At 31.8% G+C, this 57671-nt stretch carries 53 protein-coding genes and 2 tRNA genes (2 of these 55 cut by a window edge); 33 read left to right on the plus strand and 22 right to left on the minus strand.

Annotated elements, in window-relative coordinates; genetic code table 11:
• The 3 genes from ABHQ57_RS03380 to ABHQ57_RS03390 form a co-directional block, all read right to left on the minus strand.
• Positions 1-282 carry the beginning of a hypothetical protein gene (locus ABHQ57_RS03380; protein WP_167712836.1) on the minus strand. It extends 1671 nt beyond the left edge of the window, so 282 of the gene's 1953 nt are visible here — the first part of the coding sequence; its start codon is at positions 280-282; its stop codon lies beyond the left edge, outside the window.
• Positions 283-403: 121 nt separating this feature from the next.
• The gene (locus ABHQ57_RS03385) at positions 404-3151 is read right to left on the minus strand and encodes a TonB-dependent receptor (protein ID WP_167712838.1); all 2748 of its coding nucleotides are present in this window, start codon (positions 3149-3151) and stop codon (positions 404-406) included.
• 135 nt (positions 3152-3286) lie between these two features.
• Complete coding sequence (locus ABHQ57_RS03390; RefSeq protein WP_389862306.1) at positions 3287-5617, minus strand: TonB-dependent receptor domain-containing protein; 2331 nt, start codon at positions 5615-5617, stop codon at positions 3287-3289.
• A 133-nt stretch (positions 5618-5750) separates the two neighbouring features.
• Between ABHQ57_RS03390 and ABHQ57_RS03395 the strand changes: the two genes are divergently transcribed.
• The 8 genes from ABHQ57_RS03395 to ABHQ57_RS03430 all read left to right on the plus strand — a co-directional run bounded on the left by ABHQ57_RS03395 (position 5751) and on the right by ABHQ57_RS03430 (position 15609).
• Positions 5751-6410 (plus strand): metal-dependent transcriptional regulator, encoded by a 660-nt coding sequence (locus ABHQ57_RS03395; protein WP_167712842.1) that lies wholly within the window; start codon positions 5751-5753, stop codon positions 6408-6410.
• Positions 6411-6436: 26 nt separating this feature from the next.
• Positions 6437-7273: a ZIP family metal transporter gene (locus tag ABHQ57_RS03400; protein WP_073182202.1), complete on the plus strand. Its 837-nt coding sequence runs from the start codon at positions 6437-6439 to the stop codon at positions 7271-7273.
• Positions 7274-7362: 89 nt separating this feature from the next.
• Positions 7363-10491 carry an exodeoxyribonuclease V subunit beta gene (locus ABHQ57_RS03405; RefSeq protein WP_167712844.1) on the plus strand — a complete coding sequence of 1043 codons (3129 nt, stop codon included), beginning with the start codon at positions 7363-7365 and terminating at the stop codon, positions 10489-10491.
• 46 nt (positions 10492-10537) lie between these two features.
• Positions 10538-11731, plus strand: a complete 1194-nt coding sequence (kbl, locus tag ABHQ57_RS03410; protein WP_047790681.1) for a glycine C-acetyltransferase — start codon at positions 10538-10540, stop codon at positions 11729-11731.
• Positions 11732-11850: 119 nt separating this feature from the next.
• Entirely contained in the window at positions 11851-13206 is a 1356-nt protein-coding gene (locus tag ABHQ57_RS03415; RefSeq protein WP_047790680.1) for an OmpA family protein, read from the plus strand.
• A gap of 170 nt (positions 13207-13376) precedes the next feature.
• On the plus strand, positions 13377-14888 hold the full coding sequence (atpD, locus tag ABHQ57_RS03420; RefSeq protein WP_047790679.1) for a F0F1 ATP synthase subunit beta: 1512 nt from the start codon (positions 13377-13379) through the stop codon (positions 14886-14888).
• A 43-nt stretch (positions 14889-14931) separates the two neighbouring features.
• Positions 14932-15225: a F0F1 ATP synthase subunit epsilon gene (locus ABHQ57_RS03425; protein ID WP_047790678.1), complete on the plus strand. Its 294-nt coding sequence runs from the start codon at positions 14932-14934 to the stop codon at positions 15223-15225.
• Between the two features lie 102 nt (positions 15226-15327).
• Entirely contained in the window at positions 15328-15609 is a 282-nt protein-coding gene (locus ABHQ57_RS03430) for a twin-arginine translocase TatA/TatE family subunit (RefSeq protein WP_047790677.1), read from the plus strand.
• A 502-nt stretch (positions 15610-16111) separates the two neighbouring features.
• Here ABHQ57_RS03430 and ABHQ57_RS03435 read toward each other — a convergent pair.
• The 4 genes from ABHQ57_RS03435 to ABHQ57_RS03450 all read right to left on the minus strand — a co-directional run bounded on the left by ABHQ57_RS03435 (position 16112) and on the right by ABHQ57_RS03450 (position 21066).
• Positions 16112-16981 carry a cupin-like domain-containing protein gene (locus ABHQ57_RS03435; protein ID WP_073182200.1) on the minus strand — a complete coding sequence of 290 codons (870 nt, stop codon included), beginning with the start codon at positions 16979-16981 and terminating at the stop codon, positions 16112-16114.
• A 96-nt stretch (positions 16982-17077) separates the two neighbouring features.
• On the minus strand, positions 17078-19606 hold the full coding sequence (locus tag ABHQ57_RS03440) for a carboxypeptidase-like regulatory domain-containing protein (protein ID WP_167712846.1): 2529 nt from the start codon (positions 19604-19606) through the stop codon (positions 17078-17080).
• Positions 19596-20507: a FecR family protein gene (locus tag ABHQ57_RS03445; RefSeq protein ID WP_167712848.1), complete on the minus strand. Its 912-nt coding sequence runs from the start codon at positions 20505-20507 to the stop codon at positions 19596-19598. Before ABHQ57_RS03445 ends, ABHQ57_RS03440 begins: the two co-directional genes overlap by 11 nt.
• A gap of 49 nt (positions 20508-20556) precedes the next feature.
• Positions 20557-21066 (minus strand): RNA polymerase sigma factor, encoded by a 510-nt coding sequence (locus tag ABHQ57_RS03450; RefSeq protein ID WP_167712850.1) that lies wholly within the window; start codon positions 21064-21066, stop codon positions 20557-20559.
• Positions 21067-21194: 128 nt separating this feature from the next.
• Between ABHQ57_RS03450 and ABHQ57_RS03455 the strand changes: the two genes are divergently transcribed.
• The 4 genes from ABHQ57_RS03455 to ABHQ57_RS03470 all read left to right on the plus strand — a co-directional run bounded on the left by ABHQ57_RS03455 (position 21195) and on the right by ABHQ57_RS03470 (position 24442).
• On the plus strand, positions 21195-22247 hold the full coding sequence (locus ABHQ57_RS03455; protein ID WP_159488534.1) for a hypothetical protein: 1053 nt from the start codon (positions 21195-21197) through the stop codon (positions 22245-22247).
• Positions 22248-22362: 115 nt separating this feature from the next.
• Positions 22363-23136 (plus strand): membrane metalloprotease, encoded by a 774-nt coding sequence (locus ABHQ57_RS03460; RefSeq protein ID WP_167712852.1) that lies wholly within the window; start codon positions 22363-22365, stop codon positions 23134-23136.
• A 24-nt stretch (positions 23137-23160) separates the two neighbouring features.
• A complete protein-coding gene (locus tag ABHQ57_RS03465; protein ID WP_047790671.1) occupies positions 23161-23748 on the plus strand; it encodes a porin family protein in 588 nt (195 codons plus the stop codon).
• Positions 23749-23860: 112 nt separating this feature from the next.
• Positions 23861-24442, plus strand: coding sequence for an SAM-dependent methyltransferase (locus tag ABHQ57_RS03470; protein ID WP_125064421.1), 582 nt, complete (start codon positions 23861-23863; stop codon positions 24440-24442).
• A gap of 38 nt (positions 24443-24480) precedes the next feature.
• On the opposite strand, the gene bioB is transcribed toward ABHQ57_RS03470, so the two are convergent.
• Positions 24481-25578 carry a biotin synthase BioB gene (gene bioB, locus ABHQ57_RS03475; protein ID WP_073182195.1) on the minus strand — a complete coding sequence of 366 codons (1098 nt, stop codon included), beginning with the start codon at positions 25576-25578 and terminating at the stop codon, positions 24481-24483.
• A gap of 106 nt (positions 25579-25684) precedes the next feature.
• Positions 25685-26848 carry a beta-ketoacyl synthase N-terminal-like domain-containing protein gene (locus ABHQ57_RS03480; RefSeq protein WP_167712856.1) on the minus strand — a complete coding sequence of 388 codons (1164 nt, stop codon included), beginning with the start codon at positions 26846-26848 and terminating at the stop codon, positions 25685-25687.
• Between the two features lie 88 nt (positions 26849-26936).
• On the opposite strand from ABHQ57_RS03480, the gene ABHQ57_RS03485 reads away from it, so the two are divergent.
• On the plus strand, positions 26937-27374 hold the full coding sequence (locus ABHQ57_RS03485; RefSeq protein WP_167712858.1) for a cytochrome c oxidase assembly factor Coa1 family protein: 438 nt from the start codon (positions 26937-26939) through the stop codon (positions 27372-27374).
• Here the strand turns inward: ABHQ57_RS03485 and bioA are convergent.
• Genes bioA through ABHQ57_RS03510 form a run of 5 tightly spaced genes read right to left on the minus strand, consistent with a single transcriptional unit; the run spans position 27360 to position 31873 of the window.
• Positions 27360-28625 carry an adenosylmethionine--8-amino-7-oxononanoate transaminase gene (gene bioA, locus ABHQ57_RS03490; protein ID WP_167712860.1) on the minus strand — a complete coding sequence of 422 codons (1266 nt, stop codon included), beginning with the start codon at positions 28623-28625 and terminating at the stop codon, positions 27360-27362. The two genes, ABHQ57_RS03485 and bioA, sit on opposite strands and share 15 nt — an antisense overlap.
• Positions 28603-29751 (minus strand): hypothetical protein, encoded by a 1149-nt coding sequence (locus ABHQ57_RS03495; RefSeq protein ID WP_167712862.1) that lies wholly within the window; start codon positions 29749-29751, stop codon positions 28603-28605. Before ABHQ57_RS03495 ends, bioA begins: the two co-directional genes overlap by 23 nt.
• Positions 29752-30360, minus strand: a complete 609-nt coding sequence (gene bioD, locus ABHQ57_RS03500; protein WP_047790665.1) for a dethiobiotin synthase — start codon at positions 30358-30360, stop codon at positions 29752-29754.
• Complete coding sequence (locus ABHQ57_RS03505) at positions 30357-30737, minus strand: putative signal transducing protein (protein WP_167712863.1); 381 nt, start codon at positions 30735-30737, stop codon at positions 30357-30359. The genes bioD and ABHQ57_RS03505 overlap by 4 nt, the downstream gene beginning before the upstream one ends.
• An 8-nt stretch (positions 30738-30745) precedes the next feature.
• Positions 30746-31873, minus strand: coding sequence for a pyridoxal phosphate-dependent aminotransferase family protein (locus ABHQ57_RS03510; protein WP_167712865.1), 1128 nt, complete (start codon positions 31871-31873; stop codon positions 30746-30748).
• Between the two features lie 280 nt (positions 31874-32153).
• On the opposite strand from ABHQ57_RS03510, the gene tssD reads away from it, so the two are divergent.
• The 15 genes from tssD to ABHQ57_RS03585 all read left to right on the plus strand — a co-directional run bounded on the left by tssD (position 32154) and on the right by ABHQ57_RS03585 (position 44762).
• Positions 32154-32552: a type VI secretion system tube protein TssD gene (gene tssD, locus ABHQ57_RS03515; RefSeq protein WP_073182189.1), complete on the plus strand. Its 399-nt coding sequence runs from the start codon at positions 32154-32156 to the stop codon at positions 32550-32552.
• Positions 32553-32610: 58 nt separating this feature from the next.
• Positions 32611-33108, plus strand: coding sequence for a hypothetical protein (locus tag ABHQ57_RS03520; RefSeq protein WP_047790808.1), 498 nt, complete (start codon positions 32611-32613; stop codon positions 33106-33108).
• Between the two features lie 3 nt (positions 33109-33111).
• Positions 33112-33714: a hypothetical protein gene (locus ABHQ57_RS03525; RefSeq protein ID WP_167712867.1), complete on the plus strand. Its 603-nt coding sequence runs from the start codon at positions 33112-33114 to the stop codon at positions 33712-33714.
• 12 nt (positions 33715-33726) lie between these two features.
• Positions 33727-35487, plus strand: a complete 1761-nt coding sequence (locus ABHQ57_RS03530; RefSeq protein ID WP_389862325.1) for a type VI secretion system Vgr family protein — start codon at positions 33727-33729, stop codon at positions 35485-35487.
• 11 nt (positions 35488-35498) lie between these two features.
• Complete coding sequence (locus ABHQ57_RS03535; RefSeq protein ID WP_389862327.1) at positions 35499-36827, plus strand: hypothetical protein; 1329 nt, start codon at positions 35499-35501, stop codon at positions 36825-36827.
• Positions 36828-36833: 6 nt separating this feature from the next.
• Positions 36834-37421, plus strand: coding sequence for a hypothetical protein (locus ABHQ57_RS03540; RefSeq protein WP_047790812.1), 588 nt, complete (start codon positions 36834-36836; stop codon positions 37419-37421).
• 21 nt (positions 37422-37442) lie between these two features.
• Complete coding sequence (locus ABHQ57_RS03545; RefSeq protein ID WP_389862331.1) at positions 37443-40796, plus strand: RHS repeat-associated core domain-containing protein; 3354 nt, start codon at positions 37443-37445, stop codon at positions 40794-40796.
• Between the two features lies 1 nt (position 40797).
• Positions 40798-41418, plus strand: a complete 621-nt coding sequence (locus tag ABHQ57_RS03550) for a hypothetical protein (protein ID WP_167712874.1) — start codon at positions 40798-40800, stop codon at positions 41416-41418.
• 317 nt (positions 41419-41735) lie between these two features.
• Positions 41736-42197, plus strand: a complete 462-nt coding sequence (locus ABHQ57_RS03555; protein ID WP_196781601.1) for a hypothetical protein — start codon at positions 41736-41738, stop codon at positions 42195-42197.
• Between the two features lie 13 nt (positions 42198-42210).
• Positions 42211-42591, plus strand: coding sequence for an immunity 22 family protein (locus ABHQ57_RS03560; RefSeq protein ID WP_167712876.1), 381 nt, complete (start codon positions 42211-42213; stop codon positions 42589-42591).
• A 48-nt stretch (positions 42592-42639) separates the two neighbouring features.
• Positions 42640-42837 carry a hypothetical protein gene (locus ABHQ57_RS03565; protein ID WP_073182182.1) on the plus strand — a complete coding sequence of 66 codons (198 nt, stop codon included), beginning with the start codon at positions 42640-42642 and terminating at the stop codon, positions 42835-42837.
• Between the two features lie 82 nt (positions 42838-42919).
• Positions 42920-43090: a hypothetical protein gene (locus ABHQ57_RS03570; protein ID WP_167712878.1), complete on the plus strand. Its 171-nt coding sequence runs from the start codon at positions 42920-42922 to the stop codon at positions 43088-43090.
• Between the two features lie 162 nt (positions 43091-43252).
• Entirely contained in the window at positions 43253-43708 is a 456-nt protein-coding gene (locus ABHQ57_RS03575; RefSeq protein WP_073182180.1) for an SMI1/KNR4 family protein, read from the plus strand.
• Positions 43709-43716: 8 nt separating this feature from the next.
• Positions 43717-44121, plus strand: coding sequence for an imm11 family protein (locus tag ABHQ57_RS03580; RefSeq protein WP_167712879.1), 405 nt, complete (start codon positions 43717-43719; stop codon positions 44119-44121).
• Between the two features lie 512 nt (positions 44122-44633).
• Positions 44634-44762, plus strand: coding sequence for an RHS repeat-associated core domain-containing protein (locus tag ABHQ57_RS03585; protein ID WP_196781615.1), 129 nt, complete (start codon positions 44634-44636; stop codon positions 44760-44762).
• Positions 44763-44889: 127 nt separating this feature from the next.
• On the opposite strand, the gene ABHQ57_RS03590 is transcribed toward ABHQ57_RS03585, so the two are convergent.
• Together ABHQ57_RS03590 and ABHQ57_RS03595 are read right to left on the minus strand one after the other, a co-directional pair.
• Positions 44890-44963, minus strand: a tRNA-Asn gene (locus tag ABHQ57_RS03590).
• 60 nt (positions 44964-45023) lie between these two features.
• Positions 45024-45097 (minus strand) — tRNA-Asn (locus ABHQ57_RS03595).
• 272 nt (positions 45098-45369) lie between these two features.
• Here ABHQ57_RS03595 and ABHQ57_RS03600 point away from each other — a divergent pair.
• The 3 genes from ABHQ57_RS03600 (at position 45370) to ABHQ57_RS03610 (ending at position 50002) form a co-directional block, all read left to right on the plus strand.
• On the plus strand, positions 45370-48096 hold the full coding sequence (locus ABHQ57_RS03600) for a 2-oxoglutarate dehydrogenase E1 component (protein ID WP_167712881.1): 2727 nt from the start codon (positions 45370-45372) through the stop codon (positions 48094-48096).
• Between the two features lie 117 nt (positions 48097-48213).
• Positions 48214-49422, plus strand: coding sequence for a 2-oxoglutarate dehydrogenase complex dihydrolipoyllysine-residue succinyltransferase (gene odhB, locus ABHQ57_RS03605; protein WP_047789901.1), 1209 nt, complete (start codon positions 48214-48216; stop codon positions 49420-49422).
• Positions 49423-49630: 208 nt separating this feature from the next.
• Complete coding sequence (locus ABHQ57_RS03610; protein WP_159493463.1) at positions 49631-50002, plus strand: VOC family protein; 372 nt, start codon at positions 49631-49633, stop codon at positions 50000-50002.
• Between the two features lie 42 nt (positions 50003-50044).
• On the opposite strand, the gene ABHQ57_RS03615 is transcribed toward ABHQ57_RS03610, so the two are convergent.
• Positions 50045-50764 (minus strand): DUF547 domain-containing protein, encoded by a 720-nt coding sequence (locus ABHQ57_RS03615; protein ID WP_073182176.1) that lies wholly within the window; start codon positions 50762-50764, stop codon positions 50045-50047.
• A gap of 569 nt (positions 50765-51333) precedes the next feature.
• Between ABHQ57_RS03615 and ABHQ57_RS03620 the strand changes: the two genes are divergently transcribed.
• The gene (locus tag ABHQ57_RS03620) at positions 51334-52080 is read left to right on the plus strand and encodes an alpha/beta hydrolase (RefSeq protein WP_172644853.1); all 747 of its coding nucleotides are present in this window, start codon (positions 51334-51336) and stop codon (positions 52078-52080) included.
• A 7-nt stretch (positions 52081-52087) separates the two neighbouring features.
• Complete coding sequence (locus ABHQ57_RS03625; RefSeq protein WP_389862342.1) at positions 52088-52690, plus strand: hypothetical protein; 603 nt, start codon at positions 52088-52090, stop codon at positions 52688-52690.
• A gap of 3 nt (positions 52691-52693) precedes the next feature.
• Here the strand turns inward: ABHQ57_RS03625 and ABHQ57_RS03630 are convergent, their stop codons facing one another.
• The 5 genes from ABHQ57_RS03630 to ABHQ57_RS03650 form a co-directional block, all read right to left on the minus strand.
• Positions 52694-53386 carry a LytTR family DNA-binding domain-containing protein gene (locus ABHQ57_RS03630; RefSeq protein ID WP_167712885.1) on the minus strand — a complete coding sequence of 231 codons (693 nt, stop codon included), beginning with the start codon at positions 53384-53386 and terminating at the stop codon, positions 52694-52696.
• Positions 53387-53618: 232 nt separating this feature from the next.
• Positions 53619-54932: a Fe-S cluster assembly protein SufD gene (sufD, locus tag ABHQ57_RS03635; protein ID WP_159493467.1), complete on the minus strand. Its 1314-nt coding sequence runs from the start codon at positions 54930-54932 to the stop codon at positions 53619-53621.
• A gap of 96 nt (positions 54933-55028) precedes the next feature.
• A complete protein-coding gene (gene sufC / locus ABHQ57_RS03640; protein WP_047789907.1) occupies positions 55029-55781 on the minus strand; it encodes a Fe-S cluster assembly ATPase SufC in 753 nt (250 codons plus the stop codon).
• A gap of 91 nt (positions 55782-55872) precedes the next feature.
• A complete protein-coding gene (gene sufB / locus ABHQ57_RS03645; RefSeq protein ID WP_047789908.1) occupies positions 55873-57321 on the minus strand; it encodes a Fe-S cluster assembly protein SufB in 1449 nt (482 codons plus the stop codon).
• A gap of 33 nt (positions 57322-57354) precedes the next feature.
• A protein-coding gene (locus tag ABHQ57_RS03650; protein ID WP_047789909.1) for an iron-sulfur cluster assembly accessory protein crosses the window boundary here: on the minus strand, positions 57355-57671 show its 3' portion. It continues 13 nt past the right edge of the window; the window shows 317 of its 330 coding nt (coding positions 14-330); its start codon lies beyond the right edge, outside the window — the gene reads right to left on this strand; it ends in the stop codon at positions 57355-57357.

Consider the following 57671-nt stretch of genomic DNA (forward strand, 5'->3'; position numbering starts at 1 on the left):
ATAAACATCTGTACCTTTAGCATCTGCAACAATACTAGTTCCTGCAGGAATAGTTAATGTAGCCCCGTCTTTAATAACGAAAGAGCTAGTTAAAGAATAAGAGGCGTTTGATAATGTATAATCTTCTGAAAGTTCACCACTCATGATTCCGTTTTGTAATTTTTCTACAACATCAGAAACATCTGGAGGTAAAATAGCTGGGTCGTCACTACCACAACTTGTAAAAGTTAAAGTTGCAGCAGAAAGAGCTGCTATACTTAATAATTTGAATGATCTTTTCATTTTGACTTCTTTAGTTTAATTTTATTCTGCAAATTAAGAGCCTGTATTTTTTGTTTCTTTTAACTGAATATTAATTGATTGTTATATAAAGCAATGAATATTAATTTAAGGTTAATGAAGCTTAAAATGTGTAATTTAAGCTCAGAGAAACTTGTCTTCCCTTTTTGTAAGACAGCACAGTTTCATTAGTTTCAATTAAAGTGTTTAAATCACGAACTAATTGAGTTTGTTCAATTTTTGGATCTAATAAGTTTTTACCAACTAACTTTGCAGTAAATCCTTTAAAAATTTGCTTGCTTAATACAAGGTCTAGAGTTACAAAACCTTTTTCAATAATCTCATCATTATATAGAGTAGCGCTATTGTCAAAATCTTCAGGAGCACCCAATGCATAAATCTTATCAGAAGCGTAGTTACCTGTTAAAGTAGCGATAAATTCATTTTCTTTGTTGTTAGAATAACTTAAAGAACCATTAACAATAAAGTCTGAAGCTCCTTGTAATTCAGATTCAGATTTTCCTTTAAATTGGTATCTAGGAGATAAATCTTGATTAAACCACATCTTAGTTAAGTTAGCCGTAGCATTTAATACGGTTTCTTCGTCTTCATTCTTTAAAAGATCTAATCTACCTTCAATTTCGAAACCTATAATATCAGCTTGCTCACCTGTATTGAAGAATTTAAAGTAACCTGATGAACCTTGATCTTGTGTTAAGTTTATAGGGTTGTTGATTTGTTTGTAAAAAGCGGTAGCTGAAACTAATTGGCTTCTGCTAGGGAAAAACTCCCATTTTAAATCAACATTATATACGTCAGATTTTTCTAAATCTTCGTTACCCCCAATAACACGACCAGTTGGAGAAACGTATTCGAAAGGAGACAATTCTTTAAATTCAGGTAACGTTTGAGTTACACTTGATGCAAAACGGATAAAGTTTCTGTCGTTTAATTCATATTTTAAGTTTACACTTGGGTATAAGCTTTCGTAAACTCTATTAGTTGATCCAAATCTACCAGGACGGTTAGCTACATTCCAAGCCATGTCAATTTCATCTCTCTCAAAACGCAAGCCGATATTACCAGATAATTTGTTGTCAAATTTGAAGTCAAAGTTGGTATAAGCAGCTAAAACCAACAACTCACCTTGGTATAAATCTGGTTGTTGTTCTCTTAAAATTAAACCAGCGTTCGTTCCTTGTTGTAATGTTTCTGAAATTTGATCAACAGAAGGAGCTGTAAAATCTTTTGCTCTAAATCCAATAAATAAAGAGTTAAAAGATCTTTCTTTTTTACGGAAGTTTAATCCGTAGTTTAACTTATAAGGCTTTTCTTCGTATTCATCAGCAACATTACCTAAAGACCAGTGATTTTCAATAAAAGCATTATATTCAGTATCTTCAATTTTTTGAGAAGACTTTCTTTGTTGGTAATCTCCAACGTGAGCGAATTGAATTAATGGACTAGAGTTAACATCTAAAATGTTTACTTCATTTCTAATACGGTTTGGCTCTTCTGCCAAAACAAAATTATAACCTGCAGCCCAATTTAATTCATTGTTTTTATTCCACTTGTGTTCCCCCATTAATTGGTTAACAAACATAGTTGTTTGTTTAAAGTTTTGGTCTCTTACAAAAGCCCCATTTTCTTGTGGGTCTTGATCAAACACATATCCTTCTCCATTTCTACCTTGTTCATATAATCCATCTTCTCCTTTATTAACAAATAAAGTGTTGTATTTTAATTTATTATTATCGTTTAACTTTAAATCAACTCTTATGTAACCAGTCGAGTTTGTTTTAGCAATGAAGTTTTCAACGTCAGTAAACGAGTTGTTTAATACATTAGATCTATAAGCTCTAAATAAACCATTTCTGTATTCAGATGATTTAGAATGTGAAGCAGAAGCTAATATTTTCCATTCTTTATTAAATAAGTTGAATCTTTTGGCTCCTGATAATGAGATTCCATAATTAATTGGAGTTTCTCCTTTTTTAGTATCCCATCCTTGTAGGGTCATTTGGTTTTGAAGAGCAAATTTCTTTTGGTGAAATCCAAAAGTTACATCATCATTAATAATAGTACTTCTGAAGTTATCAACATCTATAGCATTTGTGTTAACGCCTCCACTGATACCTATAGAAAACATATCTTTTGTGTATTCTTTAGAAGCAATATCTACATTTCCTGATGCTTGGTCAGCATAACCTCCAGTTGAGTATGTTTTGCTAATACCTACGTTTTGTATAACATTAGTGTTGAATAAACTTAAATTAACATTTTTATTACTTACGTCGTCTGAAGGAATTGGTAATCCATTCATAGTAGTAGATAAATATCTGTCACCTAAACCACGAATGTATATATCACCTGAGCCTTCACTTTTATTAACACCTGAAATTTTTGTAGTCGCAGCAGCAGCATCAGAAACTCCTTTTTTAGATAGTTCTTGGGCTCCAATACTTTCTTTAATTACTGTAGCTTTTCTTTGTTCTAATAGTAAAGCAGTTTCTTTTTCTCTACTAACAGTTGCGTTAATTTTAACCTCGTCTAATGCTACCCCTTCATTAGCGCCTAATTCTTGGTTTACTGTAAGTGTTTCGTTTTCTTTTATTACTATTTGTTTTTCAATAGTTTGATAACCAACGAAACTAAACACAATGGTTTGGTTTCCAGCAGGCACACTAAGTGTGTACTTACCGTCCATATCGGTTGTCCCCCCGATAGAAGTTCCTTTAATAAAGACATTCGCAAAAGGTAACGCCTCTCCACTCATTTCTTTGTCAGTAACTGTACCAGTAACAGTACCTTTGCTTTGAGAAAATGCTAGATTACATAAGCTTAAAAAAGCTATAAATAATATTTTTTTCATTCTAATCTTTGAATTCTGTTTATTTATCCCGCAAAATTCAAGTTAAATAGTAAAGCTAATGTTAGGTGTAAATTACGTTTGTATTATTAGAATGTTTAGTTAATGTTAACTGGCTTTTGATATGTTATCAAAGTATTAATTGTTTGTAAACTTTATACCAAAAACAAAAGTTCTTGGTGTAGCAGGACCGTAAATGAAATTGCTGTCACGCTCTTTACCTATATCAAATTTTGACTGGTATTCATCAAAAATATTTTTGATTCCAGTAGTAAGTTCTAGGTTCGTGTTAAGTTTTTCTAAATTAAAAGTATAGCTAGCGTTAATCCCTAAATTAAAAAAAGAAGGAGAGTTAAAGTACTCGTCTTTTATAAGGTTTTGTGGAGAAGCCAAATGTAGTACTTCCATACTTCCAGTATATACTAAATTCAAAGCTGTTTTAAATTTTTGATTGGGAGTATAAGTTGCAGTAGCATATCCATAGGTATTAGGTGTTCGTAAAAACTCTTTTTTTAAAGGTAGTTCGTCTGAATTATTAATGGCTGAATTATATTGGCTTGACTGATAGGTAAAGCCTGCATCCAGTTGTAAAATTCCATCGTAGTTTAAACGTGTTTCTAAAGTGATTCCTTTTACTACGGCACCATCACCATTTCTTTTTTCAAATACTTCACCAAATTCATCTTCTCCAATAGATTCTAAATAAAAAGCATCTTTTAAGTTAGTGTAAAAACTCTCAAAAGTAAATCCGTAAATATAATGCTCAGTAGGCTTGTCGTAGTTGAATGAAAGTGTGTAGCTGTTAGAGCGTTCTCTTTTTAAATCATCTGCTAATAATACTCGAGAAATTCCACCACCAGCAAAAGCTATGTGTAAATCGGTGTCAAAAGCTTGTGGAGCTCTAAAACCAGTTCCCCAAGTTCCTCTGATTTGTGTGTTTTTAAAAGGCTTGAATAATAGGGACACTCGTGGACTAGCTACGTTGTTTACAATAGTTTTTTCAGTTCCGTCTTGCTTTAAAGCGTTTAATTTATGGTTGTCGTAGCGAATACCTGTTAGTAAATTTAATTGCTTGTTGATTTCCCAATCGCTTTGGAAAAAGAATCCGAAGTTTTGAGTTAATTGATCTACTTTGTACTCGTATGCTTCTATAACATCAAAAACATCATCTTGTACAAACTCACCACCTAAAGTCAGTACATTATTTCCACCTAAAAATTTCTCTAATTTATGATTGAATTGTAAACCTCCTTGAAAAGTCGTTGTCGTAGAGTTACCATATGGTGGTTTAGCTAAATGTTCTGTGTCTTCAGGAGTGTTTATGTCAGGGCGAATTCCTGTGTAGTGTTCTCTATCGGTATATTGTGTAGCTAAATAGGAAATTATAGAGCTTTTATCATCATTAAAATTAATTTGATAATCAATATTTCCTACATAAACATCATGCACACGTTCTTCTGATTGTAGCGCAAAATGAGGAGCTTTATCTACCATTTCACCACCATAACGATATTCATTCATTTTACTAAAGTTAACCTCTATTTTTTGATTGTCTGTTGGAAGGAAGAATAAATTAGTTCCAAAGGAATTATTTTTCAATTCAGGTAATTCAGAAAAATTATCACCATTAGCATCATACAGGTCTCTTTTTCTATTATTGATAAAAAACGAAGCACCAGCATTTCTGTCTTCATTTACTATTGTAGCATTTCCAGCAATTATGTGATCTGAAACTCCTTTAATATTTTGATAAGTATAACCAATGCTGTAATTATTTTTCTTCGGAATTTTTGTAATTACATTTACAGTTCCTCCTATGGCACTTGAACCATATAAGGCAGAGCCACCACCGCGGACTACTTCTATACGTTCAATCATATTAGTAGGTACTTGCTCTAGACCATATAACCCAGTTAACGGACTAAAAATAGGACGACCATTAATTAAAATTTGTGAATACCCGCCAGCTAAACCATTCATACGAAGTTGGGTATAGTTACAAGTTTGGCAATCTGTTTCTACACGTAAACCAGTTTGGAATTTTAACCCTTCAGATAAGTTACAAGCTTGTACATCTGATAAGGTTTGGCTATTGATAACATTAACTATAACTGGGCTGTTAGTTCTGCGTTTATCAGTACGTGTTCCAGTAACAGTAACTTGATCTAGAATTTCTGCAGTTTCAGTCAGTATGAAATTTACAGTTTTTTCTTCGTTAGCGTTTATTGTAATAGTCTTTCTTTCTGATAAAAAACCAATAGATGAAGCAACTAAAACAAATTTGTTTTTAGCTGTTTTTAATGTGTAGTTTCCAGATTCATCTGTAGTTGTTCCGTTTTCTGTTCCCTTTATAAATACATTAGCGAAAGGTATAGTTTCTCCTGAAGATGAAGTGACTTTCCCTTTAATTGTTTGTCCGCTTACAATAGTTGATAATAATATAATTACTAAGGTAATATGATTTTTCATGTTGAAAATAGTTTACTGTTAAACAGTTTTTAAAATTAAATATTTTTGCAAATATAAATTAATTTTTAGTCTTGACTAAAAATATGTTTAATTAAATCAAAAACTATATATTTGCATACCTAAAAAAAATATAATGTTTAGTCAATCTGAAGAAAACTATATAAAAACAATGTATCATTTAGCTGCTGATTACAAAAAAGGAATTAGCACGAATGCGATTGCAAAGAAGTTAGATACAAAAGCATCTTCAGTAACTGATATGGTTAAAAAATTATCAGAAAAAAACGTAGTTAGCTATAAAAAATACCAAGGAGTAACATTAACTGATTTTGGAAAGAAAATAGCAGCAAATATTGTTCGTAAACATAGGTTATGGGAAGTTTTCTTGGTAGATAAGCTTAATTTTTCTTGGGATGAAGTGCATGAAGTAGCAGAACAGTTAGAGCATATTAAATCCCCAAAACTAATTAACGAATTAGATGCTTTTTTAGATTATCCAAAAAGAGACCCGCATGGAGACCCTATTCCAGACAAAGAAGGAAACTTGAAAATAATAGAAAAAAGTTTGTTGTCTACTTTAAAGAAAAATGAAATAGGTGTTTGCGTTGGTGTTGATGATAGTTCTTCAGAGTTTTTACGATTTTTAGATAAGCAAGAAATAGCATTAGGGAAACAAATAAAAGTGGTAGAAAAAGAGCCTTTTGATGGTTCTTTAGTCATAGAAATGGACGGGAAAACTCTTACAGTATCTAATAAAATAGCAAGCAATCTATATATTCAAAAACCACGTTAAGCAAATAATAAGAAATAATTTTATAAATGGATTTATTTAATCAACTAGTAAGTTTTGGTAAAGAACACCCAATTCAAGCAGCATTGTATGCCTCGTTATTTACTTGGGGCTTAACTGCTTTAGGAGCAAGTTTAGTATTCTTTTTTAAAAAAATGAATAGAGCTGTTTTAGATGGAATGCTTGGTTTTACAGGAGGAGTAATGGTGGCAGCAAGTTTTTGGAGTTTGCTATCACCTGCAATTGATAACAGTCCGGGTGAAGGATTTGTAAAAGTACTTCCTTCGGCAATAGGGTTTGCTTTGGGGGCTTTGGCGCTTTTTGGAATGGATAAATGGTTGCCACATTTGCATATTAATTTTAAAGAAGACGAAGTTGAAGGAGTTAAAACAAATTGGCATAAAACAACTTTGTTGGTTTTGGCAATTACCTTACATAATATTCCAGAAGGTTTGGCAGTAGGAGTGTTGTTTGGAGCAGCTTCAACAATGGTTGGGGTAGAGCAAACCGAAATGATAATTGCTGCTATTTCGCTAGCTATTGGTATTGGAATTCAAAATTTCCCAGAAGGATTTGCAGTTGCAATGCCATTAAGAAGACAAGGCGTAAGTCGTTTTAAAAGTTTTTGGTACGGACAATTATCAGCTATCGTTGAGCCTATGGCAGCAGTTCTAGGTGCAGTAGCGGTATCTTTTTTTACGCCAATTTTACCTTATGCTTTAGCATTTGCTGCAGGAGCGATGATTTTTGTAGTAGTTGAAGAAGTAATTCCTGAAACCCAACGAGATAAATATACTGATATTGCTACCTTAGGTTTTATTGGTGGGTTTATAGTAATGATGTCGTTAGATGTTGGTTTAGGATAGAAAAACCCTCGTATGAAACATAAAAGTACAATTCCCGCAAAAGCGGGAATCTTTTTTTGGTTAAATTGCCTACCTAATTATATTTTACTTTGTTAGAAAACCCGTCAACTTTTCAAGTATACAATGCTTCTGCTGGTAGTGGTAAAACTTTTACATTAGTTAAAGAGTATCTAAAAGTTTTGTTGCAATCTGAAGATATTTTTCGCTTTCAAAAAATATTGGCAATTACGTTTACTAACAAGGCGGCTGGTGAAATGAAAGAGCGTGTATTAGATAACTTACAAGCTTTTGCAGAAGGAGAAGCAAATGATTTACTTGAGATTATTTTAGAAGAAACATTACTTGATAGAAGTGTCGTAAAAGACCGAAGTAAAAAAATATTAAATGAAATTCTTCGAAATTATTCTGCTTTTTCAATTACTACGATTGATAGTTTTACCCATAAAATAATTAAAAGTTTTGCTTATGATTTAGGGTTGCCACTCAATTTTGAAGTAGAAATGGATGCTGTTTCTTTGCTAAATGAAGCAGTAGATGTACTGATTTCAAAAATAGGAAGTGATGAAGCGTTGACTAAATTACTTATTGATTTTTCTCTAGATAAAGCAGATGATGATAAATCATGGGATATCTCTCGTGAATTAAATGAGTTTGCTAAAATTTTGTTGAATGAAGATGATACCAAGCATTTTAAAAACCTAGCTGATAACGAACTTGCCGATTTTACTAATCTAAAAACAAAGTTGTCAAAACATCAAACGCAAATAAAAAAACGTTGGAAAGAAATTGGAGAAGAAGCTTTGCAAGCTATTCAATCAGTACAGCTAGATCATAAAGATTTTTACCGATCAATGTTGCCAAATCATTTTGTAGCACTGTCTAAAAATCCTGAAAAAGCAAAGTTTTTTGATCAAAGTAAATTAAGGGAACGAATTGAGGAGGGTAACTTTTATTCAAAATCAAAATCAGAGGATATAAAATCTGCTATTGAAGGAATTTTACCAGAATTACTAAAGCTGTATGCAGAATCGGAACAATTATATCAACAGTTTTCAATGAATAAGCTAGCGTTGAAAAGTATTATTCCATTAGCAGTTTTAAACAATATCAATCAAGAATTAACACACTTAAAAGAAGAAAATAATTTAAGATTGAATGCAGAATTCAATCATTTAATTTCAGAAAACATCAAAGACCAACCTGCTCCGTTTATTTACGAGCGAATCGGGCAACGATTTATGCATTATTTTATTGATGAAATGCAAGATACATCAACCTTACAATGGCAAAATTTAATACCGTTAATAGATAATGCGCTAGCACAAGAAAATAGTAATTTGTTGTTGGTAGGTGATGGAAAACAAGCAATTTATCGTTGGCGTGGAGGTAAATCAGAACAATTTATAGGATTGGGTTCAGAAAAAGATAATCCGTTTCAAATTTCTAAAGAAGTAAGGACTTTAGAAACTAATTTTAGAAGTTATGCTGAGGTGATTAATTTTAATAATCAGTTCTTTCAACATACAGCAAATTTTCTTCAAAACGAATCATATAAACAATTATTTATTGAAGGAAATAAACAATTAACAACTGCTAAAAAAGGGGGATATGTCTCGCTTTCTTTTTTAAGGAAAGAAGAAAATAAAGAAGAGGAAGGAATTAAGTATCCAAAGAAAGTTTTAGAGCTTGTTAAAAATTTAGAAGCTGACTTTACGCTGAATGAGATTTGTATTTTAGTTCGTAAAAAGAAAGATGGAATTGCAGTAGCAAATTACTTATCTGAAAACGGAATTGATATAGTTTCCTCGGAAACATTACTGTTAGAAAATAGTTCTAAAGTCAATTTTATAGTAAATGTTTTGCAAGTAATTCAGCATCCAAATGATAAGGAAACCTGTCTGGAAATGCTTTATTTTTTGCAAGAACATTTAAAAGTAGCTAAAGATAAGCACTTGTTTATCGATAGTTTAATACATCAACCAAATGAAAAACTCTTTTTAGAGTTAAAAGAATATGGAACATCTTTTGATTTATCTACATTTCATCAGTTACCTTTTTACGAGAAAATAGAGGAAATTATTAGAAGTTTTCAGCTAATAGCTTCATCAGATGCCTATGTGCAATTCTTTTTAGATGTGGTTTTAGAACAACAACGAAAAGGAACAAGTATTCAAGAATTTTTAGATTATTGGTCGGAAAAAAAAGATAAGCTGAGCATTGTAGCTCCTGAGAGTGGAAATGCGGTACAGGTTATGACAATTCATAAATCAAAAGGTTTAGAATTTCCAGTAGTTATTTTTCCATACGATTTGGACATTTACCGACAAGTAAATCCTAAGGTTTGGTTAAATGAATTACCAGAGAATTACGACAAGTTTAAAGAATTACTCGTTCCTTTTAATAAAGAGTTGAATTATGTGAATGATAGAGGTTTTGAGATTTATGAACAACAAAGAGAAGAGCTGGAATTAGATAATTTCAATTTATTATATGTAGCACTCACTAGGGCTGTTGAGCAATTATATATTGTAACAGAAAATAAAATTTCATCCAAAGGAGAAGAAAATACGAATTTTTACTCGGGAGTATTTATTAACTACTTAAAAAAGGTAGGTGAATGGAATGATGAAGTTTTGGAGTATTCCTTTGGAAATAAAGAAAGGGTAAGTATTTTAAAAGAGAAAGCATCAGGAGTTCAAATACAAGAGTGCTTTATATCTACACCTTGGAAAGAACATAATATACATATGCTGGCAAGTGCATCAAAATTATGGGATACAGAACAAGGAAAAGCTATTGAGTTTGGTAATTTGGTTCATGAAATGATGGCAGAAATAAAGACGAAAGAAGATGTTGAGAAAGTGGTTTATCGTTATGAACAGCAAGGAGTATTGCCACGAGAAAAATCATCTGAAGTAATAAAAAATATACAACAAATAGCAAATCACTCTGAGTTAAAAGAATATTTTTCTGAAGAAGTTGTAGTGTTTAATGAGAGAGAAATTGTAGATATTGATGGGCAAATAGTAATTCCAGATAGGTTAGTTTTTTATTCGAAAGACGAAGTCGTGATTATAGATTACAAAACAGGGAAGCCCTCTAAAGCATATCATCAGCAATTATTGCGATATGGAAGAGTATTACAAGCATTGAATTTTAAGGTGTTGAAAAAACTACTTGTATATATTGACGAAGAAATTTTGGTTGAAGAAGTTTAACAACTAACTTTGACCCATTATAGCAAACAACTTTCAAACATAAATTATGTACGGAAAAATAAAAGAACAATTACAACAAGAAATTCAGGATATAAAAGATGCTGGATTATATAAGTCAGAACGAATTATTACTTCATCACAAGACGCAGTGATAAAAATATCTACAGGAGAAGAAGTGATTAACTTTTGTGCTAATAACTACTTAGGGTTATCAAATCATCCAGAAGTAATTCAAGCAGCAAAAGACACAATGGATACGCATGGTTTTGGAATGTCATCCGTACGTTTTATTTGTGGAACGCAAGATATTCACAAGCGACTAGAAAAAAAGATTGCTGATTTTTATACTACTGAGGACACTATTTTATATGCAGCAGCTTTTGATGCCAATGGAGGTGTTTTCGAGCCATTATTAACCAAAGAAGATGCTATTATTTCTGATAGTTTAAACCATGCATCTATTATTGATGGAGTGCGTTTGTGTAAGGCAGCACGTTATCGTTATGATAATAACGATATGGCATCATTAGAAGAGCAATTAATTGAGGCAAATAAGCAAGGACATCGTTTTAAAATTATTGTAACTGATGGAGTTTTTTCTATGGACGGAATCGTAGCGAAGTTAGATGAAATTTGTGATTTAGCAGATAAGTACGATGCTATGGTAATGGTAGATGAATGTCATGCAGCTGGGTTTATTGGAAAAACAGGTAGAGGAACTGTAGAGTTAAAAAATGTAATGGATCGTGTTGATATTGTTACAGGAACCTTAGGGAAAGCACTTGGTGGAGCTATGGGAGGATATACCACAGGAAAGAAAGAAATTATAGAAATTTTACGCCAACGTTCACGTCCATATTTATTTTCAAACTCATTAGCACCTGCTATTGTAGGAGCATCTTTAAAAGTATTTGATTTATTAGCTAATGATACTACATTGCGTGATAAACTAGAATGGAATACTAACTATTTCCGTACTGAAATGGAAAAAGCAGGGTTTGATTTAGTAGGAGCTGATGCTGCAATTGTTCCAGTTATGTTGTACGATGCTAAATTATCACAAGTAATGGCAAATAGGTTGTTAGAAGAAGGCATTTATGTCATTGGCTTCTTTTATCCAGTAGTTCCAAAAGAACAAGCAAGAATTAGAGTACAGTTGTCTGCAGCTCATGACAAAGACCATCTAGACAAGGCTATAAAAGCATTTGTAAAGGTTGGGAAAGAGCTGAAAGTGATATAAATTAGTCCTTTAAAAACTTGTATTTATTGTAAGTTTTTGTAGATTTGTTTTTGTAAATAAGTTTGAACAACTTACATTTGCGTAATATATAAACGAACTTTTAATTTAAATTTTTAATAATGAAACAATTAAAATTAGCTGTGATGGCTTTATTTGCGTTTGCTGCTGTAAACGTTAGCGCACAGGATTCAGACAACCCTTGGGCGGTTGGTTTCGGAGTTAACGCAGTAGACGTTAGGATTCCTACGAAATTTGGAGATTATGCTAAAGATTACATCGGTACTAGTGACTGGAATATCTTACCATCAATTTCAAGAGTAACTGTTGATAGATACTTAAACGATGGTTTTACATTACAATTAGCAGGATCATTAAATAAAATTGAAACTTTCCGTGAGGAGGATGATATGGATGAGCTTTACTGGGCTATCGATGCTAACGTAAAGTATGACTTAAACAACTTATTCGGTGAAACAGGATGGTTTGATCCTTATGTATATGTTGGTGGAGGTTATACTTCTTTAGCTGACGAAGGAGAAGGAATGTTAAATGCTGGTTTAGGATTTAATACTTGGTTTAACGATAACTTAGGGTTAAACTTCCAATCTGGAGGGAAAAAAGAATTTGCTGATAAGGTGCAAGATCACTTCCAACACTCTATTGGTTTAGTATTTAAATTCGGAGGAAAAGATACTGACGGAGATGGTGTATATGACAAGGATGATGCATGTCCAGAAGTTGCTGGATTAAAAGAATTCAACGGGTGTCCTGATACTGACGGAGACGGAATTAAAGATTCTGACGATGCATGTCCAGAAGTTGCTGGTTTAGCTGCTTTAAATGGTTGTCCTGATGCTGATGGAGATGGTATCGCTGATAAAGATGATGCTTGTCCAACTGAAAAAGGAACTAAAGCTAACAACGGATGTCCAGATGCTGATGGAGACGGTGTTGTAGACGGAAAAGATAAGTGTCCAAACACTGCTGGTCCAGCTGCAAACAATGGTTGTCCTTGGCCAGATACTGATGGAGACGGAGTATTAGACAAAGACGATAAATGTCCAAATGAAGCAGGTGTAGCATCTAACAACGGATGTCCTGAAGTAGTAATTAAGGAAGAAGCTGTTAAGAAATTAAACGAGTTTGCAAGAGCTATCTATTTTAATTCAGGAAAAACTTCTTTTAGAACTGGTACTACTGGTAAATTAGATTTAATCGCAGGAATTATGAAGGAGTACCCAAAAGCTAACTTTAGCATTCAAGGTCACACTGATAGTTCAGGGTCAAACAAGTTAAACCAAAGATTATCAGAAAAAAGAGCTAAGGCTGTTTTAGATTACTTAATCACTAAAGGTGGAATTGATTCAAAAAGATTAACTTCTGCAGGTTTTGGTGAAGATTATCCAATCGCTGATAACAAAACAAGAGCTGGTAGAGCTGAAAACAGACGTGTTGAGATTAAATTAGTAAAGTAATTTAATTACAATCACAATATCAATAAAAGCCTCACATTTGTGAGGCTTTTTTTTATGTAAAAATACTTACGAAAGGTTTTTTAAATTCCACTAAAAAAATTACCTTTGCACCTTGAAAAAATGAGTTAAAACTCATATAGTAAATAAAATAACTTTAATTACATATAGTAATGTCTACAATAACAGGTAAAGTTTCTCAAATTATTGGTCCAGTAATCGATGTTGAGTTTAATACAGAAAATGCTGAATTACCAAAGATCTATGACTCGTTAGAAATTAAAAAAGCAGACGGTTCAACTTTAGTTTTAGAAGTTCAACAACACATTGGTGAAGATACAGTTCGTACCATTTCTATGGATGCAACTGATGGTTTACAAAGGGGGCAAGAAGTAATTGCTACAGGTAACCCAATTCAAATGCCAATAGGTAATGATATCTACGGTCGTTTATTTAATGTAACAGGAGATGCAATTGATGGATTAGGAGATTTACCTAAAGAAGGTGAAGCTGGTTTACCGATTCACCGTCAAGCACCAAAATTTGAAGAATTATCAACTTCTACCGAAGTACTATTTACAGGGATTAAAGTAATTGATTTAATTGAACCTTATGCAAAAGGAGGTAAAATTGGATTGTTTGGAGGAGCAGGAGTAGGAAAAACAGTTTTAATTCAGGAGTTAATTAACAATATTGCAAAAGGACACGGAGGTTTATCTGTATTTGCAGGTGTAGGTGAAAGAACTCGTGAAGGTAATGATTTATTACGTGAAATGTTAGAGTCTGGAATTATCAAATATGGTGATGATTTTATGCACTCTATGGAAGATGGAGGATGGGATTTATCTAAAGTTGATAAACCAGGAATGAGAGATTCTAAAGCAACTTTCGTATTCGGTCAGATGAATGAGCCACCAGGAGCACGTGCTCGTGTAGCTTTATCTGGATTAACAATTGCTGAGTATTTCCGTGACGGAGCTGGTGAAGCACAAGGGAAAGATGTATTATTTTTCGTAGATAATATTTTCCGTTTTACACAAGCAGGTTCAGAGGTGTCGGCTTTATTAGGACGTATGCCATCAGCGGTAGGATATCAACCAACATTAGCAACAGAGATGGGAGCAATGCAAGAGCGTATTACTTCTACTAAGAAAGGATCTATTACATCTGTACAAGCGGTTTATGTACCTGCGGATGATTTAACGGATCCAGCACCAGCAACAACGTTTGCTCACTTAGATGCTACTACAGTATTATCTCGTAAAATTGCTGAGTTAGGTATTTATCCAGCGGTAGACCCATTAGATTCTACATCAAGAATTTTAACTGCTGATGTTTTAGGAGATGAGCACTATAACTGTGCACAAAGAGTAAAAGAAATACTACAACGTTATAAAGAATTACAAGATATTATTGCAATCTTAGGTATGGAAGAATTATCTGAAGAAGATAAGTTGGTAGTTCATAGAGCACGTCGTGTACAACGTTTCTTATCTCAACCATTCCACGTAGCTGAGCAATTCACAGGAATTCCAGGTGTATTAGTAGATATTAAAGACACTATTAAGGGATTCAACATGATTATGGATGGTGAATTAGATAAATATCCTGAAGCAGCATTCAACTTAAAAGGATCAATTCAAGAAGCAATTGATGCTGGAGAAAAAATGTTAGCAGAAGCATAATTAATTACTTTAAGCAAAAGCTTAAAGCCTAAAGCATTAAAATATGTATTTAGAAATTGTAACACCAGAAGCTATCTTATTTTCATCAGAAGTTGATTCTGTAGCAGTTCCGGGTATAAATGGAGAGTTCCAAATATTAGATAACCACGCACCAGTAGTATCTATTTTAAGTCAAGGTAAAATTAAAGTGCACGTCCATACTCAAGAGCACCTAGTTTTTGATGATTTACATGGAAGCATAGAAAGACTACCAGAAGATGATAAGATTTTAATTATGAAAATAAAATCTGGTACTATTGAAATGAAAGATAATAAAGTAATTATTTTAGCAGACTAAAAAAATACTTTTATCATTATACAATTAAAAGCAACCAAGTTTTGGTTGCTTTTTTTTAATTCAAAAAAATATAAGAAGCTTAAATTAATTATCTTTGCAGTAATGAATGGAATATTTTTATTTATTGGTGGACCTGAGATTTTTGTAATCTTATTAATAGTGGTTATGTTATTTGGTGCAGATAAAATTCCTGAAATAGCCAGAGGGTTAGGAAAGGGTATGCGTCAAATTAAAGACGCTACGAATGATATAAAAAGAGAGATTAATGACAGTGCCAAAAAACAAGGTATAGATACAGACTTTGTTAAAGATATAAATAGAGAAGTAAACGAAGTAAAAGATAATATTGACGATTTTACAGGGCCAATAAAAAGAAGTCGTTAAAACTGCTTTATAGCCCTTTTAAAGGGTTATTTAAATAGGCATAATGGTTAGTTAACTTACTTAGTTTAGTTCCACAGCGTATAATACGTTAAACATTGTTTTTAGTGTTTTATTAACAGCTTAGATTTTCTTATTACTACATTATTTGTGAAAAATGAGAGCTTATTCCTTTAAGGCTCTCTTTAAGTTTTTTTAATTAAGTTTTGGGATGACAAAATATCAAGGTGTGTTTAACCAAATAACATCCAATACAATAAAAAACACAATAACATTCAATTTGGAACTATTTAAATACGAGTAAGTATAAAAAGATGTAGTGAAGCTATTAAGGCCTCTTGATGTCTATGTTTCTATTTTTTTAAGTAAGTTTTATGATTTTTACTAAAAATATCATTTTTAGAGTATTTAAGCTGTAGAAATAACTCTTCAATAAATTTTTTGTAAAACTAAATTGATATATATAGATAAACGCTTGTAAAAGTTTACATAGTTTATAAGAGATTTATACAATCTTATTAGCTTTATTTGTTCTAATTATAGCTTGCTCATTTTTCCAATCAATCCATTTCTGTCCTTTAATACGGCGCATAATATTATCTATAGTACGCATAACAAAAACATTATAAATAGCTTTTCCTAAGTTTTTAGGATTACGAGCAATAGCACGTAAACTCATTGAAAAACCAGGTGTTACATAACGCATATAATGCCAATATCCTTCAGGCATATACAAAACGTTCCCGTGCTCAAGTTCAGCAACATGTCCTTTGGCATTTTTAAGCGCAGGCCATTTTTCAAAATCTGGTTCGTTAAAATCAATATCTTCACGGGTTATTAATGAGTGAGGAATCTTATACAGGAATTTATTTTGCTTTTGATCAAACAAAATACATTTCTTTTTTCCTTCAAAATGAAAGTGAAAGATATTGGCTAAATCAATATCATAATGCATGAATGTATACGAATCACGCCCACCAAAAAACAGCATTGGTAAGCCTTTCATTAAACGTAAACCAAAATCAGGAAAGGTAAAATCTTTTTGTAACTGAGGTACTTCCTTTAAAATATTCCATAAGAAAATTCTAAACTTAGTAGGTTCGCGTTTTAGTAAATCTACATATTCACTCATTTTCATTGTTGCGTGAGGTTCATTAAAACCATCTTTATAATCTACAGGCCTGTCATCATATAACGGAACAGTCTTATCTCCTGCTATCTGCTTCATATAATCTAAAGACCATTTATTATAAGCTGGCCAATCTTCAATAAAACGCTCAATAACCACAGGTTTTTGAGGCTTGAAGTAATTTTTAATAAAGTCTTCTTTAGTAATGGTTTCTACTCTGTCTATTTGTTGCAACTGTAATCCCATACATTCAATTTTTAGAGGAGCAAAGTTAAGAAAATGTTACGATGTTTTTTGAAGTGAATAATGTTAAAAATTAAATGAAGTTTATAATTAATAATCTTAGAAGTTAATTCTAAAGCTAAGGTTGGGGGTGAATGGTAAAGAATACGTATTTATTTCTTTTACATTATCTGTATTATTTTCATCAACAATATAATAGGTGTTTATTATATTTTTTCTGTTGCTAATATTAGTGAAACCAACTCTTATAGTTGATTTTAGATTTTTTGTGAAATTAAAGTTATAGCTTCCAGAAGCATTAATTCTGAAGAAATTAGAATGCCTTTCTTTATTTGGAGTATCATAATTTACAATAACTCTATTACCGTCTTGAATGGTTTCATTGTCTTTTACAGGTTTTGTGTATGGGGTTCCCGAACGTAGAATAGCACCTAAAGAGAGCTTAAAATTATTGGTAATGTTATAGTTAATGGCACTACTAAAAGAGTGTGTGATATCTAAACTACTAGGAAAAGTATCAGGAGTAAAAGTTTCAAATGTATAATTATTTTCCGTAAAGGAGTAGCTTAACCAACTACTAAGTTTTTTAGTTCTTTTATTAATTAAAAATTCAATACCTTTTACCTTATAGTTTCCTATAGAATTTAGTGTTTGAACATTGTTATAAAAACCTTGATTGGCAACAGTTATACCATCAACAAATTTATAAAAACCAGTAAGATCTATTTGTAAGTTATTTTTTGAATACTCTGCTCCAAAAGATACTTGTTTACTTTTAATAATAGGCGTTTTATCATTGTCAGCCAAAATCCATCTTCTTTTTTCTATACCTAAAAAGTTGTCTTGAAAATCTATCTTCTGTGCAGTTGTTTGATTTTTAAACTCTCCTTTTAATTTTAAAAATAGACTATTATAAAGTTGTTGTCTTAAGTTAATCCTTGGTTCTATGATAAGTTTATTAAAATCGTGAAAATAATTAGCACGAAAACCTACTCTAGCATAAGTGTTATTCTTACGATAAACTACCTCAGAAAAAAGAGCAGATTTAAGTAAAACTTCTTTTACAGATTTAGAAAATGTAGGAGCATTAACTGTTGTTTTGTTAGAAACACCTATTTCATTAAAAACAGCACCGTTTGTAAGTTGAAAAACATCTGAAAAATGATGATTAGTAATAAGCCTAATTTCAGACTCTAAAACCTTGTTAAATTGAGTTTGAAATTGATCAGTTTCTCTGTTAAAGTCTGATGAATTTATTGTATAATCAGAAATAAAAGTAGAGAGTTCTGTAGAAAATTTGGGCGACCAATTGGCATTCCAACTAATATTAGCTCCAAGATTCTCTTGTTTTAAATTACTGTTTTCTTCTACTGTTGAACCATTGTTTGTATATTCTTCTGTGTATTCTAAGTTGTTTTTTATACTTATTAAATTAGCTCTTAATGAATGATTTTTATTGATGTCATATAACACTTTAAAAGAGTAATCATAGAAGTAGAAATCAGTAGAGGCTTCACTTTCTTTATTGGAAGCTATAGAGTTTTCTTGAAAGCTTCTACTAAAATATTTGTCGTAGGTTGGGGTATCAAAAAAATCGGTATAAGATCTCCTTGCTGAAGCATGAATTTCGAGTTTTTTAGTTATAGGAGCCTGTAAAAAAGCGTCTGCACTTAGCAAATTAAAACCAGCACCTCCAGAGAATGTGTCAGTAATTTTGTTGTTGGTTTGCATGTTGACGGTACTGGAAACACCATCGCTAAACTTTGTACTAGTACCATTTTTGGTCACTGTAGCTTTTTCTGTTAAATATGGATTATATGCAGAAATTAAACCAAAAAAATGACTCGTGTGGTACATCTTAATTCCATCCCAAAGCATTAAGTTTTGATCGTTTGTTCCGCCTCGCACATTAATGTTCGATACACTTTCATTCACACTTTCTACACCAGGAAGTACTTTAATCGTTTTTAAAATGTCTGGTTCTATTAACCCTGGAAGAATTCCGAAATTTTTAGTTTTTAAAACGGTACCTCCATCGATGTTCTTTTGGAGGCCAGTAGTTAAAAAGTTAGGAATAATTACTTCTGATAACTCTTCTGACAAACTTTCTAGATATATTTCTTTACACAAGTTTTGAGAGAATAAATCTTTGGCTGGTAGTATAATAGGTTTGTATCCAATGTAAGAAATAGTAATGTTTGCATTTGCAGGAACTGAGTTGATGTTGAATTCACCGTTAGTATTAGATGTAGTTCCATTACTAGTATTATTAACTAAGATGGTAGCTAAAACCAATGGTTCAAGTGTATTACTGTTTACTATTGTTCCACAAATAGGAATTTTCTTTTTTAAGTACGATACAGTAATAAACCGATTATCTAAAATTTTAAAATTAAAGATAGTAACAGATTCTAAGTAGTTTATAGTTTCAGATAATGATAAGCTATCATCAGGTTTGTCAATGTATACACTTTCTAAATCCTTATCGGAATACGTAAAAGTTACCTGATGTTTTTTTTCAATTTCAACCAAGACATCTTTCAGTAAATTTTTGGTAATAATGTCCTGTGCTTTGATAGCAAAGGAAAATAGGAAGAGAAATAAAAAAGTAGTTTTTTTATTGACCATTCTTGTAAATAGTAATGCTTTTTTCTTCTATTTTATATGATAATTGTAAAGGAATTGTAACTGCTTGCAAAGCTACATTTATGTCTTTATGGGTAAAACCACCAGTATAAAGCTGTTCTAAATTAACATCCTTAGTTTTTATAACATAACCATATTGGTTTTGTAAGTCGTCTAATACAAATTGTAAAGGAGTACTTTTAAAATTAGACTCATCTTGTAACCAAGATTTATTATTAATATTAAAAGTATTTAAAGTGTCAATTTCACCATTTACAACTTTAAATATTTTTCCCTTAGCTAATTTAATTAATGAGTTGTTATAGTCTACACTAACTAAACCTTCGTAAGTTTTTACTTCAAAATAATTCTTTCTTTCTTTAACGTTAAATTGGGTTCCTAAAACAGTAACTTTTCCAATAGAAGTATTTACGGTAAAAGATTTTCCTTTTTTGACTTTAAAAAAAGCTTCTCCCTTAAGTTGTATATCTCTACTATTTTTCCAATCCTTTTTGTTGAAAGATACCGTGGAATTTGCATTTAAAATCACTTCAGATTCATCTGGTAAGTTAAAGGTTTTTGTTTCTGCATATTGCGTACTAAAGTTTACTGAATTATTGAAAAGTAAGAAATAAGAAGAAACTAGTAAAACAATAACTGCGGCAGCATATTTATAAAAGTTCTTGTAGTTTAATGGAACAACCTTACTTTTTTTAGTAGTAGCTTTTTTCAATTCAAATTCTTTAAAAGCCTTTTCAATATCCACTTTAGGAGTTTCTATGTGAGAAGAATAATGCGCTATTTTTTCAAGATTTTTAAAGTTTTTATCTTGTTTTAATAGAAACAGTTCTTCATCGGAGATTTCTCCGTTTAACCATTTTAATATGTATTGTTCATCTTTCATTTTGTGCTTAACTAACTTTTAGACAATAAAGAAGTAAATTTCCCTACCCTTACAATAATTCTATTTTTGATCTCAATTTTTTTAATGCTGAAGACATCCTTTTTTCAACAGCTTTTTGCGAGATATTTAGTAACTCAGCAATTTCTCGATATTTTTTACCGTCTATTCTATTCATTAAAAAAACCTCTCGTTCAGCCTCTGTTAAATTTTCAATAGCATTTTTTAGTTTGTTTTTAAACTCTTCTTCTTCTAATAAATATTCCGGACTTTGATTATTTATATCCAAATACGGAGCGCTTTTAGCATAGTTTAAAACAACTTTTTCATGCTTTAATTTGTTTAAAAAAAGGTTGTTTACACTAGTAAATAAGTACGATTTTGCCTTTTCATATGATATTTCTGAACATTTTTCCCACATTTTTAAAAAAGCTTCTTGTATTAAATCTAGGGCAGTATCTTTATCGTTAGATTTATAAGATGAGAAGTTGGTAACGAATTGAATATTAGTCTTATAAAACTCGTTAAAGTCTTCCTCATTACACAGTGATTTTTTAGTCATATGAATGCTTTTATAAAGTTAAAATAGAAAAAAAATCGAAAACAAAGGTAGGGTAAAACGATTTATAGTTTTCTAAAGGGCAGAAAGAGCTCAAAAAACAAATATTTAAAAAAATAAAATTTATTAAGATGAAAACAATAAAATTAATAAGCATACTAGCACTAGTTACTTTAACAATTTTTACTTCATGTCAATCAGAAGAAAATGAACAAGTAGGAACAAATCCAAATGCAAATGCACCTACTTCTGAAACTGCAAAGAAATATAAAAGAACAGGTATGAACGATGGTTCTGAAGATGATTTTTTGGATGGAAATTCATGTGCTGAGTTATTGTTTCCAATAACAGCAACTATAAACGGTAAAGAAGTGACTATTATAAATGAATTAGACTATAGTTTAGTTCTTGAAATAATGGATGAGTTTAATGATGATGATGATACCGTAGTTTTTAATTTTCCAATAACAGTAAAGTTAAATAACTATACAGAAGTAACTATAACTTCGCAAACAGAATTGGAAGAATTAAATAGAAAATGTGATGAAGCATCAGATGAAATGGAGGATGCTATCTCTTGTGCAAAAATAGAATATCCAATATCAATGCTCACTTATGATGTTAATTTAGAACAAACAGGTACTGTTGTAATCGAATCGGAAAAACAGTTGTACAACTTTGTAGATAGCTTAGATTCAAGCGAATTATTCTCTGTTAAGTATCCAATAACTATAACTTTAAATAACGGCAGTTCTGTGAAAGTTAATAGTGATTCTGAATTTGAAGACGCTATTGAAGAGTGTACCTCTTATGAAGAAGAAGAGGAAGCAGCAGAAGTAGCAGCCGACGAGTTAGAAACCATTATCAGTAAAGCTAAATTTAAGGTAGAAAGCTTTATTCAGGCAGGAGTAGAAAAAGCTGACGAATATGCTGCATATACTATAGAATTTACAAATGAAGGGAAATTAATAGCAAGAAATATAGTAAACACAACTTTAGAAAATATCGAAGGAGAATATGATGTAGAATCAGATACAAGAGTCCTTTTAGAAGTTGAGTTTGAAGCTGGAACTGTTGTAAGCGCTTTAGGTAATGAATGGGTTGTAACTACTTATACAAGCACTTTACTTACATTACAAAGTACAACAGATACTTCAATAACATTAACATTTAAAAAGATATAAAGAAAAAATCTTTTAAGCTAGTTGATTTTGGAACTTTATGGCTACGCTAGTAGTAGCCTAAAGTTTTAAAAAACCAATGATATTCAAATTACGTAAGTAAGATAAAGAAAGAATAATGAGAAAAAAGTTTTTTACAGTTTTACTATTCAGTGTTTTGATTTGGGGATGTTCCAAAGAAAGTGAACCAATAATTAATGATGGTGTTGAGGTTGCAAAAGAGAATAGAAAACCTACGGGAGCATCAGCAAATGAGTTATTATCAGACAATGTTTATAAAAAAACGATTGTAGAGTTAGCTTATGTTGAAGGATTTGAACCAACTGAAGAGGCAAAGAATAACTTTAAAAACTTTATTGAAGAAAGAACTTTCAAACCAAACGGTGTAGAATTATATACGAAATCAATACCTACTATAGGAAAAGAAGTATATACAATCAATGATATTGTAACGATTGAAAACGAGCATAGAACTTATTATAACACACAAAATACCATAACGGTTTGGGCATTGTTTATAAATGGTAAATCTTCAAAAGATTCCGATTCTTCTTTTGTTTTAGGCACTGCATATTATAATACATCGTTTGTAATTTTTGAAGAAACTATTAGAGAACTAAGTAATGGAACATTTGATCCAGAAAGAAGCTTATTAGAGTCTAGTGTAATCCATCATGAATTCGGACATATTTTAGGACTTACAAATTTAGGAACCCCTTTACAAACAGACCATGAAGATGCAGATCATCCAAAACATTGTAACGAAGAAAGTTGTTTAATGTATTGGGCAGCAGAAACTAGTCATGGTATTGGAAACATATTCTCATCAAATAAAATTCCAACATTAGATAGCCAATGTATAGCAGATTTACAAGCTAATGGTGGAAAGTAGATCGTAAAATTAAATCAATAAAAGATGAAAAAAATTCAGTTAGTAATAGTATTTATAACAATGATTAGTGCATCTATAGTTGCACAAGATAGTAGTAAAAAGTCCAAAGCTGGTATTAAAGGAGGATATAACTTGTCTGCAGTGAGTTTTAATGGAGATTCGGAAACAGAGCAGCTACATGGATTTCATATAGGTTTTTATGGAGAGTCATTTATAGGAAATAGTGTTTCACTTCAATTGGAACTATTATACTCACAACAAGGGTATAAAATTATAGATGGAGGAGGTACTTATAAGCAAGAGCTAGATTATATAAATCTTCCTTTAATGGTAAAACTGTATCCTTCTGAAAACTTTTTTTTAGAGGCAGGACCTCAAATAGGACTTTCAATAGCACATAAAGAAACCTTTGATAGTGGCTTTATTCTGTATGATACCTCAAAAGAGTTTGATCCTAGGAATTTTGATTGGGGATTAAATTTTGGTGGAGGTTTTAAAACAAATAGTGGAGTAAGTTTAGGAGTAAGGTACCATCTAGGATTGAATGATATTTATGATGAAGACAAACCCAAAAATAGAGTCTGGCAATTTTATATAGGGTTTGACTTCTAGTAAAAAAAGCGATGTTTAAGCATCGCTTTTTTTGATATTAAGTTATCCTCTTAACAGTAGTTAAATTAAAGAAGCTTTATTTTTAAATTTGTAAAAATAAAAGTAAGAAGAAATGATAGAGTTGTCAGAAACATTTTGGAATAATAAGTACTTACATAATAAAACAGGATGGGATTTAGGAAAGATATCCAACCCGTTAAAAGAATATGTTGATCAATTAGAAGATAAAAGTATTCAGGTTTTAATACCTGGAGGAGGAAACTCATACGAGGCGGAGTGTTTATTTAATAAAGGATTTAAGAATGTTTTTGTAGTAGATATTGCTTCAACACCGTTAAAAAGAATTCAAAAAAGAGTTCCTAACTTCCCAAAGGAAAATTTAATTCATGCTGATTTTTTTGAATTAAAAGGCACTTTTGATTTGATTATAGAACAGACTTTTTTCTGCGCTATCAATCCAGGGTTAAGACTAAAGTATGCACAAAAAGCACATGAATTACTAACTAATAAAGGTAAACTAGTTGGTTTGCTGTTTGATGCAGTACTAAATGAAGACCATCCACCTTTTGGAGGGAATAAAAATGAATATGAAAAATACTTCGCACCCTATTTTACAGGAAGTATGGAACCTTGTTACAATTCATCAGGAGGAAGAAAAGGTATGGAGCTGTTTGTGAAAATGATAAAAAAATAACCGTTAAATTTAATTCAACGGTTATTTCTTATTTGATGTTAGGCTCTTATTTCTTTAGCCTCTTGCTTCTTTTGTTCGTTACGCTCAATTTTATGGTCTGGTCTTGTCCATTTTGGTTTTTCACCTAACGATTGGTATTGTGAGTTTTCTGCTTCAACAGATTCTCTTTGTTCATGCTTAAAGAAAGGCTTTTGTGTATTTAAACCTAAATCTTCAAACATTTTCATGTCTTCATTAATATCAGGATTTGGAGTAGTTAATAATTTGTCTCCTGCAAAAATTGAGTTTGCACCAGCAAAGAAACACATTGCTTGACCTTCTCTACTCATTTGAGTTCTACCTGCTGATAAACGTACTTGTGAATCTGGTAATACAATACGAGCAGTAGCTACCATACGAACCATTTCAAAAATGTTTACAGGAGGTTGCTCTTCTAACGGAGTTCCCTCAACTGCAACTAATGCATTGATAGGTACAGATTCTGGGTGTGGAGAGAAGCGAGTTAAAGTTTCAAGCATTCCAGCTCTGTCTTCTAAAGATTCTCCCATACCAATAATACCTCCTGAGCAAACAGTTACATTTGTTTTACGTACATTTTCAATAGTGTCTACTCTATCTTTAAAAGCACGTGTAGAAATTACATCATCGTAATAATCTTCTGAAGTATCAATATTGTGGTTATAAGCATACAAACCAGCTTCCGCTAAACGTTTTGCTTGATTTTCGGTAACCATACCTAAGGTACAGCAAACCTCCATGTCTAGTTTGTTAATAGTACGTACCATTTCTAACACTTGGTCAAATTCTGGTCCGTCTTTTACGTTTCTCCAAGCTGCACCCATACAAACTCTTGATGATCCACCTTCTTTGGCACGTAAAGCTTGTGCCTTAACTTGGTTTACAGTCATCAAATCATTTCCCTCAACATTGGTATGATAACGTGCTGCCTGCGGACAATACCCACAGTCCTCAGAACACCCACCAGTTTTTATAGAAATTAAGGTACTTACCTGTACTGTATTTGGGTCGTGATATTTTCTATGCATAGTTGAAGCCTCGTACAAAAGCTCCATTAAAGGCTTATTGTATACTTCTAGAATTTCCTCTTTCGTCCAATCGTGTCTAATTTCAGTCATAAATTCGAGTTGTTTGTGGTGGTAAAAATAAAAAATTCCGCTTCGAAAGCGGAATTTTATGACTCTTATTTTTCTTTGTCAAGAGAATCTCTCTTATCGATTGTTTTTAAGTGTTCTTCGTTGTGATTAAAATAGAAACCGCATTTCCTCCAAAACCAACAGCGTTTACCAGTATTTTATTGAGTTTTTTTGGAGTGTGTTGAGGTTCAGCAAAGGGAACTTCAATAACTTGTTGGTGTTGTAGCATTAGTACGGCTAATTCTAAACTTAACAAGCCAGAAGCACCAAACGTATGACCGATTTTCCATTTATTGGTAGTTAAAAAAGGTACTTTGTTAGAAAATACTTTTTGAATCGCATTAATTTCCGATTGATCTCCTTTAATAGTTCCAGGAGCATGCATTACAATAGCGTCAATTTCATTTGGAGAAATTGTTCCTAAAGCCATTTTCATTGATTTTTGAAAACATTCTGCATCTGTTGTTACAGAAGTATTGTGTTTCAAAACTTCAGTAGCATATCCAACCCCTTCAATAAAAGCGATAGCATTTTCTTTACTTCCACTCTCTAAACAAAATACAGAAGCACCTTCTCCCAATACCATGGTGTTTTTGGTTTTGTTGAGGTCAAAAGCCTTACATGGATATTCATCATTTTCTTTAGAATATACTTTTAATGCCTGCATTTGAGCGATGGTAAAATCAGTTAGTGAAGCTTCGCTAGCGCCAATCATAAATTTTTCTGACATTCTCGATTGTAACCAAGCTACACCATTAAGTAACGAATGCAAGCCAGTAGAACAAGTAATAGAATGTGAGATTTCTGGTCCGTTACTCTGTAAATCATGCGCAATCCAAGAAGAAATATTTCCTAAAGTAGTAGTTGGAGAGCTTAAGGTAGATGATTTTCCTGTAGCTAAAAACTCTTTGTGATATTTTTCAAACAAAGAAGTAGCACCGCGAGAAGAACCAATGTTAATTCCAAAGTTATCCGAAGATTTCCAGTCTGTTTGTTCCATTGCTTTTCTAGCAACAAAGAGCGTGTATAAAACAGATGGATCTAAATTTTTATATTTATTATCTGAATTTTGAACCTCCTCAATAGCGTGTATATCCTCAACAGTCAATTGTGCTACCCATGCTTTAGAATCTTCAAACTCTTTAGAGCTTAAAAAATGTTGCTTATTTAGGTAGTTTTTCCAAATTTTTTCAGTAGTGCTTCCTAAGGCTGAAACAGATGCAAATGATGTTATAGAGATAAGTTCTTTCAACACGATAAAATTTCAGCAAAAATAAAAGTAAAATCAAGTATTCTAAAGAAAATAAAAATATTTATCTTGGGATAAAATTATTGAAGTTATGAGTGAGCAACGTCAAAAAAGTTGGTTTGGAAGAAATTGGTTGTGGTTTATACCATTAACAGGATGTTTAGGGTTTATTTTATTAATTGTTTTAGGTGTAGGTGCAGCATTTTTTGGAGTGTCGAAAATAATGACAAGTTCTACTCCTGTTGAATATGCTATTGAGCAGGCATCTAAAAACGAGTTGGTTATTGAAAACTTGGGACAACCTATTGAAAAATATGGAATTCCATCAGGAAATATTTCTCTTACCAATGACGATGGAAATGTAGATTTTTCTATTCCGATAAGAGGAGATAAAGGAGAAGGAACTCTTATTGTTAGAGGAATTAAGATAGATGGAGAATGGGTTTACGAAGATTTATACGTTCATATTAAAGAAACTCAAGAAGATATTAATTTATTAGAAAAGGAAAAAGTTCTAGAGACTATCTAGAACTTTTTCAATAGTTGTATATATTTTTTCAAGTTGCTCTTTCGTAATTACATAAGGTGGTTGAATGTAAATAGTGTTTCCTAACGGACGTAAGAAAACGCCTTCATCCATAAAAGACTTTAAAAGTTGGTCTCGAAGCGTTCCATAACGACCAGAATTGGTGTTTAAATCAATCGCCAAAATGACACCTTTACATCTTGTTGTGTTCACTTTTGGGTGATTTTCTATCTTTTCGGAAAAAGAGATATTAGAGTTTTCAATAAATTGGATGTTGTCCTGAATCTCTTTGGTTTGTAATAACTCAATACTAGCCAATGCAGCACTACAAGCTATTGGATTTGCAGAATAGGTATGGCAGTGGAAAAAACCTTTGGCAATATCATTATCTAAAAAAGCTGTGTAAATTTCTTCAGTACATGAAGTAATTGACATAGGAACCAATCCAGCGGTCAATGCTTTACTTAAGCATATAATGTCTGGTTTGGTAGCAATTTCATCAGAAGCAAAATGGTTTCCTGTTTTTCCGAAACCAGTCATTACTTCATCAGCAATAGTTAACACGTCATTTTCTTTACAAATAGCTAAGATACTATTCAAATCTTCGGCTTTGTGAATTTTCATTCCAGCCGCACCTTGTACTAATGGTTCGTATATGAATCCGGCAACATTATGTTCTGAAATAATCTGTTGTAATTTTTGTGCGATAGTTTCATTATTTTCACCGTTTGGCACAGGAATACGTTGAATGTCCATTAAAAAATCTTCAAATGGGCCATTGTATACTGATAATCCAGAAACAGACATCGCTCCGAAGGTATCTCCATGAAAACCATCTTCAAAAGCAATAAAAGTGTTACGTTTTTCCCCTTTGTTAAAATAGTATTGTAAAGCCATTTTAATTCCCGCTTCTACAGCAGTAGATCCATTATCATTAAAAAAGATTCTATTTTGATTTTCAGGAAGAATTTTAATCAATTCTTCTGATAATTTTACGGCGGGTTCGTGGGTGAAATCACTAAACATTATTTGATCTAATGTTTGCATTTGTTCATATACGCGACTTGTAATGTAATCATTACAATGCCCAAACATACAGGTATACCAAGATGAAATAGCATCAATATATTCGTTACCGTGTTCGTCGGTTAGCATGCATCCTTTGGCTTTTACAATACCCAAACTGTTTGGGTGTGTTTGATGTTGTTTTAGCGGATGCCATAAATGTTTTTTATCGCGTTCTTGTAAGTTCATAGGTTTCGTTCTTTTGAAAAAGAGCTGTCAAATGTACAATAGAAATACATAAAACCACTCCGAAATAGGCAATAAACAATAGCCACATAATTGAGGTTGAAAACAATTCAGAAAAAAATGTAGGAAAAACTAAAAAAGCTTCTGAAGTGAGTAAGAAAAAGGTGTAAACAATCCAGGTGCTTGTATGGGGTTTTGTTTCCAATTCCATCCAAATAAAAGGCAGGTACATTCCTAAAAATAGTAAATGTAACCAAGCTATGAGCATAAACCTATTCGTTATAACTAAGTTAGAAAAGTAAGGAATACTGCCAAAGCAATTCATAATTCCGATAAATAGTAGTATCCCAAAAAACAATTGGTATGTAAGCTTTTGCTTTGAAAATGATTTCTTTAGTTTTAGGAAAAATAGTGTCAAAATTATTGAGCCAATACCTCCTATAATTTGAATAGCCAGATGATTAAAACTATACTTTAATGAGTGTGTATATAATAGTACAAGAGCACTAATAATTAAGAAGGTTTGTTTTTTTGATAGCTCAACAGTTGTTCTTTGAAAAAGAATGGCAAGCATCCAAAGAAAAAAGGAACCGAAATACTGAAAGTGTAAGTAGAAAAAAATAGCTTGTTGATACCAAGGGGAACTTTGCATTTTCATTGCCATTAAAGGTCCAAGTGCATACGGACCAATGGAAGAAATAAAATGAAAGATAATTCCTACTTTTATTAATGTTAAAGTTGATTTTTCACCAATTAATCGTTTCCATAGTCTAATTACCAACCAGTAACTAATCCACAAGTGTAAGGTAGAGAATGTAATAGTAACCAATGCATACCCTTGGATAATAAACCCTACTAACAAAATGGCAACACAAACCTGTAAAGCAAGATATAATCGATAAGAAGTGTTATCAATTCCATTCGTAAACCTTGTAAAAAGGAGTAGAATTAAAGCATTGAAAACAAAACCCAATAACATAATGTGAGAATGGGAGTGCAATACAAACTTAAACGGAAAGTTAGCAATGCTTCCTGTAAAAGCATAACGCAAAACCAGCCCTATAACTCCTCCTAAAAAACCAAAAATTAAAGGAAAAGACCAAAGATGTTTTGCGGTAACAGGTTTCATTTATAAATTACTTTTAAATAATTCAGCGTATTCTTTAATCACATTCTTATCGAAATAAGGTTCTTCTTCAATCCGTCCAATTACAGGAACATCTGTCATTTTTTTGATAATGTCTTCCGTTGTTTTATGTTCGTTTCCTGAAAAAATCAACGATACTTCAAATCCTTTTTCTTTTAATAAGTTAACTGTTAATAGGGTGTGATTGATACTTCCCAAATAATGACGAGACACAACAACAACTTTATAATCAGGTTTGATAATGTCTAACAAGGTGTTTTTATCATTAAGAGGGACTAACAATCCACCAGCCCCTTCAATAACTAAATTATTTTTAGTCGAAGGTTCTTTTATGTTGTCAATTTCAATAGTCACTCCATCAATTTCTGCGGATGCGTGTGGACTCATTGGTGTTTGTAGTGCATATGCGTTTGGATGAAAAACAGTGGTTGAGTTAGAAATTAGTTTTTCTACCTTATGAGTATCAGAATGTTCTAGGTCACCTGACTGAATAGGTTTCCAGTAATCTGCTTGCAAAGCTTCTGTGACAATAGCAGCAGCAACGGTTTTTCCTACTTCTGTAGAGATTCCAGTAATAAAATATTTTTTCATTTAAAAATTGTTTTACAATCGTTGCAGATGAATTTCTTACTTTCAAAAAAAGGAAAGAGCATAAAAAAGATGTTTTTACGTTGTAAATCGGCAACTAATATTTTTGTAGAATTACATTTTGGACAATGAATTTCGTTTCCTTCTTCATCCTTTACGTAAGTTCTTATTTCGTTATAAACAGTAGCAGCTTTTTCTAAATCATTATTGTGTACCAATAGCTTAACTCCACCAATGGCTTGACTAATTAAAGGATCAGAATCAATTGTTTTTTCATCCATTAACATGGTTCTAATATCTTCTGAATCTAATTTAGCCTTTACAACTTGTGCCTCAGTAGAGTATTCAAACACAGCTAAAATGGTATAATTATCTTGCATTGTATTTTTTAAACAAAAGTAGCAAGGTTCTCTAAAACATTTGTAATTTCTTCTTTAGAATTATAAGCGTGTAAACAAAAACGTAATCGTTCTTGGTTTGTAGGGACGGTAGGGGATAGAATAGGCTTTACTTCAAAACCATGTTGTTGTAATTGCAAAGCCATATTTTTTACATGTTCATTGCCAGAGATAATACAGCAATGAATGGCAGAAGTACTTTGAATGAAGTTTAATCGGAACCTATTGGATTCTGAAATAAAATGTTGAATGTTTTGTTGAAGTTGTGCTTTAGAATCGCTAATAATTAATTCGTCGTAAGCAATTTTTATTGTAGCTAGGGCATGTGGCGGTAAACCAGTAGTGTAAATAAAACTACGAGAAAAATTAATAAGATACTGTTGTAGTTGCTTGCTTCCCAAAATGGCTGCTCCATGACAGCCTAAACCTTTTCCGAAGGTAATAATTCGGGCAAAAACCACATCTTCTAAATGTAATTTTTGAATGAGCCCAAAATCAAATACCCCCAAAGCATGTGCTTCATCTACAACAAAATGTACATTTGTATATTTTTTGATAATTTGTGACATTGCTGTCAAGTCAGGAGAGTCACCATCCATAGAAAAAATAGATTCGGTAATCACATAAATTTCTGAATCGTTATTCTGAGTAAACCGAAGTATTTTTTCTTCTAAATCTTTTGTGTCATTATGTTTGAACTTAAAAGATTTTGCATTAGATAATTGAATTCCATCTCTTATAGAAGCATGAATAAGTTCATCAAACAAAATAATATCACCACGTTGAGGTACCGAAGCAAAAAAACCGATGTTAGCATCGTAACCAGAGTTGAAAACTAAAGCAGTTTCAGAATTATGAAGTTTAGCTAGCTGTTTTTCAACTATTGTATATAGTTTGTGATTTCCAGAAAGTAAGCGAGATCCTGTAGCTCCGTTAACCTTATGATTGTTATCAACTAAAAACTGATGTGTTTTATCAAAGATCATCTCTGATTTAGCAAATCCTAAATAATCATTGGAAGAAAAATCGACAAAAGAATTCTCTTTACCGAGGTTTCTTAAAGCGTTATTTATTTTTCGTTGATTGAGTTTTTTATTAAGTTTATTAGGGAGCTGCATAGTGCAAAAATAGAGGAAAATAATATGTCTTTAAAACTAGTTTTTATATTAAAATTACTAAAAAACAATTATTTTTTTAAATGAAACGTTTGGAAGTTAGTTATTTAGTTTTATATTTGTTACGACACAAGGCAATATTTGTTATCTTCTTTCTTCTTATAGAATGGCGCCAAAAAATAAAAAAAGAGAAGGTTTTATATTGTTTAAAGCTTTCTCTTTTTTTATTGAGAAAGCTCTAAAAGTGTTTTAAATTAATTATTCAACCCAAAAAAAAGAAACTATGGGATCATTTAGAGCAAGTTTCGAATTCGCAGGAAAAGAATTCGACGTATTACAAGCTGAGTACAGCTTAAACAGAAACACAGACACAAAAGGTAAACCATCTTCAAGTGTAAACGGAGGAAGAGTTACTTTAACTATTGAATCTACATCAGATACTTCTGTTATCGAGGCAATGGTGAATAGCCAATTTAAGTCTGTAGATGGAAAAATTGTTTTCAAGAAAACAGAAGAAGATTCAAAAATGAAAGAAGTGGAGTTTAAAAACGCTTATATCGTTTATTTCAAAGAAGATTTAGATGTAAACAACGAAATTCCAATGAAATTAACAGTTACTTTCTCAGCTGAAGAATTATTAATTGGTAACGCTAACTTAGACAATCGTTGGCCAGTAGCTTAATATAAAACAATGCCTAAGTTTTAAACTTAGGCATTGCCTTTTTTAATACCTAAGCTATATGAAAAAGGTAGAGATAGTTGTTACAAATGAAAAAGAAGGATTAGCTAGAATCACTAGTTATCCTTATCGTCCTGATAAAAAAAGATATGAGGTTCCTTTATATAAAGTGTATGTAAAAAATCTTGAAACTCAAAAAACACATGAATTTAAAGCTATTAGGTTTGGTGTAAAACGTACAAAACTTAAAGCAGCGCATGTTGTAGGTCTTCAAGATAATCAAGAATATACACTGCAGTGGAGTTATATAACTACAATGCGAGAAATGGCTTGGAGAGTTTATTCAGGCTTTTTTATACATAGAGGTCCTGCTAACCCTTTAGCGGGTTTTGGTTCAATAGGTTGTGTTGAAATATGTGGAGTTGGAGAATGGGAAAGATTCAATACTTTAATTAAGCAAATTACAAAGTGTAGTAGTGAAGAAGAAGTTAGTTTGAATAAATTGGCAAAAGTTATTTATAAAAAAGCTACTAGACCGATACTAAAACTAATACCTTAATAAATGATTTTTCAAAAATCATATAGTTACATATATATCTTATTGTTTTTCTTGTTTGCATGTAAAAGTACATCATCGTTAGGTCAAAAGAAAGACAACAAGTATTATACAGTGTTTTCTGAATTGAAAGAAGACAATAGCTATCTTAATGAATTGTTTAAGGAGCTAAAAGATAATTTTAATCTTTGTGAGGTTACTGAATCTCAAAAAAAAATTTATAAAAAATATCCTAAAGTTTTTTTAGAAGAATTAGCACGAAGTTTTGAAAACACGTCTTTTTTAAAAGTTAAAAGTTTAAAAACGCTTTCTGTTTTATCGTTAAAAGAAAAACAAGAATACAATGATTTGTGTATAAGTATTGAAGAATGGGATTTTGATAAAATTAGCGATGCACACACAGTTTTTAATAATCTAAAAAAGTACAGAGAAAAAGAAATAAAATTCAATACAATAAATTGGATATGGGTAACTTATGATAATCGTATTTATAGGATTAGTTCAGATAATCATAGTGTTACTAATGAGGAGATGGTTAGAGTAAAAAAAAGTTTAACGTCTTTATTAAAAAAGAAAGGTAATGTTAAAGATTTTGCCTTTTACGAATAAAAAAAATAAATTATGAAAAAATTTGATACTAAAATTAGTATAGACGGGCAGTTTATTGATTATTATGAATCAATAAGCTTGGCGCAACAAATATATAATCATCACTTTTTCTGTGTTGAATTAGATTATCAAGTTATTGAAAAGTTAGGAACACATACAATAGATGCTTCTAAAAAATGGCTAGGAAAAGATATGATGATTGTTTTTGAAGATTATAGCTTTTCAGGAGTAATAACTAATATAGAGTTAGTACATAACAATGGGTTTGAGAGTAGGTTGCATGTATCAGGCTATTCAAAAACCATTTTGTTAGAGGCAGGTAAACACTTGCAGTCTTGGTTAAAAAAAGAGTTATCTACCATAATAAAAGATGTAACAGAGCAAGCTAGTGTTAAAGCTGAGGTAACCCCAGTTTTTAAAGAAGAGATAGAATATGAATGTCAGTATAACGAAAGTCATTATACACTAATTAAACGTTTAGCAAAACAATATAATGAATGGTTATATTACGATGGTCAAAAACTATTATTTGGCAAGCCTTCTTCTCAAAAAGCAGCTATAGAGCTTATTTATGGAAAAGATTTACCTTCTTTACATATAGGTATTGAAACAAAACCAAATAATTTTAGTGCATTTTCCTATAACAGTTTATTAGATGAAAAACATTCAGAAAAAGTAAAAGGAAATGTAAAAGGTCTTAACGAATTAGGGGCTCATTCATTTAAAGCGTCTAAAGACGTGTTTAAGTTAGCATCTAATCAACATTTAAATGGTGTTTTTAACGACAAATCTAAAATAGAAAAAGCGATAGAAGCTTTACGATCGTCAAAAATGGCAAATAGTCATGTAATTAAAGGTAAATCAAACAAACAAAGTTTAACTGTAGGATCTATAATTAAAGTTTTAGCAATAGGGTTTAAAGATGGAGAGGGAGCAAAAGAGCAGAAGCCTTATGGAGAGTATATTATAACTGAAATAGAGCATGAAGCCTTTAAAGATGGATATGAAAATAGCTTTACCGCAATAGCTTCTAGTGTAGAAGTTTTACCTACCAATTTTGAAGTTAATTTCCCAATTGCTGAACCACAGCTAGCTACAGTCGTATCCAACAAAGATCCAGAAAATAAAGGAAGAGTTCAAGTAAAATTCCAGTGGCAAGTAGATAATATGAAATCTAGTTGGATACCAGTACTAACTCCCGATGGTGGTAAAAGTGATCAAGTGAATGTTAATAGAGGGTTTGTTTTTGTACCAGAAGAAGGAGATCAAGTAATGATAGGGTTTAGGTATAATACTCCTAATCGTCCATTTGTAATGGGAAGTTTTTTTAATGGAAAAACAGGAGCAGGAGGAAGTGATAACAATAAAATAAAAAGCATTACAACTCGTAGTGGAAGTACCATAACGTTTGATGATGATGAAGGAAAAGGAAAAATAACAGTTAGTGATCCAAGTGGAAGCACGGTTACATTGAATGGAGATGAAACCATTAGCATTAGTGCACCTAAAAGTATAACGCTAAGTTCAGAAGAAATTAAAATAGAAGCTAGTAAATCTGTAACTATAGATGGTAAAGACGAAGTTTCTGTAAACTCTAAGAAAATAGTACAAGAGGGAAGTGATTTAGTAGAAATAAAAACAAAATCTAACCTTAAAATAGAATCTAAAACACAAGAAACTAAGTCGAGTAAATATAGTGTAGAAGGGAAAAGTGTAGATATTCAAGGAATGAATACTAGTGTAAAAGGAAATGTTAAGCTAAGCTTAAACTAAATTAATTAGCTATGCAGGAGAATAATGCTATAACACATAGAATTACACAACTACAAACAAAATGGTTTAGAAAAGTAAAAGAAGACACAAAACTGGTAAGATGGCTTATTGAAGAAAATGAGTATAGAATGTTAGAAGCTTTTGTGTTGTTAGAATCGGGAGAACATGGAGTTTTGTCAGAATTCTTTTTTCCGTTTACAATACCTTTTTTCGATAATAAAGAGGAATCTTTTGCTTTAAACCTAAAAAATGCTTGGATTGACACATGGAATAATAAACAGTATAGAGATGAAGTTCCTAAAAAACTTTTACCACAATGGCAAAGTCAGCCTTATGAGAATACAGCTGTAAAGAATAGAGAACAAGAGTTCTTGGAGTGTATGAGTTCTTTTGCACAAGCTATTTCTAATAATGCTAGGTTGGTGCTAGTTTTATTACCTCAAAATTTAAAACAATTAGGAAAACAATGGGGAAATTGGGTGTTGTCTTTAACTGAAAAGCTTCCAGATAATTTACAAATAATGGTTGTAGATTATAAAGATAGCAAAGCTTTTAGGTATATACCAAACGAGGTAAAAGAAGTAAGTATAGAAGCCAATTTAAAGATGTTTCAGGCTATGAAAGAAATAGTAGCTTCTTCTGGAGATGCTCATGAACCAGGAATAGCTATAAATACCTGTCTTTTAAACATATTTGAAGAGCTTCAAAAAGAAAACATACGTGGAGTTGAATTGTGGGGGAATAAAGGTATTGAAGTAGCTAAAGAAGCAGCCAGTAAAAGTTTAGAGGCAACGGTGCTTATTACTTATGGTAGTGCATACTTTCAGCTTAAAAAGTACGATAAAGCATTGGTTAAATTTAAAAACGCTTTAACAGCTTGCTATGATGGAATTGCTCAAGACGATACAGTTTGTGAGAGTTTATTAATTCAGGGATACAATTTTACAGCAGCCACTTACCATGTAAAAAGAAATAAAAGTGAAGCTATTGAATACTATTTAAAAACAGCAGAAACAGCTAAAAGCTATCAAGTATATCCAACTTATATAGAATCAATCAGGTTAGCTTCCGAATTATCAGTAAAACAATTTAACAGTAAAGAAGCCTACAAGTTACTTAACAACTGTTTTGAAACGGTAAAAGAATTGGATAAAACAATGTTACGTTACACAACTTTTTTTTTAGTGTGCGAAAAACTATATGATAAATACCATGCAAACAATGAGAAAGATGCAGCAATAACAGTTGAAAATTTGGTAAAGAGTATTTGGGGAGAACATTGGAAAAAACCTAAGCCAGAAGAAATGATACAACCAGTTAGTATGATAACAAATACCTAAAAAAATATGCAGCCAGCATCAAAACATACAAATATAGCAATGGGTATAGATATTCATTTTGTAACTATACCACCATCACCAGCACCAATTCCTATACCACACCCTTTTATAGGAATGATTTTCGACCCAATGGATTATATTCCTGTTATAGGAACCAATGTGTATGTAAACAATCAAAAACGAGCAAATGCAGGTACCATGGCTACTTTAGGAACCATAAAACACTTTCCTTTAGGAGCCGGATTTTATCCTGCTACTATGCCGTTAATAGACCATGAAGGATTGCACTTTTTTGGTAGTAAAACAGTAGAAGTAGATAGCTCTTATTTTAGTGTTGCAAGTTATAATATGATGACTTGTAGTTGTATAGGAATTCCTTTAGGATCGCCAAATATGTACACACCTACCACTACCACAATACCTATTCCAGCAGGACCTCCTGTTATTGTAGGTGGACCTCAAGTACCCGATTTAATGGGAGTTGTTATGAAACTCGCTATGCTAGGAGGCCTAAAGTTTTTAATGAAATTTGGAGGTAAAACCTTTAAAAAACTTGCTAAAAAATTAAAGAAAGGTTGTAATTGCCCATCATAAAACCTAAAAAAGAAAAAAGCTATGTTACACATCCCAACCGGACAGTTAAACATCCAAAATACCGATTTTGAATTGCCAGGAATTATTCCGTTTGAATGGAAACGAAATAACCAATCTTGGATAACCTATAATAAAAGTGATTTAGGTACTATTTGGACACATAATTTTGACCAATATTTAGAGTTAGTTGTCCACGAACAATATATTAACTGGAAAAAAAACAATGGAAGCATTGTATCCATACCTTATGTAGAAGACGGAGAAGAAAACGTATTTAAAGACGAAAAAATTAGTTATCAACGTAAAGGGAATCAAATTATTCTAGAAAATTACGAAGAAGACTTATGGTATGTATTTACCAAAGATAATTTTTTAGGAAACAACCATTATAAGCTAACGAATGTTCAAAAATATCAATTTAGTATTGATTTGAATTATACAAACGGAATGTTAGCGCTTATTACCGATACCGCCAATCGTGAAATTACCTTTTTACGTAACGAAAATAATCTTATAGTACAGGTGCAAGTGCTGGCAGAAGGAAAAATGCATACGTTGGTGAGCTATGAATACGATGAAGAAAATAGATTAACTTCGGTAACAAATAGTGAAGGTATTACAGAGCAATACGAATACAATAACAACTTTTTAACGAAAAAAATAGATGGTAATGGAAGCGTATTTTATTGGCAATATGAAAATAAAACAGACGAACCAAAATGTATCAAACGAGGATTCACCGATGGTACAAGTGTAGAGAAGTTTACATACGAAAAGGGCGTTACTAAAATAACAGATGGAAAAGGAAACACGACTACGTATTATATTAATGACGAAAAAATAGTACAAGTACAAAACCCCTTAGGGCACAGCGAATATTGGGAATATGATTTAAACGATAACCTAATTTGTTATACAGATGCTCTTGGGCAAAACACCTATTACGGTTACGATGTATACGGAAACCAAACTCATATTCGGTTGCCAAACGGAGCAGAACTCTTATATACTTATGAAAACAATAAACTAACAAGCGTAACCAATGCCATGGGAGCTGTTATGTTGTTAGAATATAACGAAATTGGGCAACTTGTAACACAAATAGGATATACTAACGATATAACACGTTACGAATACGAAAACAATTTACTAACCACGGTTATTAACCCCAATGGTTTACGAACCTATATCTCATATACTAAAAACTATCAATTAAATACCATAACCGATCATAATAAAGTAGTAACCCAGTGGAAATATGATGAGTTAGGTAGAGTACTAACGATAAAAAACAGCGAAAATATAGCAGAAAATTATCGATACGATAGTTTAGGGCGCGTAACAAGCATTGTTACTATGGAAGCCAACCGTATTAACTTAAAATATGATGCCCTAGGTAATTTAATACAACTAAAAGACACTCAACATAATATAAATTTTAAATACAATTCTGCAGGCAAACTCTTAAGTCGCAAACAAAACAATACAGAAATACTTTTTAAATACGATAGAGCCGATAACTTAAAAGCCATAGTTAACGAAGAAAAAAACGTATATAGCTTTAAGCGCAATGCAGCAGGACACATTGTTAAAGAAATAGGATTTGATGGAAAAACTCAACGTTATTTAACAAATCCAGTAGGAAATGTAGTTGAAAAAATAGATCCTTTAGGAGTAAGTACCAAAATAACATACGATCGTTTAGGAAAAGTAAGCGAAGTAGTTTACCCAAGCGGAGATAAAGAAACTTATCAATACGATAAAAACGGACTTTTAGTTCAGGCTATAAATAAAAACGCTACTGTTGTTTTTAAACGAGATGAAACAGGAAATATAATAACCGAAACCCAAAACGGTATTGAGGTAAAAAGCACCTATAATGCCATGGGATATCGTACCCATTTAGAAAGTAGTTTAGGAGCCAACATAGCTATTACTCGTAATAAAGACAACTCAATAGCCAATACGGTAGCCAAAACAGAAGAAGCGAGTTGGCAAGCACAATATACCTATGATGCTTTAGGTTTAGAAATAGAACGTAATTTGCCAGGAGGAGTAACCAATACTTGGCAAAGAAGACCCGATGGAAAACCTGAAGTACATGCGATTTCAGTAAATGAAAAACAAACCACACATAGGCGATATAGTTGGGATATAAACGATAAGCTTACCCGAATTTTTGACAATATAGCAAACAAAGGAGTTGCTTTTAGTTATGACGCTTTTAATAACTTAGCCAAAGCAGGGTATTCAGATGGTAGTTTTGATTATAAACTACCCGATGCAGTAGGTAATTTATACCAAACCGAGGCTCAAAATGAACGAACCTATGGTAAAGCAGGTCAGTTACTATCGTGCCTAGATTTTGAATATAGCTATGATGCTAATGGTAATTTAGTAGAAAAAAGAGCTAAAAAAAGGGTTGAGGTTTGGCGTTATACATGGGAAGAAAACGGAATGCTCTCTCAGGTAATACAACCTAATAAAGATGTTATTTCATTTACGTACGATGCTTTAGGCAGGCGTATAAGTAAACAATACAACGACCAAAAAATAACCTATTGGGTGTACGATAAAAATGTGCCTTTACACGAATGGAGTTTGTCAGATAAGGAAGATTTAGTTACTTGGATTTTTGAAGAAGACAGCTTTGTGCCACAAGCAAAAATAGAAAACAATGAAACTTATTCCATTATTACCGATCATTTAGGTACACCTATACAAGCATATCATAGTAGTGGTAAAAAAGTATGGGAATGTGAGTTGGATATATACGGAAAAGCTCGTAGTTTTACGGGAGAAAAAACGTTCATTCCTTTTAGATATCAGGGGCAGTATGAAGATGAGGAAACGGGCTTGTATTACAATAGGTTTAGATACTATTCACCTGATACAGGAACTTACATTTCCCAAGACCCCATTGGGTTAAAGGGGGGTATGAGTTTATATTCCTATGTTCATGATTCCAATAGTTGGATAGACCCATTTGGATGGGTAGAACAAGGTAGAGATGCTCTAGGGAAATTTTTACCTAAGAATCCTGGTGATTCAGTTCCTGGTAGTGATGCTGTAAGTGATGTTTTAAACCAGTTAGAATTTGACCCTAAAACAAAAGTGTTAGGAGAGGAAATCTCATTCAAAGATTCAGAAACTGGACAAATCAGAAGGTATGATATTGTTACACAAGATGTTGAAACAGGAAAGGTAACAGGAATAGAAGTGAAAAACTCCCAAACTGCTAGTTATGGTAAAAAACAAAAAGCTTTTGATGCTAAAGTAAATAGTGGGAATCACAAGATTAATCCTACGGGAGGAAAGGCAAAAGCAGCAGGGGTAACTAAAATTGATAATGTAAGAGTTATAAGATGTACTTAACATGAGTGAATTATTAAAATCAGTAATAGAGCAAGTAGGTATATTCCTCTTGGATAAAGAATATTCAAAAAAAGGGAAAGATAGTTTTATCAAAAAGGCTAAAGAAAATGGTAGAGAAGAGATAATTACTTTTTCTGAAAGAAAAGGTAGAGGAAATTTTTCTAATTATGTCTATATTGGAGTAACATCGAGTATTTACTATAGAAAAGTTAATACATTAGATAAAAAGATTATCAAAGATTTTTTAAATTCTTATCCGATTATTTCAGGGTCAATTGGGCATTACAAAGATTCAGATTCGGGTTTTATATCTATTCCTATGAATTCTTTTGAGCAAACAGATGAAGTTTCTGAAATTATCATTGCAAACATTGAAGAAGGTGCATTTAATCTCTTTAATACTTACCCTGATTTAAAAAGTATTATTTCTGGTATAGAAAAAAACGATGAATGGCTGAAAGATTATTCGAAGTTTTTGGATTTTAGAAAATCTATAAGGCTAGCGGCTATTTATTGTATAGAAAAAGGCAAAGAATATGCTATCTCATGGTTTAGCAATTCTCAACTTGAAACCGAGGAACAAAAAAAAGAAGTACTTAGTAGTATGGAAAGAGAGTGGTAGCCCCTGCTAGCGCGAGCGTCTCGCTCGTGCCGTCAAAGAGTAAGCATGGTATAAAAAACAAAACAACCTTAAAACCAAAGATATGCCAATCAAAGACAGAGATTACAACAAAGCCAAGGAGCTGTTAGAAGCAGCGGGTAGTAAAAGAGCCGAGAAATAGCATCCTAAACACACAGGCAGTAAAGGCTCTCCCGATAGTCATGGTAGGAGTTTGTACAGTGAGGCACAACAAGATTTTGGCGGGCAACCCACCGCAGCACAATTAGAAGCTTTATGTAAATCAAGACCCCATTGGACTATTAGGGAACAATCCTAATATGTATGCTTATGTTGGTGATTCTAACTCTTGGGTTGATGTTTTTGGATTAGCTCCTTGGGAGAGAGGAGGGTTTAAAAAGTGGTGGGATACAGTATCAGAAAGTGATGTGAAAGATAATTTGAAATCTGTTAAAAATGCAATGAGAGCAATGCATGGTGGTGGAAATCATGAAATGTTTCCTGTTTCTCAGGCGGTGAAAGCAAAAAAACTAGGATTTTCTTATGATGAGTTGTCAGAAAGGACAATCAAAACTTCAGATGTGTTCTTTGAAAATGTACCTGATGGGAAAGGAAGTTTGCTCTCAGGGCCTCATGTTTCATCAGGAGTTAATAACTCTCCAGCTTCTGCTCGTTTTCATAAGGAATTAATAACCAAGTTGCAGGCAACAACAAGTAAGCAAGAGGCAAAGAATATTATATCTGAAATGCATGGTAAATATGTGAAGAAATTAAAAAAATAAACTGTAAAGAACTATGGATGAATTACATGTGTGGGTTGGTAGTTTTGAGGGCTCACTAGAAACATTTGAGAAATTTTTTGACTTAACAGATTTTTATAACAATTATGAGTCAGGAAATAATTTTGAGCGTTGTGAATTTTGTAAATACATAGATGATGACTCCTATGATAATGATTTTATTGGTTTTGAAATAGGGAATATTGGAATTAAAGAGTTGTTATTTAATACGTTGCCAGATTCTGATTTAGCAGAAAAAGTTTTGAGAAAATGTGAAGAAGAAAATATTTTAAAACCTAATGCTATTTTGTATTATGGTGATGAAGATCTAAGTGTTAATGATTTAGATGATAATTTTAAAGGGTTGAAATATTTAGGGGTGTTTGATTGGGATTGATTTAATTACAGTATACTTTAACCTGACCAATATCAAGACCCCATTGGATTGGCTGGTGGTGATAACTTCTATGCATATGTTCACGATAGCAATAGTTATGTTGATGTTTTAGGTTTAGCTAGTCAAAGGTGGATGAGTAAGACAAAAAGTGATGGAACACCTTATAGAAAACCAGGTCCTAAAGCTAAAGGAACGGGAGACCACAATGCTAAAATAGATGAGATTATAGCTAGAGAAAAAAGCTAAACCAGGTATTGAACACATTGGAGGTGGCTCAAAAACAGAAGTTATAATTGACACTACGGGAGGTTTAAAAGATACTAGACGTATGGATGCTTCTTTTAAAAGGGCAGATGGTAGTATATATCACATAAACGTAGGAAGGAGTCTTGCAGATGGTAAAACTGGTACAATAAGAGAAAGAGAAGCTTTAAAGGACGTTTTGGATGTAGGTGAAGATTCTGATTATCGTTCAAAAGTAAAAACAAGTTGTAATTAATGTCTCGAATAAATTTAGTAATGTCGTTGTCGAATTTTTATTCTTTTATTTTAGAAGTTATAGAAACAATAAAGCATTGCATAATGCTTATGAAAGTTTTAGAAAAAAATATTGGAAAGAAAGAGCTAAAGGATTAAGTTGTTGTTAATAATTTTATAGAACATGAGTTATATTGATGTTATAAAAAACATAGAAGATGATACTTTTTATAGTGATGGAAATGTATCAGGTGGAATAATAAATGAATGTGAAAAGATTCTTGGTCTAAAATTACCTAAAGAGTACAAAAAATATATTTCAGAATGTGGATATATAGGTTTTGGTGATAGTATATTACTTGGTTTAGATTCAGATGGAGAAAATGAAGAAAGAGGTACAGTTTTAGGGGATACTTTATTTGCAAGAGATGAATTTTCTCTTGGGGGTGAGTTTGTGGTTATTGAATATCAAGATTATGAAAATTTGTATGCGTTAAAGTGTTCTTCAGATGAAGAACTAGAGGATTCACCAATTTTTAGTTTTGATATAAAATATGATAATAAATTGGCTGAACCTGTTAAAGTTTCTGATAGCTTTAAAGAGCATTTCAAAACATTTGTTGATAATTTATCAGACTAATTATATTAATGAATTATCAATTTTCAGATTTCTACAAAAGAGATGTTAGTTTTGTTTTCGATGATGAAAACGATATAGACTTTTCTACTTTGAATAAGGGAAAAAAAATACAATTTGCATCCCCCTTTTTATATACAGTTGATAAAATAGATAGCTATATAAACTCTTATGATTTATTACCAACTATTGGTCTACCATTAGTAAGTGAAAAATTTAGAGATACTTTTCTTGATTTAACTAAAAGCCAAATAGAGTTTATTCCTGTTATAATTAGAGATGATAAGCAAAATAAAAATACTAACTTTTTAGCTTTGAATATTCTAAATGTAATTTCTTGTATGGATGAAGAAAAATCAATTACAGAAAAAACCAGATATGGTACTTTAAAAATAAGTGTGAAAAAGCTAACTTAAAAGGAATTAACTTTATAGAAGAAGGACATTCTATTTATACAGATGTTTAATTAGTTGTGTAATCAAAGCCACCTTAAATAATATTTAAAAATAGAAAAGCCACAGTTTTAAGCTGTGGTTTTTTATTGCGCAAATGCTTGTTTAGTTTTAAAGTTTTGTATGTGGGTATCAATAAGGTTAAATAAGATACTTTTAGTGCTATTATCTAATTTTTCTATATCGTTAATGCGTTGCAAAACAGCTTTGTTATAGTTAGATATCTCCCCCCGCTAGCGCGAGCGTCACGCTCGTGTCGTGTATGAGTAAGCGGCAAAGGGGCAAGAAAATATAAAGCACAGCAGCGATGCTGTAGTTTTTTCGCATTATGCTATCTGCTTCGCTTATAAAATTTCAAAAAAAACTTATAGGTACACCTATACAAGCATATCATAGTAGTGGTAAAAAAGTATGGGAATGTGAGTTGGATATATACGGAAAAGCTCGTAGTTTTAAGGTAGAAAAAACGTTCTTTTATCCTATTTCGTTACCAAGGGCAGTATGAAGATGAAGAAACGGGATTATATTACAATAGGTTTAGGTGTTATTTATCTGATACTATAGTATTCTTAGATTGTATTACAATGTTGTGTATTTTGAGGTGAAAAAGACATTTATAGAGAAGAAAGATGTAAAAAAGATGTAAAAAAGATGTAATAAATAGAGTGGTTTTGATAGAAAATCATTAAAACAAAAAAATCAATCTAAAAAAGATTGATTTTTTTTGTTTTGCTCCCCCTCTTGGGCTCGAACCAAGGACCCTCTGATTAACAGTCAGATGCTCTAACCAACTGAGCTAAGGAGGAATGTTCATGTAGAACAATATATATGTACTGTAGAAATTATCGGCTTCTACCTTGCCTTTGCTCCCCCTCTTGGGCTCGAACCAAGGACCCTCTGATTAACAGTCAGATGCTCTAACCAACTGAGCTAAGGAGGAATTTAAAACATACTTGTCTTAAAATGCGAGTGCAAATTTAAGGGGATTTTTTATATCTGCAAATTATTTTTTAAAAAAAGTAAGATTAAAATTACTTATCTCTGGATTTCAGTTGTTTATTTTTTAAGGGAATTATGTTTTTAACTGAAATTTAACAAAAAGCTAATACTCGTTAAAGAGTTTAAAATTAGACTAAAAAGGAATGGTATTTTTCGTAAAAGTTGTACTTTTGTCTCCATTATTCTTATTGATAGAAAAGTATAACAAAATATATGGACAAGTTTTCGTTCTTAAACGCAGCACATGCAGGTTTTATAGGTGATTTGTATGAACAATATCAAAAAAATCCTGATGCGATAGAACCAAGTTGGAGAAGTTTTTTTCAAGGATATGATTTGGCTAACGAGAAATACTCATTAACAGATGAAGAAGTTTCGGTAGAAGTCCCTGAAGAAGTACGTAAAGAATTTTTAGTAATCGATTTAATTAACGGTTACCGTACCCGTGGCCATTTGTTTACCAAAACAAACCCAGTACGAAATAGAAGAACATATACTCCAACATTAGATATTGAAAACTTTGGATTAAATCAATCAGATTTATCCACTGTTTTCAATGCAGGAGAGATTTTAGGAATAGGACCTAAAAGTTTAGCAGAAATTATAAACTATTTAAAGTCTGTTTTCTGCGAAAGCATTGGAGTTGAGTATATGTATGTACGCAACCCTGAGGAGTTAAAGTGGTGGAATGAGCGTTTGAATAAGAATGCTAACCATCCAAGTTATGATGTAGAGTCTAAGAAGTATATTCTTACGAAGCTAAATCAAGCATCAACTTTCGAAAGCTTTTTGCAAACAAAGTATGTAGGTCAAAAACGATTCTCTGTTGAAGGAGGAGAAACATTAATTCCAGGGGTAAGTGTAGCGCTTAGAGACGCGGCTGAATTGTATGGAGTGGAAGAATGCGTGTTAGGAATGGCACATCGTGGACGCTTAAACACTTTGGTAAACATCTTTAAAAAACCTATTCGCGATTTATTTAGTGAGTTTGAAGGAAAAGATTTTGAAGATCAAGATATAGATGGAGATGTTAAGTATCATCTAGGTTTAACCTTAAGCAAAGCGTATCAAGGTGGACAAAAGATGAAGATGAATTTAGTTCCAAATCCATCTCACTTAGAAACCGTTGATGCAGTTGCTGAAGGAATTGTTAGAGCTAAAATTGATAAAGACTACGAAGGAAACGAAAATAAAATATTACCAATTTTAGTACATGGAGATGCCGCTGTGGCAGCTCAAGGTATTGTGTATGAGGTTGTGCAAATGGCACAATTAAACGGATACAAAACAGGAGGTACTATACACATTGTAGTAAATAATCAAGTTGGTTTTACAACCAATTATTTAGATGCTCGTTCAAGTACGTATTGTACTGATGTAGCTAAAGTAACGTTATCTCCAGTATTACACGTAAACGCTGATGATGCTGAGGCTGTTTGTCACGCTATGGAAATGGCTGTTGAATATCGTATGAAATTCAACAAAGACATTTTTATTGACTTATTAGGATACCGTAAATACGGTCATAACGAAGGAGATGAACCACGTTTTACTCAGCCAAAATTATATAAGGCAATTTCTAAGCATAAAAATGCAAGAGAAATTTATGCTAATAAATTAATAGAAGAAGGAAGTATAACAACGGATTACTTACAGAAAATAACAGATGAATTTAAGGCGCATTTAGAGGCTGAATTTACAGAATCTAAAAAGAAAGAAACGTCTAAAATTCAAGAGTTCATGCCTGATGTATGGGATGGGTTTGTACGTAAGCAATTACAAGATATGTTACAGCCTGTAGATACAACCTATTCAGTAGATGGTTTAAAAGGCATTGCAAGAGTTATTTCAAAAACACCAGAAGGACACAAGTTTGTTCGTAAAGCAGAACGTATCTTAAAAGGCCGTGAAAAAATGGTTTTTGAAGATAATTTGTTAGATTGGGGTACAGCTGAAAACTTAGCATACGGTACGTTGTTAGAAGAAGGATACGATGTTCGTATTTCAGGAGAAGATGTAGAAAGAGGAACGTTCTCTCACCGTCATGCAATTATGCGTGATGAAGAAACTTTAGAGCGTGTAAATTTATTAAACACAAACCCTAAGAATAAAGGAGAGATGACTATTTACAACTCTCACTTATCAGAATACGGAGTGTTAGGTTTTGATTATGGATATGCAATGGCAGCTCCAAATACCCTAACCATTTGGGAAGCTCAGTTTGGTGATTTTGCCAACGGAGCACAAATTATGTTCGACCAGTATATTTCTTCAGCAGAAGATAAATGGAAGTTACAAAACGGATTGGTAATGTTACTACCTCACGGGTATGAAGGTCAAGGACCAGAGCATTCATCAGGTAGAATTGAACGTTTCTTACAATCGTCATCAACTGATAACTGGACAATAGCAAACTGTTCTACACCAGCAAATATGTATCATATTTTGCGTCGTCAGATGAAGCGTGATTTTAGAAAACCATTAATTGTTTTCACACCAAAAAGTTTATTACGTTTACCTAAAGCAGTAAACCCTATTGAAGATTTAGCAAACGGAACTTTCCAAGAAGTAATTGACGATACTATTGATACATCAAAAGCTAAAAAAATGGTGTTCTGTACAGGTAAATTTTATTATGACTTATTAGCAGAACGTGAAAAGTTAGAAAGAGAAGATGTAGCTTTAGTTCGTATAGAGCAATTGTTCCCATTACATAATGATAAAATTAAAGAAGTAATGGACAAGTATCCAAATGTAGAACGTTATGTTTGGGCGCAAGAAGAACCTAAAAATATGGGAGCTTGGAGTTATATGTTAGAACGTTTTGAATTAGCTAGGTTAGAATGTGCCTCGGAAGAGTACCGTTCGGCGCCAGCAGCAGGTTCAAGTGCACGTTTTAAAAGACGTCATCAAGCTATTATAGATAAGGTTTTTGATTAAAAAATAAATGCGTTAGGGATAGAAGCAAACTACCGTGTAGTGCGAAAAGCCCGACCCGATAGGGAAACGCCCAAATAAAAGAAATAAAATAATTCAGATATATAAAATTTAGAACTGATGGTTTTAGAAATGAAAGTTCCTTCTCCGGGGGAATCAATTACAGAAGTAGAAATCGCAACTTGGTTAGTTGAAGATGGTGATTACGTTGAGAAAGATCAACCAATTGCCGAAGTAGATTCTGACAAAGCAACGTTAGAATTACCTGCGGAAGAAAGCGGAATAATCACTTTAAAAGCTGAAGAGGGTGATGCAGTAGCAGTAGGAGCAGTAGTTTGTCATATTGATATGGATGCTGCAAAGCCAGATGGAGCTGGAGCACCAAAAGCAGCTGCACCAAAAACTGAGGAGAAAAAAGAAGCACCTAAGGCTGAACCAGCAAAAGAAACATATGCAACTGGTACAGCATCTCCAGCAGCTAAGAAAGTATTAGCTGAAAAAGGGATGAATCCATCTGATGTTAAAGGAACTGGTAAAGACGGTCGTGTAACAAAAGAAGATGCTGTAAAAGCAGTGCCTTCAATGGGAACTCCAGGAATGGGATCTCGTGGTACAGAGCGTAAAAAGTTATCAATGTTACGTCGTAAAGTAGCGCAACGTTTAGTTTCTGTAAAGAACGAAACAGCGATGTTAACTACTTTTAATGAGGTTAATATGCAACCAATTTTCGACTTACGTAACGAATATAAAGAAGCGTTTAAAGCAAAACACGGTGTAGGTTTAGGATTTATGTCATTCTTTACTTTAGCAGTAGTAAGAGCTTTAAAAATGTATCCAGATGTAAATTCTATGATTGATGGAGATTACAAAGTAAGTCACGATTTCCAAGATATTTCTATTGCAGTATCAGGTCCTAAAGGATTAATGGTGCCAGTAATAAGAAACGCTGAAAATTTAACGTTTAGAGGAGTTGAGAGCGAAGTAAAGCGTTTAGCATTACGTGCACGTGACGGACAAATTACAGTTGATGAAATGACAGGAGGTACGTTTACTATCACGAATGGTGGTGTATTTGGTTCTATGTTATCTACACCAATTATCAACCCTCCACAAAGTGGGATTTTAGGAATGCATAATATTGTAAATCGCCCAATGGCAGTTAATGGCGAAGTAGTGATTCAACCAATTATGTATGTAGCATTATCATACGATCACAGAATTATTGATGGTCGTGAGTCTGTTGGATTCTTAGTCGCTGTAAAAGAAGCGTTAGAAAATCCTGTAGAGCTATTAATGGATAATAACCCTACCAAAGCTTTAGAAATGTAGTATAAAGTTTATACAGATAAATAAAAAAATCCCACACAACTTGTGTGGGATTTTTTTATTTATTTTTAAAAGGGTGAATTGAATAAAATAAAATGATTATCTTATACACTCTTCTTACTGTCATACATTGCTATTAAACAGACTAAAAATTTATTTGTAAAAAGGGAGTATTATATTTTTTGAAGAAAAAAATTAAAACTATAAAATTATGAAACTAGGAGCCTTTTCAATTAGTTTATCAGTGAAAAATATTAATAAGTCGAAAGAATTTTATGAAACGTTGGGATTCACTGTTTTTGCAGGTCAAATAGAAAGCAATTATTTGATTATGAAAAATGGTAATTCGTTAATTGGGTTGTTTCAAGGTATGTTTGAAAATAATATTCTTACTTTTAATCCAGGTTGGGATGAAAATGCTAATGAATTAGATGATTTTGACGATGTAAGAACCATTCAACAACATTTAAAAGAAAATCACATCAAATTGAAAAGTGAGGCAGATGATGAGACTTCTGGTCCTTCTAGCATCGTTTTATTTGATCCTGATGGAAACATGATTTTAATAGACCAGCATGTTTAAAAGATGAAAAACAAGATGTGTCTTTCATCCTTTAAACGTAATCTATTTGTTGTTTAAGCTCCAATCGTAGTCCAAATATAGCACTTCGGCATTATCATTAGCTTTAATGTGAGAGTACTTATTTATATAATCTACTAAAGTATTACGAGAGGTAAAGTCTTCTTGGTACCATTGAAATATTTTTGAAACTTCAACTTTAGTTAACGTAATCTTATTTTTTGTGGAGTCGTTTATAAAAGCTTTCATTAAGTTTTCCAACGCTTCTTCTATATTCTCTTTAGTAAAAGCAAAATTTACAAATCGAGGTCCAGATTTAGATGCTGCATTTAAGGCAACATGAATTCTAGGGTCATCATGCCATCTACGAAGTATTTTATGCTCAATATAATCTAGCGAGTATAGTTTTTTACCAACAGAAGCAAAAGGAATCTTCCAAGCATTTCTTCCTTTACGTTTAATGTCGGTAATTTTTTTTAAAGGATAACTATCTAAAATTAATTTGATTGTATAAGCGTTATAAGCGTTAATCCAAAAGGCTTTTGCTTTATTTTGCGACCATTTATTACTAGGTATTGTGTTATCCAAATGCTTTATATATATATCTAAAACCGCCCGATTTTTTCTTAGTCCCTTATAATCCACATTGCCTTGAGAGTCAACATAGGTTTTTAATAAAGCATCATATACATCAGTTTGTGCTTGTGTTTGAATACTCACAAAAATTAGTATGAAGGTAAAAGTGAGAGTAATTGTTTTTCGCATTTTTTTAAATTTTAAGTAAATAAATTAGTTTACAATACTTTTGACGTAGATAAATTTAATTCATTACACAAATATTTTATTGAAGCAAAAAACACCTTTTGGAGAGGTTTTAAAAAAGAGAAATTGTCATTATTATTTTTTACAATAAAGTGAGCTTAAATAAATAACAATAATACTAATCATCATATAAAAAGTAATGTTGTTTTGCGCTTTGGTTAAGTTTATGTCACTCATAAAAACTTGTATTTTCGATTGTACAAGAGTGTAAGTTTTTTATACAACATCAGCGATTAGTAATACTTATTTAATAGGCTTCAACAAAATAAAGAAAAATTTTTAATCAGGTTTAAAAAAGTATGGTTTAAAAGAAAAATCACTATATAAACTATACTATAAAGAGTCCATTTGTCACAAATAAAGAACATTTCATACCATATATCTTTTTACAATATTTAAAGGCAAGTGAGAGAGATATTTTTGATGCGGATTAATAAAAAACATAAAAAATGATTACGCATTCTTACACAAAAAAACCTTTTGTATTTTTAAGTTTTATACTCTTTTTCTTTATGAGTTGCACTGAAGAAGATTTACCCTCTAACATTAAGCAGCAAAAATTCACTCTAAAATCGAACTCAACAAATTTTAAGTATGCTATTAAAATAGGAAGCATTGAAGAAGTTGATGTAACTAAAGATTATCACGTGATTTATTTATTAGATGGTGATGACTATTATAATGAATGTATGCAAATGTTAAGTTTAGAAGAAAAAGAAAATACCATTATAGTGAGCATAGGTTATGCGGGCGATAATGAAAGAGGTACAGATTATTCTTATCCGTATGACAGAGATTTTGATGGAGATTCAGGAGGAGCAAAGAAGTTTATTAGCTTTTTAAACTCTGAGTTAATCCCTGTGATTGAAGAGGATTATGAAATAAAGAGTTTAACAAAAACAATTTATGGGCATTCACTTGGAGGTTATTTTGCTTTATATGTTATGCTGCAAGAAGAACAAGAAAACCCTTTTGATAATGCAATTGTGGTAAGCCCTAATTTAATGTGGTATAACTCATTTATTTTCGATTTAGAAGAAAAAGCTAAGAAGTTGAGTTTGTTAGATGGCAAATCTTTTTACATGGCTATGGGAGACCTTGAAGGAGTTGGTATGAACGCATCATTTAAAGCAATGGTTAAGCGACTAAAATTGAATAACTATAATGATTTTAATTTCAGTTATGAAAGATTAGAAAATATTTCTCACAGAAATAGTCCAATCATAGGATTTAAAAATGGATTACAAATTATTGAATAAGAAAAAAATGAAGAAAATTTTATACATACTATTGTTAAGTAGTTTTTTTATGAATGCTCAAGAACATGATACTACAAGAAAGTGGAAATTAGAATTGGGCTATACGACTGATATAATTAATACAAGTTTTGGAAAGCATTATGGTTTTGTTTTTAAAGCGAAAAGGAAATTGTTGGAAAGTAAGAAGATTACCTTAATGGTAGGAGCAGCCTATCAAAACAGTTTTATTAATGAAGACGAAAATATGTTTACAGGTTTTGTTGATGGCTACACAAGAGACTTATCTGTTGTTGGTTTGGTAGATTTTAGTTTTTATCCTTTTAATAAAAGAAGATTTTACATGTCAATTCAACCTTTTCTTGGCTATACTAACTTAAAATCAAAAGGAAGTTTATATATAGATCACTTAGGTGTATATGAAAAGTATAAAAACTCACATTCTTACTTTAATTACGGAATGATAAATTCTCTAGGTTATACTTTTAATAGAATAACTATAACCTTTGATGTTTGGAGTTCACTAAAAGGAATTCTTGATAGCGGAAGGTTTAGACCAGGTGATTTTGATTCAAGATTGTTTTTTGGAATGGGAGTAGGATATACATTATAAATTCTATTTATAAAACTTGTCAAACTTCTCTTTAAATAATTTAAATTTATTTCTAGATACAGGAACCTCATGGGAAACATTAGGAAATGAAATTTTATAATTTCTTGCATTTCCAGAGGTTCTTCTAATATTTTTAATATTAATTATATAAGAACGATGTGTACTTAAAATAAAGGGGTAATCAGATAAATTATTAAGTAATTTTTGAATAGATATTCTGTATGGTTTAATGTCTACAGAGTTAAGAGTCTTAGTGTATATGTCTACATAATTTCCTTCGGATTTAGCGAACAAAAAAGTAGCCAAATCAAGAATTAATGTCTCATTTACATTATTCGTTTTTATAGATAAAACAATCTCTTTGTTTTTTTGTTTTAGTTCTTTCTTGAGCTCTTTATTGTACGCTTTAACGCTTCTTAAATTTTCTTTTAAAATAACCACATAGTTTATCCAAATAATAATGAGTATAGGTGTAGTACCGATTAAAATAACATAAGAGAAAGTATTAATAAAACTTAAAAAAAAATTACTATTAACACTATTTTTAATAGGGTACAGAAAACTATTTTGAAAAAGAGCTATTGAAATAAGAATACCAAGAGTAAAGAAAAATTCTCTTAAAGTATTCCAATTTTCTTTAATTTCAGAAGTAAAAAAAACGTTGGGCACCAATTCAGTAAAAAATAAGATGCTCAAAAAAGTAACTATACTAGCCGTTAGACAAGGATAAAAATTGTTTGTAACAGTATTTTGAGAAAAGTAATAGTTAACTAAGAATATTACAATACTTAGTATACAAGCAATGATAAGATTTCTTTTGGTATGAAATAAATATGGGTAAGGGGTTGATAAGCTTTTTAAAAACTTATATTTCATAACATTTAAAGAATTAAAAAGGCATTATTAAATATAATGCCTTTTGTTTGTTTTATAGTTCAAAACCAATATTAACCCCTAATTTGTTGGCAATTAATTTGGTAATTCTTTTTTTAACCTCTGGTATTTTAACACTCTCTAAAACAGTATTTGCAAAGGCGTACATAAGTAAAGCTTTTGCTTCTTTCTTTGGAATACCTCTTTGCTGCATATAAAATAAAGCTTGATCGTCTAATTGACCTATGGTACAACCATGAGAGCATTTTACATCATCAGCAAAAATTTCTAATTGAGGTTTAGCATTTATAGTTGCTTTATCACTTATTAAAACATTGTTGTTTTGTTGGTAAGCATTTGTTTTTTGAGCTTCTTTCTCAACAATAACTTTACCATTAAACACACCAGTAGAACGATCGGTATAAATACCTTTATAGTCTTGGTGACTTTCACAGTTAGGCTCTATATGGTTTACCAAGGTATGATGGTCAACGTGTTGTTTCCCCTCAATAATGGTAATTCCTTTTAAAATAGAGTTAATATATTCTCCTTTTTGGTAGAAGTTTAAGTTGTTTCTAGTAATATTGCCACCAAAAGAAAAAGTATGTACAGAGCATGTACTTTCTTTCTGTTGCTCGATATATGTATTATCAACTAAAGAAGCATCATTATTGTCATTCTGAATCTTGTAATAATCTACTGTAGCATGTGTGTCTGTATAAATCTCAGTTACAACATTTGTTAACACAGCATTATTATTAAGGTTTTGGTGACGCTCTATTATTTGAACATGTGCATTTTGCTCTACAATAATTAAATTACGAGGCTGTAACATGGTTGCATGTTCTTTACCCGTAGTAAAATTAATTATCTGAATAGGTTTTTCAACTTCAACATTCTTTGGGATGTGAATGAATGCACCTTCTGTAGCAAAAGCTGTATTTAAAGACGTTAAATTGTCTTGTTTAGCAATTTTGTTAAAATATTTTTCAATAATAGGCTTATACTTTTCTTTAGAAAAAGCAGCAGATAATAAACAAATATCTTTTCCATCATGAGTAGTAGTTGATAAAAAAGAACTGTATTTACCATCCACAAAAACTATTTTATAGCTATCTATTTCATGAATGAAGTATTTTTTTACATCAGCAAACTCTACAGAAGCATCTCTATCAGGAAAAATACTATAATCTTCTTTTAAAACTGAATTTAAAGAAGTGTATTTCCAAGCTTCTAATTTTTTTGTAGGAAAGCCTAATTTTTCAAAATTTTGTAGTGCTTTTGTTCTTATTTCATGTAAATCTGAATTAATATTTACATTGTCTTCAAAAGCTACGTATGATGATAATATTTTTTCTCTCAACTCCATTGTTTTTAGTTGTAAAGTTTATAAAGTATAAAAGTTTGTAAAACTGAAAAGTGGCTTATCTTATGAGCAAATTTTCGCTTTTTACTTTTCAACTTTTTAACTATTTACCTCTGCTTTAATCCAATCGTATCCTTTTTCTTCAAGCTCTAAAGCAAGAGAAGCATCTCCAGTTTTAACAATTTTTCCATCATGTAAAACGTGTACATAATCAGGAACGATATATTCTAATAAACGTTGATAGTGGGTAATAACTACTACAGCGTTATCTTTAGATTTTAACTTATTAACTCCATTAGCCACAATACGTAAAGCATCAATATCTAAACCAGAATCAGTTTCATCTAAAATAGCTAATTTAGGTTCTAACATAGCCATTTGGAAAATCTCATTACGTTTTTTCTCACCTCCTGAAAATCCTTCGTTTAAAGAACGAGATAAGAATTTACGATCGATTTCTAATAATTCTGATTTCTCACGAATCTTTTTAAGCATATCTTTAGCAGGCATTTCTTCTAAACCTTGGGCTTTTCGAGATTCGTTAATGGCTGTTTTAATAAAGTTTGTAACAGTAACACCAGGTATTTCTACAGGGTATTGGAATGATAAGAATACACCAGCATGGGCTCTTTCTTCAGGAGCTAATTCGCTAATATCTTCTCCTTCTAATTCAATAGAACCAGAAGTTACTTCGTAAGTTTCATTACCGGCAATTACAGATGATAAGGTACTTTTACCTGCTCCGTTTGGTCCCATAATTGCATGAACCTCTCCTGCTTTTACTTCTAAGTTAATTCCTTTAAGAATATCTTTGTCTTCTACCTGTGCGTGTAAGTTTTCTATTTTTAACATTGTTCTTATACTATTGGCTTTAAGCTGTTGACTATAAGCGTACGTTTAATTTTTAATAATTGTTGTGTTTATAATTAACACATTAGGTTAATTATCCTACAGAACCTTCTAACGAAATTTCTAATAATTTTTGAGCTTCTACAGCAAATTCCATTGGAAGCTTATTTAATACTTCTTTACTAAACCCATTAACAATTAATGCAATAGCTTTTTCAGTATCAATACCACGTTGATTACAGTAAAATAATTGATCTTCACCAATTTTACTAGTAGTAGCTTCGTGTTCTATTTGAGCCGATTTATTTTTAGCTTCGATATAAGGAAAAGTATGAGCACCACACTCATTACCCATTAATAAAGAATCACATTGAGAGAAGTTACGTGCATTTTCTGCTCTTGAATTTATTTGAACTAAACCACGATAACTGTTTTGCGACTTACCTGCTGAAATTCCTTTTGATATAATAGTTGATTTGGTATTCTTTCCTAAGTGAATCATCTTAGTACCCGTATCGGCTTGTTGATGATTGTTTGTTACAGCAATTGAATAAAATTCACCTACAGAATTATTTCCTTTTAAAATACAACTTGGGTACTTCCATGTAATTGCTGACCCTGTTTCAACTTGCGTCCAAGAAATTTTAGCATTGGTTTCGCACAAACCTCTTTTGGTAACAAAGTTATATACTCCTCCTTTACCTTCTGAGTCTCCAGGAAACCAGTTTTGAACTGTTGAATATTTTATTTCAGCATCGTCTAAAGCAATAAGCTCAACAACTGCTGCGTGTAATTGATTTTCATCACGTTGTGGAGCAGTACATCCTTCTAAGTAAGAAACGTAACTACTTTCATCAGCAACTACTAACGTACGCTCAAACTGTCCTGTTCCTCCTTCGTTAATACGGAAGTAAGTAGATAATTCCATTGGACAACGAACTCCTTTTGGAATATAACAAAAAGATCCATCTGAAAATACAGCCGAGTTTAACGCAGCGTAAAAGTTGTCAGTTGGTGGTACAACAGAACCAATATATTTTCGTACTAATTCTGGATGCTCTTGAATAGCTTCAGATATTGGCATGAAAATAATTCCTTTTTCAGCTAAGGTTTCTTTAAAAGTAGTAGCAACAGAAACAGAATCCATTACAATATCAACAGCTACATTTGCTAACCTTTTTTGTTCTTCTAAAGAAATTCCTAATTTTTCAAAAGTTGCTAATAAATCAGGGTCTACCTCATCTAAACTATTTAATTTAGGTTTTTGTTTAGGAGCTGAGTAGTAAGAAATATCTTGAAAACTTGGTTTTTTGTAGGTAACATTAGCCCACTCTGGTTCTTCCATTCGTTCCCAAATTCTAAAAGCTTCTAAACGCCATTCAGTCATCCATTCTGGCTCATTTTTCTTTTTAGAAATGGCACGAACGATATCTTCGTTTATTCCATTAGGAAACTTTTCACTTTCAATATCAGTATAAAAACCATATTCGTACTCTTTGGTTTTTAATTCTTCTCTTAAATCGTCCTCGGTGTATTTACTCATCAGTTTTTTGTATTCTTTTTGTGATGTATAGGTTTATAAAGAGAAACTCTCTCCGCAACCACAAGTTCTGTTAGCATTAGGATTGTTAAATACGAATCCTTTACCGTTTAAACCTCCAGAATATTCTAAAGTTGTTCCAACTAGGTATAAAAAACTCTTTTTATCAACAATAATTTTTACATCGTTGTCTTCAAAAACCTTGTCGTTTTCCTGTTGGGTTTTGTCAAAAGTTAAGTCGTATGATAATCCTGAACAACCGCCACTTTTTACCCCAACACGAACAAAGTCAGTTGTAGTGTCAAATCCGTCATCAGTCATTAGTTCAATGACTTTCTTTTTTGCTGTGTCTG

Origin of the sequence: Tenacibaculum sp. ZH5_bin.1, from assembly GCF_042865525.1 — a bacterium.
Lineage (GTDB): Bacteria > Bacteroidota > Bacteroidia > Flavobacteriales > Flavobacteriaceae > Polaribacter > Polaribacter mesophilus.

Excerpts from the sequence above, each read along its gene's own strand:
- ABHQ57_RS03460 (WP_167712852.1), top strand. The coding sequence starts at position 22,363 with ATGAGAAAAAAGTTTTTTACAGTTTTACTATTCAGTGTTTTGATTTGG.
- ABHQ57_RS03455 (WP_159488534.1), top strand. The coding sequence starts at position 21,195 with ATGAAAACAATAAAATTAATAAGCATACTAGCACTAGTTACTTTAACA.
- ABHQ57_RS03510 (WP_167712865.1), bottom strand. The coding sequence starts at position 31,873 with ATGCAGCTCCCTAATAAACTTAATAAAAAACTCAATCAACGAAAAATA.
- ABHQ57_RS03385 (WP_167712838.1), bottom strand. The coding sequence starts at position 3,151 with ATGAAAAAAATATTATTTATAGCTTTTTTAAGCTTATGTAATCTAGCA.
- ABHQ57_RS03430 (WP_047790677.1), top strand. The coding sequence starts at position 15,328 with ATGAATGGAATATTTTTATTTATTGGTGGACCTGAGATTTTTGTAATC.
- ABHQ57_RS03535 (WP_389862327.1), top strand. The coding sequence starts at position 35,499 with ATGCAGGAGAATAATGCTATAACACATAGAATTACACAACTACAAACA.
- ABHQ57_RS03555 (WP_196781601.1), top strand. The coding sequence starts at position 41,736 with ATGTATGCTTATGTTGGTGATTCTAACTCTTGGGTTGATGTTTTTGGA.
- ABHQ57_RS03620 (WP_172644853.1), top strand. The coding sequence starts at position 51,334 with ATGAGTTGCACTGAAGAAGATTTACCCTCTAACATTAAGCAGCAAAAA.
- ABHQ57_RS03615 (WP_073182176.1), bottom strand. The coding sequence starts at position 50,764 with ATGCGAAAAACAATTACTCTCACTTTTACCTTCATACTAATTTTTGTG.
- ABHQ57_RS03530 (WP_389862325.1), top strand. The coding sequence starts at position 33,727 with ATGAAAAAATTTGATACTAAAATTAGTATAGACGGGCAGTTTATTGAT.
- atpD (WP_047790679.1), top strand. The coding sequence starts at position 13,377 with ATGTCTACAATAACAGGTAAAGTTTCTCAAATTATTGGTCCAGTAATC.
- sufB (WP_047789908.1), bottom strand. The coding sequence starts at position 57,321 with ATGAGTAAATACACCGAGGACGATTTAAGAGAAGAATTAAAAACCAAA.
- ABHQ57_RS03560 (WP_167712876.1), top strand. The coding sequence starts at position 42,211 with ATGGATGAATTACATGTGTGGGTTGGTAGTTTTGAGGGCTCACTAGAA.
- ABHQ57_RS03610 (WP_159493463.1), top strand. The coding sequence starts at position 49,631 with ATGAAACTAGGAGCCTTTTCAATTAGTTTATCAGTGAAAAATATTAAT.
- ABHQ57_RS03580 (WP_167712879.1), top strand. The coding sequence starts at position 43,717 with ATGAATTATCAATTTTCAGATTTCTACAAAAGAGATGTTAGTTTTGTT.
- bioB (WP_073182195.1), bottom strand. The coding sequence starts at position 25,578 with ATGACTGAAATTAGACACGATTGGACGAAAGAGGAAATTCTAGAAGTA.
- ABHQ57_RS03625 (WP_389862342.1), top strand. The coding sequence starts at position 52,088 with ATGAAGAAAATTTTATACATACTATTGTTAAGTAGTTTTTTTATGAAT.
- ABHQ57_RS03485 (WP_167712858.1), top strand. The coding sequence starts at position 26,937 with ATGAGTGAGCAACGTCAAAAAAGTTGGTTTGGAAGAAATTGGTTGTGG.
- ABHQ57_RS03435 (WP_073182200.1), bottom strand. The coding sequence starts at position 16,981 with ATGGGATTACAGTTGCAACAAATAGACAGAGTAGAAACCATTACTAAA.
- ABHQ57_RS03390 (WP_389862306.1), bottom strand. The coding sequence starts at position 5,617 with ATGAAAAATCATATTACCTTAGTAATTATATTATTATCAACTATTGTA.
- ABHQ57_RS03425 (WP_047790678.1), top strand. The coding sequence starts at position 14,932 with ATGTATTTAGAAATTGTAACACCAGAAGCTATCTTATTTTCATCAGAA.
- ABHQ57_RS03445 (WP_167712848.1), bottom strand. The coding sequence starts at position 20,507 with ATGAAAGATGAACAATACATATTAAAATGGTTAAACGGAGAAATCTCC.
- ABHQ57_RS03400 (WP_073182202.1), top strand. The coding sequence starts at position 6,437 with ATGGATTTATTTAATCAACTAGTAAGTTTTGGTAAAGAACACCCAATT.
- sufC (WP_047789907.1), bottom strand. The coding sequence starts at position 55,781 with ATGTTAAAAATAGAAAACTTACACGCACAGGTAGAAGACAAAGATATT.
- bioA (WP_167712860.1), bottom strand. The coding sequence starts at position 28,625 with ATGAACTTACAAGAACGCGATAAAAAACATTTATGGCATCCGCTAAAA.
- ABHQ57_RS03415 (WP_047790680.1), top strand. The coding sequence starts at position 11,851 with ATGAAACAATTAAAATTAGCTGTGATGGCTTTATTTGCGTTTGCTGCT.
- ABHQ57_RS03550 (WP_167712874.1), top strand. The coding sequence starts at position 40,798 with ATGAGTGAATTATTAAAATCAGTAATAGAGCAAGTAGGTATATTCCTC.
- kbl (WP_047790681.1), top strand. The coding sequence starts at position 10,538 with ATGTACGGAAAAATAAAAGAACAATTACAACAAGAAATTCAGGATATA.
- ABHQ57_RS03470 (WP_125064421.1), top strand. The coding sequence starts at position 23,861 with ATGATAGAGTTGTCAGAAACATTTTGGAATAATAAGTACTTACATAAT.
- ABHQ57_RS03440 (WP_167712846.1), bottom strand. The coding sequence starts at position 19,606 with ATGGTCAATAAAAAAACTACTTTTTTATTTCTCTTCCTATTTTCCTTT.
- ABHQ57_RS03570 (WP_167712878.1), top strand. The coding sequence starts at position 42,920 with ATGGATGCTTCTTTTAAAAGGGCAGATGGTAGTATATATCACATAAAC.
- bioD (WP_047790665.1), bottom strand. The coding sequence starts at position 30,360 with ATGAAAAAATATTTTATTACTGGAATCTCTACAGAAGTAGGAAAAACC.
- ABHQ57_RS03465 (WP_047790671.1), top strand. The coding sequence starts at position 23,161 with ATGAAAAAAATTCAGTTAGTAATAGTATTTATAACAATGATTAGTGCA.
- sufD (WP_159493467.1), bottom strand. The coding sequence starts at position 54,932 with ATGGAGTTGAGAGAAAAAATATTATCATCATACGTAGCTTTTGAAGAC.
- ABHQ57_RS03600 (WP_167712881.1), top strand. The coding sequence starts at position 45,370 with ATGGACAAGTTTTCGTTCTTAAACGCAGCACATGCAGGTTTTATAGGT.
- ABHQ57_RS03505 (WP_167712863.1), bottom strand. The coding sequence starts at position 30,737 with ATGCAAGATAATTATACCATTTTAGCTGTGTTTGAATACTCTACTGAG.
- odhB (WP_047789901.1), top strand. The coding sequence starts at position 48,214 with ATGGTTTTAGAAATGAAAGTTCCTTCTCCGGGGGAATCAATTACAGAA.
- ABHQ57_RS03395 (WP_167712842.1), top strand. The coding sequence starts at position 5,751 with ATGTTTAGTCAATCTGAAGAAAACTATATAAAAACAATGTATCATTTA.
- ABHQ57_RS03450 (WP_167712850.1), bottom strand. The coding sequence starts at position 21,066 with ATGACTAAAAAATCACTGTGTAATGAGGAAGACTTTAACGAGTTTTAT.
- tssD (WP_073182189.1), top strand. The coding sequence starts at position 32,154 with ATGGGATCATTTAGAGCAAGTTTCGAATTCGCAGGAAAAGAATTCGAC.
- ABHQ57_RS03575 (WP_073182180.1), top strand. The coding sequence starts at position 43,253 with ATGAGTTATATTGATGTTATAAAAAACATAGAAGATGATACTTTTTAT.
- ABHQ57_RS03525 (WP_167712867.1), top strand. The coding sequence starts at position 33,112 with ATGATTTTTCAAAAATCATATAGTTACATATATATCTTATTGTTTTTC.
- ABHQ57_RS03545 (WP_389862331.1), top strand. The coding sequence starts at position 37,443 with ATGTTACACATCCCAACCGGACAGTTAAACATCCAAAATACCGATTTT.
- ABHQ57_RS03495 (WP_167712862.1), bottom strand. The coding sequence starts at position 29,751 with ATGAAACCTGTTACCGCAAAACATCTTTGGTCTTTTCCTTTAATTTTT.
- ABHQ57_RS03520 (WP_047790808.1), top strand. The coding sequence starts at position 32,611 with ATGAAAAAGGTAGAGATAGTTGTTACAAATGAAAAAGAAGGATTAGCT.
- ABHQ57_RS03540 (WP_047790812.1), top strand. The coding sequence starts at position 36,834 with ATGCAGCCAGCATCAAAACATACAAATATAGCAATGGGTATAGATATT.